56 protein-coding genes (1 of these 56 running past the window's edge) are annotated in these 57671 nt (G+C 34.3%); 31 read left to right on the top strand and 25 right to left on the bottom strand.

Annotated features, from left to right (window positions below; genetic code table 11):
* Positions 1-579, top strand: the final stretch of a protein-coding gene (hflX, locus tag K8B81_RS09965; protein WP_223681286.1) for a GTPase HflX. 651 nt of this gene lie to the left of the window's left edge; the window shows 579 of its 1230 coding nt (coding positions 652-1230); the start codon falls outside the window, past its left edge; the stop codon is at positions 577-579.
* A 64-nt stretch (positions 580-643) separates the two neighbouring features.
* Here hflX and K8B81_RS09960 read toward each other — a convergent pair whose 3' ends face one another.
* Genes K8B81_RS09960 through K8B81_RS09945 form a run of 4 tightly spaced genes read right to left on the bottom strand, consistent with a single transcriptional unit; the run spans position 644 to position 2636 of the window.
* Positions 644-1186: a hypothetical protein gene (locus K8B81_RS09960; protein WP_223681285.1), complete on the bottom strand. Its 543-nt coding sequence runs from the start codon at positions 1184-1186 to the stop codon at positions 644-646.
* A gap of 4 nt (positions 1187-1190) precedes the next feature.
* Positions 1191-1721 (bottom strand): hypothetical protein, encoded by a 531-nt coding sequence (locus tag K8B81_RS09955; RefSeq protein ID WP_223681284.1) that lies wholly within the window; start codon positions 1719-1721, stop codon positions 1191-1193.
* A complete protein-coding gene (locus K8B81_RS09950) occupies positions 1699-2166 on the bottom strand; it encodes a hypothetical protein (protein ID WP_223681283.1) in 468 nt (155 codons plus the stop codon). Before K8B81_RS09950 ends, K8B81_RS09955 begins: the two co-directional genes overlap by 23 nt.
* Positions 2167-2168: 2 nt before the next feature.
* Positions 2169-2636, bottom strand: a complete 468-nt coding sequence (locus K8B81_RS09945; protein WP_223681282.1) for a hypothetical protein — start codon at positions 2634-2636, stop codon at positions 2169-2171.
* 258 nt (positions 2637-2894) lie between these two features.
* On the opposite strand from K8B81_RS09945, the gene K8B81_RS09940 reads away from it, so the two are divergent.
* The 3 genes from K8B81_RS09940 (at position 2895) to K8B81_RS09930 (ending at position 6090) form a co-directional block, all read left to right on the top strand.
* Entirely contained in the window at positions 2895-4895 is a 2001-nt protein-coding gene (locus K8B81_RS09940; protein ID WP_223681281.1) for a histidine kinase, read from the top strand.
* Positions 4896-4899: 4 nt separating this feature from the next.
* Entirely contained in the window at positions 4900-5640 is a 741-nt protein-coding gene (locus K8B81_RS09935) for a LytR/AlgR family response regulator transcription factor (protein ID WP_223681280.1), read from the top strand.
* Between the two features lie 120 nt (positions 5641-5760).
* Positions 5761-6090: a DUF4870 domain-containing protein gene (locus K8B81_RS09930; protein ID WP_223681279.1), complete on the top strand. Its 330-nt coding sequence runs from the start codon at positions 5761-5763 to the stop codon at positions 6088-6090.
* Positions 6091-6354: 264 nt separating this feature from the next.
* On the opposite strand, the gene K8B81_RS09925 is transcribed toward K8B81_RS09930, so the two are convergent.
* From K8B81_RS09925 to K8B81_RS09895, 7 genes are all read right to left on the bottom strand, one after another.
* Positions 6355-7287 (bottom strand): DUF3078 domain-containing protein, encoded by a 933-nt coding sequence (locus tag K8B81_RS09925; protein ID WP_223681278.1) that lies wholly within the window; start codon positions 7285-7287, stop codon positions 6355-6357.
* A 79-nt stretch (positions 7288-7366) separates the two neighbouring features.
* Entirely contained in the window at positions 7367-7876 is a 510-nt protein-coding gene (locus K8B81_RS09920) for a DUF2480 family protein (RefSeq protein ID WP_223681277.1), read from the bottom strand.
* A gap of 112 nt (positions 7877-7988) precedes the next feature.
* A complete protein-coding gene (locus tag K8B81_RS09915; protein ID WP_110307707.1) occupies positions 7989-8312 on the bottom strand; it encodes an SUF system Fe-S cluster assembly protein in 324 nt (107 codons plus the stop codon).
* A 142-nt stretch (positions 8313-8454) separates the two neighbouring features.
* On the bottom strand, positions 8455-8865 hold the full coding sequence (locus K8B81_RS09910) for a GxxExxY protein (RefSeq protein WP_223681276.1): 411 nt from the start codon (positions 8863-8865) through the stop codon (positions 8455-8457).
* A 173-nt stretch (positions 8866-9038) separates the two neighbouring features.
* Positions 9039-9464, bottom strand: coding sequence for a SufE family protein (locus tag K8B81_RS09905; protein ID WP_223681275.1), 426 nt, complete (start codon positions 9462-9464; stop codon positions 9039-9041).
* A gap of 2 nt (positions 9465-9466) precedes the next feature.
* Complete coding sequence (locus tag K8B81_RS09900) at positions 9467-9892, bottom strand: putative periplasmic lipoprotein (RefSeq protein ID WP_223681274.1); 426 nt, start codon at positions 9890-9892, stop codon at positions 9467-9469.
* 7 nt (positions 9893-9899) lie between these two features.
* Complete coding sequence (locus tag K8B81_RS09895) at positions 9900-11114, bottom strand: aminotransferase class V-fold PLP-dependent enzyme (RefSeq protein ID WP_223681273.1); 1215 nt, start codon at positions 11112-11114, stop codon at positions 9900-9902.
* Positions 11115-11679: 565 nt separating this feature from the next.
* Here K8B81_RS09895 and K8B81_RS09890 point away from each other — a divergent pair.
* The 3 genes from K8B81_RS09890 to K8B81_RS09880 all read left to right on the top strand — a co-directional run bounded on the left by K8B81_RS09890 (position 11680) and on the right by K8B81_RS09880 (position 14810).
* Positions 11680-13026 (top strand): serine hydrolase domain-containing protein, encoded by a 1347-nt coding sequence (locus K8B81_RS09890; protein WP_223681272.1) that lies wholly within the window; start codon positions 11680-11682, stop codon positions 13024-13026.
* Positions 13027-13152: 126 nt separating this feature from the next.
* Positions 13153-13941: a HipA family kinase gene (locus tag K8B81_RS09885; RefSeq protein WP_223681271.1), complete on the top strand. Its 789-nt coding sequence runs from the start codon at positions 13153-13155 to the stop codon at positions 13939-13941.
* A complete protein-coding gene (locus K8B81_RS09880) occupies positions 13938-14810 on the top strand; it encodes a DUF3037 domain-containing protein (RefSeq protein ID WP_223681270.1) in 873 nt (290 codons plus the stop codon). The genes K8B81_RS09885 and K8B81_RS09880 overlap by 4 nt, the downstream gene beginning before the upstream one ends.
* A 138-nt stretch (positions 14811-14948) precedes the next feature.
* On the opposite strand, the gene K8B81_RS09875 is transcribed toward K8B81_RS09880, so the two are convergent.
* A complete protein-coding gene (locus K8B81_RS09875; protein WP_223681269.1) occupies positions 14949-15488 on the bottom strand; it encodes a 3-hydroxyanthranilate 3,4-dioxygenase in 540 nt (179 codons plus the stop codon).
* Between the two features lie 83 nt (positions 15489-15571).
* Entirely contained in the window at positions 15572-16666 is a 1095-nt protein-coding gene (locus tag K8B81_RS09870) for an endonuclease/exonuclease/phosphatase family protein (protein WP_223681268.1), read from the bottom strand.
* Between the two features lie 226 nt (positions 16667-16892).
* Here K8B81_RS09870 and K8B81_RS09865 point away from each other — a divergent pair, with 226 nt between their 5' ends.
* The 3 genes from K8B81_RS09865 to K8B81_RS09855 all read left to right on the top strand — a co-directional run bounded on the left by K8B81_RS09865 (position 16893) and on the right by K8B81_RS09855 (position 19052).
* Positions 16893-17786, top strand: coding sequence for a S66 peptidase family protein (locus K8B81_RS09865; RefSeq protein ID WP_223681267.1), 894 nt, complete (start codon positions 16893-16895; stop codon positions 17784-17786).
* Between the two features lie 120 nt (positions 17787-17906).
* A complete protein-coding gene (locus K8B81_RS09860) occupies positions 17907-18278 on the top strand; it encodes a YraN family protein (protein ID WP_223681266.1) in 372 nt (123 codons plus the stop codon).
* A 117-nt stretch (positions 18279-18395) separates the two neighbouring features.
* Positions 18396-19052: an aspartate kinase gene (locus tag K8B81_RS09855; protein WP_025570960.1), complete on the top strand. Its 657-nt coding sequence runs from the start codon at positions 18396-18398 to the stop codon at positions 19050-19052.
* Positions 19053-19133: 81 nt separating this feature from the next.
* Here the strand turns inward: K8B81_RS09855 and K8B81_RS09850 are convergent, their stop codons facing one another.
* The 8 genes from K8B81_RS09850 to K8B81_RS09815 all read right to left on the bottom strand — a co-directional run bounded on the left by K8B81_RS09850 (position 19134) and on the right by K8B81_RS09815 (position 27966).
* A complete protein-coding gene (locus K8B81_RS09850) occupies positions 19134-19604 on the bottom strand; it encodes an OsmC family protein (protein ID WP_223681265.1) in 471 nt (156 codons plus the stop codon).
* A 69-nt stretch (positions 19605-19673) separates the two neighbouring features.
* Positions 19674-20141 carry a hypothetical protein gene (locus K8B81_RS09845; RefSeq protein WP_223681264.1) on the bottom strand — a complete coding sequence of 156 codons (468 nt, stop codon included), beginning with the start codon at positions 20139-20141 and terminating at the stop codon, positions 19674-19676.
* Between the two features lie 138 nt (positions 20142-20279).
* Positions 20280-20783, bottom strand: a complete 504-nt coding sequence (locus K8B81_RS09840) for a hypothetical protein (RefSeq protein WP_223681263.1) — start codon at positions 20781-20783, stop codon at positions 20280-20282.
* Positions 20784-20957: 174 nt separating this feature from the next.
* Positions 20958-22139: an aldose epimerase family protein gene (locus K8B81_RS09835; RefSeq protein WP_223681262.1), complete on the bottom strand. Its 1182-nt coding sequence runs from the start codon at positions 22137-22139 to the stop codon at positions 20958-20960.
* 110 nt (positions 22140-22249) lie between these two features.
* The gene (gene araA / locus K8B81_RS09830) at positions 22250-23758 is read right to left on the bottom strand and encodes an L-arabinose isomerase (RefSeq protein ID WP_223681261.1); all 1509 of its coding nucleotides are present in this window, start codon (positions 23756-23758) and stop codon (positions 22250-22252) included.
* Between the two features lie 163 nt (positions 23759-23921).
* The gene (locus K8B81_RS09825) at positions 23922-24623 is read right to left on the bottom strand and encodes an L-ribulose-5-phosphate 4-epimerase (RefSeq protein WP_025570946.1); all 702 of its coding nucleotides are present in this window, start codon (positions 24621-24623) and stop codon (positions 23922-23924) included.
* The gene (locus K8B81_RS09820; protein ID WP_223681260.1) at positions 24607-26298 is read right to left on the bottom strand and encodes a ribulokinase; all 1692 of its coding nucleotides are present in this window, start codon (positions 26296-26298) and stop codon (positions 24607-24609) included. Before K8B81_RS09820 ends, K8B81_RS09825 begins: the two co-directional genes overlap by 17 nt.
* A 123-nt stretch (positions 26299-26421) precedes the next feature.
* Complete coding sequence (locus tag K8B81_RS09815) at positions 26422-27966, bottom strand: alpha-N-arabinofuranosidase (RefSeq protein WP_223681259.1); 1545 nt, start codon at positions 27964-27966, stop codon at positions 26422-26424.
* 549 nt (positions 27967-28515) lie between these two features.
* Between K8B81_RS09815 and K8B81_RS09810 the strand changes: the two genes are divergently transcribed.
* Positions 28516-29205 carry an NUDIX hydrolase gene (locus K8B81_RS09810; RefSeq protein WP_025570941.1) on the top strand — a complete coding sequence of 230 codons (690 nt, stop codon included), beginning with the start codon at positions 28516-28518 and terminating at the stop codon, positions 29203-29205.
* A 131-nt stretch (positions 29206-29336) separates the two neighbouring features.
* Here K8B81_RS09810 and K8B81_RS09805 read toward each other — a convergent pair whose 3' ends face one another.
* On the bottom strand, positions 29337-30479 hold the full coding sequence (locus K8B81_RS09805) for a geranylgeranyl reductase family protein (RefSeq protein WP_223681258.1): 1143 nt from the start codon (positions 30477-30479) through the stop codon (positions 29337-29339).
* Positions 30480-30718: 239 nt separating this feature from the next.
* A complete protein-coding gene (locus tag K8B81_RS09800; protein ID WP_223681257.1) occupies positions 30719-31717 on the bottom strand; it encodes a GntR family transcriptional regulator in 999 nt (332 codons plus the stop codon).
* Positions 31718-31819: 102 nt separating this feature from the next.
* Between K8B81_RS09800 and K8B81_RS09795 the strand changes: the two genes are divergently transcribed.
* The 16 genes from K8B81_RS09795 to K8B81_RS09720 all read left to right on the top strand — a co-directional run bounded on the left by K8B81_RS09795 (position 31820) and on the right by K8B81_RS09720 (position 47980).
* Complete coding sequence (locus K8B81_RS09795) at positions 31820-32866, top strand: aldose epimerase family protein (RefSeq protein WP_223681256.1); 1047 nt, start codon at positions 31820-31822, stop codon at positions 32864-32866.
* A 33-nt stretch (positions 32867-32899) separates the two neighbouring features.
* Complete coding sequence (gene galK, locus K8B81_RS09790) at positions 32900-34066, top strand: galactokinase (RefSeq protein ID WP_223681255.1); 1167 nt, start codon at positions 32900-32902, stop codon at positions 34064-34066.
* Positions 34067-34068: 2 nt separating this feature from the next.
* The gene (locus tag K8B81_RS09785; protein ID WP_025571983.1) at positions 34069-35118 is read left to right on the top strand and encodes a UDP-glucose--hexose-1-phosphate uridylyltransferase; all 1050 of its coding nucleotides are present in this window, start codon (positions 34069-34071) and stop codon (positions 35116-35118) included.
* A 1-nt stretch (position 35119) separates the two neighbouring features.
* On the top strand, positions 35120-36136 hold the full coding sequence (gene galE / locus K8B81_RS09780; protein ID WP_025571982.1) for a UDP-glucose 4-epimerase GalE: 1017 nt from the start codon (positions 35120-35122) through the stop codon (positions 36134-36136).
* 259 nt (positions 36137-36395) lie between these two features.
* On the top strand, positions 36396-38081 hold the full coding sequence (locus tag K8B81_RS09775; RefSeq protein ID WP_223681254.1) for a sodium/sugar symporter: 1686 nt from the start codon (positions 36396-36398) through the stop codon (positions 38079-38081).
* A 118-nt stretch (positions 38082-38199) separates the two neighbouring features.
* Positions 38200-39366, top strand: coding sequence for a peptidoglycan-binding protein LysM (locus K8B81_RS09770; RefSeq protein WP_223681253.1), 1167 nt, complete (start codon positions 38200-38202; stop codon positions 39364-39366).
* A gap of 12 nt (positions 39367-39378) precedes the next feature.
* Entirely contained in the window at positions 39379-39876 is a 498-nt protein-coding gene (locus K8B81_RS09765) for a DUF4280 domain-containing protein (RefSeq protein WP_223681252.1), read from the top strand.
* A 22-nt stretch (positions 39877-39898) separates the two neighbouring features.
* Positions 39899-42631 carry an OmpA family protein gene (locus K8B81_RS09760; protein WP_223681251.1) on the top strand — a complete coding sequence of 911 codons (2733 nt, stop codon included), beginning with the start codon at positions 39899-39901 and terminating at the stop codon, positions 42629-42631.
* A gap of 10 nt (positions 42632-42641) precedes the next feature.
* Complete coding sequence (locus K8B81_RS09755) at positions 42642-43727, top strand: hypothetical protein (RefSeq protein WP_223681250.1); 1086 nt, start codon at positions 42642-42644, stop codon at positions 43725-43727.
* 83 nt (positions 43728-43810) lie between these two features.
* Positions 43811-44632, top strand: a complete 822-nt coding sequence (locus K8B81_RS09750) for a hypothetical protein (protein WP_223681249.1) — start codon at positions 43811-43813, stop codon at positions 44630-44632.
* 10 nt (positions 44633-44642) lie between these two features.
* Entirely contained in the window at positions 44643-45347 is a 705-nt protein-coding gene (locus tag K8B81_RS09745; RefSeq protein ID WP_223681248.1) for a hypothetical protein, read from the top strand.
* 80 nt (positions 45348-45427) lie between these two features.
* Complete coding sequence (locus tag K8B81_RS09740; protein ID WP_223681247.1) at positions 45428-45919, top strand: hypothetical protein; 492 nt, start codon at positions 45428-45430, stop codon at positions 45917-45919.
* 44 nt (positions 45920-45963) lie between these two features.
* The gene (locus tag K8B81_RS09735; protein ID WP_223681246.1) at positions 45964-46140 is read left to right on the top strand and encodes a hypothetical protein; all 177 of its coding nucleotides are present in this window, start codon (positions 45964-45966) and stop codon (positions 46138-46140) included.
* Between the two features lie 23 nt (positions 46141-46163).
* On the top strand, positions 46164-46451 hold the full coding sequence (locus K8B81_RS09730; protein ID WP_223681245.1) for a hypothetical protein: 288 nt from the start codon (positions 46164-46166) through the stop codon (positions 46449-46451).
* Positions 46452-46480: 29 nt separating this feature from the next.
* Positions 46481-46660, top strand: a complete 180-nt coding sequence (locus K8B81_RS09725; RefSeq protein WP_223681244.1) for a hypothetical protein — start codon at positions 46481-46483, stop codon at positions 46658-46660.
* A gap of 150 nt (positions 46661-46810) precedes the next feature.
* A complete protein-coding gene (locus tag K8B81_RS09720) occupies positions 46811-47980 on the top strand; it encodes a hypothetical protein (RefSeq protein WP_223681243.1) in 1170 nt (389 codons plus the stop codon).
* 73 nt (positions 47981-48053) lie between these two features.
* On the opposite strand, the gene K8B81_RS09715 is transcribed toward K8B81_RS09720, so the two are convergent.
* Both K8B81_RS09715 and K8B81_RS09710 read right to left on the bottom strand, forming a co-directional pair.
* Positions 48054-48383, bottom strand: coding sequence for a hypothetical protein (locus K8B81_RS09715; protein WP_223681242.1), 330 nt, complete (start codon positions 48381-48383; stop codon positions 48054-48056).
* A gap of 130 nt (positions 48384-48513) precedes the next feature.
* Entirely contained in the window at positions 48514-48750 is a 237-nt protein-coding gene (locus K8B81_RS09710; RefSeq protein WP_025572974.1) for a hypothetical protein, read from the bottom strand.
* A 153-nt stretch (positions 48751-48903) separates the two neighbouring features.
* Between K8B81_RS09710 and K8B81_RS09705 the strand changes: the two genes are divergently transcribed.
* The 4 genes from K8B81_RS09705 (at position 48904) to K8B81_RS09690 (ending at position 57279) form a co-directional block, all read left to right on the top strand.
* A complete protein-coding gene (locus K8B81_RS09705; protein ID WP_223681241.1) occupies positions 48904-49278 on the top strand; it encodes a hypothetical protein in 375 nt (124 codons plus the stop codon).
* 358 nt (positions 49279-49636) lie between these two features.
* Positions 49637-50089, top strand: coding sequence for a T9SS type A sorting domain-containing protein (locus tag K8B81_RS09700; protein ID WP_223681240.1), 453 nt, complete (start codon positions 49637-49639; stop codon positions 50087-50089).
* Between the two features lie 8 nt (positions 50090-50097).
* The gene (locus tag K8B81_RS09695) at positions 50098-56718 is read left to right on the top strand and encodes an RHS repeat-associated core domain-containing protein (RefSeq protein WP_223681239.1); all 6621 of its coding nucleotides are present in this window, start codon (positions 50098-50100) and stop codon (positions 56716-56718) included.
* A 6-nt stretch (positions 56719-56724) separates the two neighbouring features.
* Positions 56725-57279, top strand: coding sequence for a hypothetical protein (locus K8B81_RS09690; protein ID WP_223681238.1), 555 nt, complete (start codon positions 56725-56727; stop codon positions 57277-57279).
* Positions 57280-57671 lie beyond the last annotated feature (392 nt).

Genomic DNA, 57671 nt, shown 5'->3' with positions numbered 1-57671 from the left:
GCGATTGGAAAAAGTGATGTTTTTGTCGAAAATAAACTATTTGCAACTCTAGACACTACAGTCCGAAAAGTGGTGATTAAAAATCTGCCTTTTTTGCTTTCAGACACTGTAGGTTTTATTCGAAAACTGCCAACTCAATTGGTAGATTCTTTTAAAAGTACACTTGATGAAGTTCGTGAAGCCGATTTATTATTACATGTCGTAGATATTTCGCACCCGGATTTTGAAGATCATATTGAATCTGTAAACCAGACTTTACTGGAAATCAAAAGCAATGACAAACCAACTATTATGGTTTTTAATAAAATTGATGCCTACAAACATCTAACCATTGACGATGATGATTTGATTACCGAAAAAACCAGAAAACATTACACTCTTGAGGAGTGGAAACAAACCTGGATGAGTAATGTTGGCCAGAATAAAGCGTTGTTTATTTCGGCTACACAAAAAGAAAATTTTGAGGAGTTTAGAGAAATCGTATACGAAGCGGTTCGCCAGATTCACATTACGAGATTTCCTTATAATAAATTTCTGTATCCGGATTATAAGGATGCCGTTGAGAAGGAAGAGGAATAAATCTCTGAAAAAATTAAAAACAAAAAATCCCTTTTGAAAAATCAAAAGGGATTTTTTGTTAATACTAAAATGTCTTATATTCAACGCCATTTTTATCAGCATAAGGCAATAACAATTTCATGACGCTTTCATATTTTTTATCCAGCAATATGCCTTTGGTATCGTCTAGTTTTCTGCTGGCATTATTGATTTCTTCCTCCGTTTTACCTTCATCAATCATTTTAGCGATTATTACAAAATCTGTTTTTTGTATTTCATCGGCATATTCAAACAAATCTAAAGCGGCTTTGACAATCGGTTTGGCTTCTTCCTCAACCTTTAATTTTTTTATTTTTTTGATGTCCTCCTTGAACGTATTTCCATACCAATAGTTTATAGACTCTACACACGTGCCAGGACGCATCGATTTATTATCCGTTGTCGGCACTTGTAAACTGCCATTTATTTTTTGTTGATAAAACTCTTTAAATAAGCGTTCAAAACTTTTAGGAATTTTATTTGCATTAAGACCAATGACCTCAAAAACCTGATTCGGACTATCATTTAGCAGGTTACAAGAAGAAACAATAGCCGACAAAAAAAGGATAAAAATAATTTTAAATTTCATCTTATTACTGGTTTTGGGTTTCCGCCTTTTTTATAACTGAAGACTGCAATTTTTCAATTTTCATTAAAACAAAATTTTCATACGCATGCTGTTTTGTTTCGCTTTTTTTACCTGAACTAAAGCTTTCGCTTATGATATAACTTTTTATAAACTGACTTTTATGGGCACCTAATGCATAATACCAGCTTCCCATTTCTGAGTGCACAAAAATTACGATCTCTTCCAGTTTCATGATTTTTCTTTTAGCTCTTAACGGACTGCTTTTGTAAACTGTATTTTCTTTTGCATCAAAAGTATAACGTATTTTACTTCCTATTTGTATATCATATAAACTATGCAATACAAAATAACCCATCAAGATATAAATTGCCCATCGCATTGCTTCATCAAGCCGATGATCAAAAAACGATAAAATCAAAATACCGGCAATAATACCCGCTAAAAACCACCATGACATAACAAGTGATGGCTTTTTGGGGCACAAAGAAAACGTATTGAGTGTTTCTTCGATATTATATTTTTCCTGAATGTTCATCTGTATTTATAATTTCCTGAATTTCGTTAAGTAAATTTTGCATAGATCTGGCTGTAAACCCCTGTGCGATACCGCTGCATTGTTCTTTGCCATTTTTCATATAATACAGATTCAAAGAAACATTTATGGTGAAGAAATACTGAGTGGTTCGTACGACTTCAAAATTAACAAAATCACTGAGCGGAATCCGAACCGGCGGAATAATCAGGGCATTTTTGATGAGGATTTCTTTTTGGTCCATATCGATCACAACGTGATTTATAAAAATGGAAATCAGACATAAAACAGTCAAAATTCCAAAAATCCAGATCATCGCTGTGTTACTTATCAATACGCCTGCAAAAGAGAATGCTGCCATTCCGAAAACTACAATGAGTCCAAAACCGTATTGTCTTTTCATGACATACTGGTTTCCGTTTTTTGTGAATTTTTGTAATGCTTCCATAGTTATTCAACTTTTACACCATCAATAATCAGTGTAGCAGCTACTATTGACATATACGAGCTGGTATAATCCGCGGTCAATTGATCGCTTAAAGAATCTATGTTTGCTTTTGTAAATTCTAATTTCCTGGAAGGCATTTTACCGTAAGAATCCACCATTGTGATGTATCCGTCTAGCCCGTTTTTATTAGTCATAAAAGCTTTTAATAACGCCACATTCTGCCTCTCGAAATCTATAGAAAAATAATAATTCTTTGTCTGCTCTTTTTTTTCAGTACCATCAGTCGTGGTAACATTATTTGTTGAAGTCGTAAAAGAAAATGTCGCAGAACGAACCGGTGCTACAATAGTTTTATTTCCGTCTTTTACCGTGATTTCTATTTTAACACGTTTGTCTTCCTGTTGTCCATAACTCAGTGTGGTCAAAAAACAAAAGGCTATTAGTATTAATGTAAACTTTTTCTTATTCATAATTTAGATTTGTTTTAAAAAAATATTTATAGCAAGATTACTATTTAGTAAACCTCAGAACAATTCGGAATTGGTATATGGCAGGATTAGATTTTTATTTGGTCAGAGTTGAGGTTTATCAGTAAAAACAAACTTTATGGCTAATTTAGAACCCTCTTTACAAATTGATTTTTCAGCCTGAAAATGTTTGGCCGGTAATCAGACAATTTGTACTTTTCCTCAGTAATATCGATATCTATGCACTTCAAACCAATATTTTTGCCCTTAAAAAACGCCCATTTAAAATACATTTCTTTCCTGTTGTTATTTGTTTTTTTTGGGATTTCAGTCCATGCGCAAAAAGCTTCTGCTACAGAAAATTTGGCCGCTTATGGATATTCTAAACGTTTCTCGGATACAGCTTCCTGCAAAAAAATGCTGCAGCTGGCATTAAATCAGGCAAAAAAGAAAAACAGTATAGAGGACAAAATTATTTGCTATTCGTATTTAGCATTAACCCAAAGACGGTTACTGCACTTAAAACAATTTTCACACTATGCCGACAGTGCTTATTATTTATCAGGCAAAACCAATAAAATAAGGCCGAAAGCGTATGCATTCCTCGCTATGGGATCGTTGAAATCATATATCGATGAAAAACCTCAGGCGTTAAAATATCTTCTGTCTTCCTATAAACTTTTTGCAAAAGCGCAAGCTTCTGATCAGTGTTCTAAAATTGCTGCCGATATATCGTATCTTTTTTATCCGGCGTCACCAGCTAAAGTCGAAAAATATGCACGGGAAGCTTTATATCATGCTGCTAAAGCCGGTGATGCTGAAAGTATGCTGCACGCACGCCTTGCTTTTGGAAGCTACTTAACTGATAATCTTGAAACTTCAGACAGTGCCGAATGGCAGAAAGCAATAACTTTTTTTAACAAAACGGTTGATTTTGCTGAAAAACATGCCAGCTCAATAGTAAGTAAAAGCAATATCGGAATTGCGTATATCAATCTGGCCGACCTTTATTCGAAAGGGCCAAAACCTATTGATGAAAAAGCATTTTTGAAAAACCTGGAAAAAGCAACCGCTATTGCGAAACAATACAATATCAGAATCATTTACCGAAGTGCCATAGGGCTTAAGGGATTTTATTTTACAGAAAAAGGGGATTATACCAAAGCTGAATTATTATTTATTGAAGGAATAAAATACCAAAAAAGCCTTCCTTATACAGATAATTACCTTTTAGCTGCTTTTTACAATTCCCTCAAAGATGTTGCAGCGAAACGAAAAGATTTTGAGGCTTACTACAATTATGATGCAGAATATGTTAAATACAATGAGTTAAAATATGATGAATCTGCTCAAAAAGTATTGCAAAATGCTGATGTACGTTATGAATCTTCAAAAAAAATAGAGCGCATCAAACAACTGGAACTCGAAAACCAGTTGGTACAAAAAAACAAATTATTGGGTTACGGAATTGCCGGTGTTTTACTGATTGGATTAGTGTTTATGTTTCGTTCCTATTATTATCGTCAGCGTTATTACCAGAAGCGTGAAGATTTCCTGAAACAGGAACAGGCCAATACCGAACTTAAAGTACAGTTGATGGAAAAAGAAACAATAGAAAATCTCTCTGCACGTCTTGCTATGGAAAGAAGATTGCTGCGTTCTCAAATGGACCCGCATTTTATTTTTAATGCTTTGGGAAATATCCAGAGCATGATTCTGCAAAAAGATACGCTTCCAGCCGTTTCTTATCTGAATAAATTTGCGAAACTCACCAGACAAGTTTTGGAGCAATCCCGTAAAGAAACCATTTCGCTTGACGAAGAAATAAACACTTTAAAAAATTATATCGAACTCCAGCAATTGCGCCTTAATAACGGTTTCGAATATGTAATTGAATGCGATGAAACTGTTGAAACCGATGTTCTTATACCACCATTATTGATCCAGCCTTTTATAGAAAACGCCGTTGAACATGGACTGAAACCTCAGGTAAAAGAAATTAATGGGCTCATTACTATTCATTTTACACAACACACAGATGAAAAAAACCTGATCTGTACCATTAAAGATAACGGAATCGGTTTAGCGGCTTCCCGAAAACTGAAACTAAAAGACAATCACGAATCATTGTCTACCAAAATTACAGACGAAAGGTTAAGCAAAATGCAGAAAGAAAATCCGTATGCAGGATTTGAGGTTCGGGAACGCGATGCAGATGAAGGACCGGGCTGTATCGTAATTTTAAATATTCCAATACTATAATAAAATGTACAAAACTATTATTATTGAAGATGAACAGCGACTCAGGGAGGCTTTATCTATAATGCTCGAAATGACAGCCCCTGATGAAATTCAGGTTGTGGCTTACGCCGAAAGCGTTGAAGAAGCCGTAAAACTCATTGACCGTTTAAAACCGGATCTGGTTTTTATGGACATCATGCTGAAAAATGGAACCGGTTTTGATGTGCTGCAGCAAATTACTTTTAATTCCTTTCACCTGATTTTTACAACCGCATACGAACAGCATGCCATTAATGCTTTTAAATACAGTGCCATTGATTATCTTTTGAAACCCATAGATCCGGAAGAACTGAAAACCGCTATAGACCGTATTGCTCTTTTACAGGAAAGGGTTCTGGAAAAACAACAACTTACTGAATTACAAACCAATCTTTCAAAAACACCGGACCGGATTATCCTGCCAACGCAGGAAGCGATGTATGTAGTAAAGCTCGAGCAAATCATAAGATGTGAAACTTCTGGCTCTTACACGACTTTTTTGCTTACGGACGGCAGAAAAATTATGGTTTCCAAACCACTCAAAAATTATGAAGATCTGCTGGAACCACCTGAATTTTTCAGGATACATCAATCACATCTGATAAATGTGAATTGCATTGTAAGTTACTCCCGTGAAGGAATGGTCCAGATGAATGATAAATCTTTTGTGCCTATTTCAAGGGCAAAAAAAGAGCAGTTTTTTAAACTGATGAAAGATGAAATATAACCTTCAATACGTAATACCTGTTTAAAGAAACTAAATACCAACCGGAAGCTGCAGAAGACAAAGTCCGGGTTTTGACTTACAATAGTTACTACTATTTTTGATTCAGTAAATAACTATAACATGAACAATAAAACCCTGTCTATCTTAAGCTACATCACTATCATTGGCTGGATTGTAGCTTTTGTAAAAAGTAAAGATTTAAACCCAAAAAGCGATTTGGTAACCTACCATCTGAAACAAGGCTTTGGAATCTTTTTAGTTTCTTTCGCCGTAAACATTATTCTTTCTGTGGTTATTGCAACTGTGACTTCATTGTATTTCCTAAGCTACATTGGCTATGCCATTTTTATCTTATGGATTTTTGGCATCATCAACGCTGCCAACGAACAGAAAAAACCAATTCCGGTGATTGGAAAAATTTTTGAAGATAAATTTGGTTTTATAGACTAATATCAAATTATCTTTTTTAGCTGACGTTTTTATTTTTGGAAAAGTAGAAAATGATTCTCAACAATCTTGGTTTTCACACTAAGAGTGTTGGGAATCTTTCTTTTTATTGTAACAAAAATTAAAATTTGATAAAAAACCGATTGTTCTTAATTAGCCACGACAGCAGCGACATCCTTTGCTTGCCTTCTTTATGGCAAGCAAAGATATAGCGAATGGCGGGACATCATGCTATTGTAAAACCAATTGTGCTGCTCCGGACTTTGATTAAAATCCGAAATTAACTCCTAAACCAAAAACTTCCCTGGTCTGAAATCCTCTAAAGGCGTTATCATCATAGATAGCCTGAAATGAAAGGTTTGCAGAAAGGAATTTATTGACTTTCATGATAATATTCAAAGAGTAATTGATATCTACATTTTGCGGGTCTTCCAGATAATTAGAATATAAATTCAGCGAATTTTCTGCGGTTACGTTGGTCATAAGGGCAAGTTTGTAATACACCGCAGCATAAAAACCTAATTCGTATCGCATGCTTTTATTGGCATCTACACCAAAATACTCACCATTTACATAACCAGCTCCTGACGTATAGGCACTGTCCACAAAAGTGAATTTTGAAGTTAAAGGTGCAAAGTTTATTTTTAGATTTTCATCTTTTGACCAGTAAATACCGGGACCGGTTGTCAGATAACCCGGAGACATAAATTTGGTGTTTTCTGTTCTGATTTCTTTTCCGTTTACATCCTTATCGTAGATGTAGCCTGTTGTAAATTGAGTTCTAAAGTTTAAAAAATAAGAGTAATACCATTCTCCAAAAGCTCTTTTTCCAACAATCGAATTAAACTCTAAACGGTCATCTGTCTTTTTTCCGAAATCGGTGTTTTTAGTTTGTAAGATTCCGTATGAAGCTAAAATTTTGTTATCCCAGGTAAGATCATCCTTTTTGTAATTGAAATCGTAGTTGATTCCTAAAGTTCCTGAAAAACTGTCTTCACCTCCGGCAAGCCAGTTATTAAAACTGGACTGATTTAATAATAAAGAAAGATTTCCTTTTGTTTTCCAGCCTTCGCCTTCAATAGTATCATTTATCTTAGTTACCGCTTTTTCGGTATTCTGAATTAATTCATTTTCGGTATTTTGAGCCTGAACAAATGTAAAGTTCGCTAAAACGAATAGTAATAAAGCTATCTTTCTCATGGTTGTTTAGTTTAGTGTAGTAACAAATATAAGACTAAAAACGCTAAAGCCCGAGAGTTTATTGGGTTATAAAGGAAAGTTATTTCTTAGATTCTTTGTAAAGTGGTACAGCAGAACATGCCTCTCCATACATAATGCTTCTTGCAAAAGGCTGTAAATAGGTAGTTGCCAAAATATAAGCACGCATAGGAACAGGTTTTTTAGAACAGCCTTTTACGATTACCGGTTTACTTTGGTAAACGGAATAATCAATTTTACTTAAAATTTCTTCGTATAAACTGGCATCTAAATCTTCGATTGTCCCGTTTACTGTTTTTTTCGCATAAGGAGCCAAATGAACTGAAACCAATATCAATGCCCAGGCAGGAATAATAGCATCAGTACTGCAATGTACCGCCACATACTGATCCTGATATTGTGTCCAGTCGTGATTTTTAAGGTGTTCCCTAAAGTCTTTTTCTTTCAATAAAAAACCTTCCAAAAGCCATTGCGAAATGTCAATCTGAACACGCATTCCTTTTGGGTAATAATCCTCTAAATCAAAAACTTCTAAGGCACTATTGGCAACTTTATTGATAATTTCTTCCATGTGAAAAATAGTTTCAAGTTTTAGGTTTCAAGTTTGCTTCGCCTGTTCGAACAAAGTTCTCGAGTCAAGTTTGCGCAACCTGAAACTTGAAACTTTTAACCTGAAACAAATATTAAAGCATTCCTAATTCTAATTTAGCTTCTTCGCTCATTAAATCTTTACTCCAAGGCGGATCAAAAGTAATTTCAACATCTACATCTTTTACGTTTTCGATGGTTTTTACTTTTTCTTCTACTTCTCTTGGCAGACTTTCCGCAACCGGACAATTTGGAGATGTTAAGGTCATCAGGATTTTTACTTCGTAATCCGTATTTACCATTACGTCGTAAATTAATCCTAGCTCATAAATATCAACAGGAATCTCAGGATCGTAAATCGTTTTTAAAACCTTTACAATTGATTCTCCTAACTCGTTTGTGTCTATTTCTTGTTCCATTTTTTTGTGTTTTTTTTCCACCATATAAGTTATGTAAGTTCATTTAATTTTTGAAACCTATTTGTGTCGGATAATAAAAGAGCATTTAAGAAGCGAACTTAAATTTCCTTATATAACTTATATGGTTTAATTTTTATTTTTTTTAATCTTTGAGCCAGCGGTATAATTCGTTGACGTATGTTTTTTGGCCTTCGTGATAAATATTTGTGACATTAAAGTTTATCATTAGTCCTATTGGAGACTTTAAAAGTTTCATATAAGACATTAATTTGGCAATATGAACCGGAATAATTTTATCAACAGATTTTAATTCAAGAACTAAACAATTTTCTATAAATAAATCACATCTTAAATCTGATTCCAATACTAAACCCTTGTATTCAACCGGAATAATCAACTCAGACTGAAAATTAATTCCTCTTAAAGATAATTCTCTTATCAGACACTGATGATAAATGTTTTCTAAAAGTCCTGCACCAATATTTTTATGAACTTCAATCGCTGCTCCGTTTACCTGATAAATTAAATCAGTCAAATATTTCTTTGTTATCATGCATTTTTTTCACAATAATAAAAAAAAAGAAAGATAAAGCCTACTTTTTTTTCATCATATAAGTTCATTTAATTATGGAGTATTAAACTTTCTTTGCTTATATGATTTTTTCAGATAAGCGAGTAAACAAAGCTTATAATCTCTTATATGAGCTTATATGGTTCAAAAAACTTTTAATTTTTATTTTTCGAATCAAAAGCCAAAGCGTACATTTTGATGTTTTTTATCATTGAAACCAAACCGTTGGCACGGGTGGCTGATAAATGTTCTTTTAATCCAATTTCGTCTATAAATTCTGTATCCGCATTTATAATGTCAGATGCTTTTTGATTGGAGAAAGCACGAATCAGAATCGCGATAATTCCTTTGGTCAAAATCGCATCACTGTCTGCAGTGAACACAATTTTATCGTCTTTTTGTTCTCCCTGAAGCCATACTTTCGACTGACAGCCTTTGATTAAATTTTCGTCGGTTTTATATTCTTCTTCAATTAACGGAAGGCTTTTTCCTAATTCGATGATGTATTCGTAACGCTGCATCCAGTCATCAAACATCGAAAATTCATCTATTATTTCGTCTTGTATTTCTTTGATTGTCATAATTATTCTTTAGCAAAATCAGTCAGCAAATTGACCAGTTTTTCAATTTCCTTTGGAGGAAAACCATTGTCAAAACCCGGTGTTTCGTAAGTTTTCTGATTTTGGGTTATTTTTAGATTCCCAATCGCGGCACCATCATAAAAACGTTTTTCGGTGGGTGCTTTTAAAGTGGGAATACTTTCTACATTTATCTTTTCAAATTCGGCTAAGATTTTATCCCACTCTGCCTTATCGATTTTATTTTCTACAGGTTGTGCATCTCTTTTATTGGTCACTGAAACCGTTTGGTTTTGTACCACTATCTTTTTATAATAACCTCGCGACATAGCCGAATATTCAATCACTGTCGATGTCATATCTGTTTTTTTCTGGCTTGAACAGCCTGTCATCATAAAAATAGTCAGCAATAAAAAAGATACAGTTCTCATAATTTTTTTAGCTTAACATTGTTTTTGCTTTTTTAACAGCCTCTACCATTGCATCAATTTCTTCTTTCGTATTATAAAAAGAGAACGAAGCACGGATGGTTCCCGGAATACAGAAGAAATTCATAATAGGCTGCGCGCAGTGATGTCCAGTACGAACTGCAATTCCTAATTTATCAATTATCGAACCAATATCATACGGGTGAATCCCATCTATATTAAACGAAACTACCGAAGCTTTATTTTTTCCATTTCCGTAAATTCTTAATCCTTCAATTTCCAGCAGTCGCTTTGTAGCGTGTTCCAGTAATTTTTTTTCCTGTAGCTGGATGTTTCCAAAACCAACTTCATTCAGATAATCAACAGCAGTTCCTAAAACGATTCCGCCCGCGATATTTGGGGTTCCGGCTTCAAATTTATGAGGCAGGTCGGCATATGTTGTCTTTTCGAAAGTTACTTCTTTAATCATTTCGCCCCCGCCCTGATATGGAGGAAGTTTGTTTAGCCAGTCTTCTTTTCCGTACAAGATTCCCGTTCCGGTTGGTCCGCACATTTTATGACCAGAAAAAGCATAAAAATCACAATCCAGATCCTGAACATCCGGCTTTAAATGCGGAACGGCCTGCGCTCCGTCAATTAAAACGGCAGCCCCAACTGCATGAGCTTTGGCAATCATTTCCTTTACAGGATTGATTACGCCCAATGCATTCGAAATATGATTTACGGTAACTATTTTAGTTTTCTCAGATAATAAAGATTCGTATTCACTGATAATCAGTTCGCCTTCTTCGTTTATCGGAATGACTTTTAAGACAGCCCTTGTTTTTTCACACAGCATTTGCCACGGAACAATATTGCTATGGTGTTCCAAAGAAGAAACCAAAATTTCGTCACCCGGTTTTAAAATAGAAGCAAAACCATTGGCTACTAAATTGATTCCGTGTGTTGTTCCCGAAGTAAATAAAACCTCGTGAGAAAATTTGGCATTGATATGATGTTGCAATTTTACACGTGAAATCTCATAAGCATCAGTCGCTAACTGGCTTAATGTATGAACTCCACGGTGAATATTGGCGTTTATTTCCTGATAATATTTCGCTTCGGCATCAATTACAACCTGTGGTTTTTGCGAGGTTGCACCATTGTCGAAGTATATTAATGGTTTTCCGTTTACTTTTTCGGAAAGTATTGGAAAATCAGCTCTTATTTTTTGAATATCCAGCATAATTTATTTAGAAAAATTCTAAGTACAAAAGTACTAAAACTAAATTGTTTTATCCGCCAATTCTATAATTTCCTTTTATACCACTATACATTTACATTTAAAATATTGATTAACGATTACGCTTAATTATTTTAACACATAGAAACATAGATTTTGTAAATGCAAAAAAGGCGTTTCACTTATTACCAAAAAACATAGCTATGTGTTGAGAAATAAATTTCTCTTTTATAACCCGTTGGGTGAAATAGAATAAAATAGCTTCATTTAGGGATTAAATCTAATTTGATCTGCGAAAATCCTTTAAAATCTGAGTGAAATACTTTTGCTTATTAATTTTTCACGCAGATTACACAGATTAAAGCAGATTTAGACAGATTTATATCTAAGTTGATGCGACAGAATTGAAAAAAAATAAGTTTCACCCACCCAGTTCTTTTATATTCTTTTTTTACAAATAAAACTATGTTTTTCTATGTGTTTAATTAGAAATTTATGATTCAACCGTAACCACTAAAATCTTGACTTTAAATTATTTATCTTGCATAAAAAACAGCTGTATTTAAATATGAAAAAAATTCTCAAATTACTTAGCATTCTTCTTCTTTTGATAATTCTTTATTTTGGTTTTACCACTTACCCAAAACTGGATCTGATTTCAGGCTTTTCAGCCAAAAGTATCGCTTCTGGACATTTTCTGGATAACCGTTCGAAAGAATTAATCGAGAAAACCGACAATGATATCAATTTAATTAATCTGGCGACCAATACTATTGATGAGGCCGGAAAATTTGCCACCTCATCAGTGTACGGAATGAAAGAACGTAAAGCCATTTACCGTGAAGGTCTGGGAGCGACCTTAATCAATGATGATTTTGATGTTTCGAAACCTTATTTAGTTCCAAAACGAAACAAATTAGTGAATAATTTACCTTTTCCTTATGGAAATAATGAACCGAAAGACACCATTTTTTCCAACATTGATTATTCCAAATTAAACAAAGCAATTGACAATGCTTTTGACAAATCGGGTGGAAAACTAAAAAGAACACGTGCCGTAGTAGTTTTATACAAAAACAAACTGATTGCCGAAAAATACGATACCGGTTTTACAAAAGACAGCCGCATTTTAGGCTGGTCAATGACCAAAAGCATAACCAGTTCGGCTTTTGGAGTTTTGGCCAAACAAGGAAAAATAGATATTTACAAACCGGCTCCCGTTGTGGAATGGCAGAATGACGAGCGTAAAAATATTACCATAAACGATTTACTCCATATGAATTCAGGTTTAGAATGGGAAGAGAATTACAATACGATTTGCGATGCTACGAAAATGCTTTTTCAGGCCGAAGATATGGGCAAAATACAACTGGACAAACCGGCTCAGTTTAAGCCCAACACACATTGGAATTACTCTTCGGGAACGACCAATTTATTGTCGCTCATTTTAAAAAGACAATTTAAAACCCAACAGGAATATCTTGATTTTTGGTACAATGCGGTTATTGACAAAATAGGGATGAGTTCGATGATTGTCGAGCAGGACATGAGCGGAACTTTTGTAGGTTCCTCATACGCATGGGCGACAGCACGCGACTGGTCAAAATTTGGATTATTGTACCTAAATAAAGGCAATTGGAACAGAGAACAAATTCTGGATGAAAGCTGGGTAAAATATACCGCAACCCCAACCAATACTTCTGAAGGGAAATACGGTGCACAGTTCTGGCTGAACGCCGGAGGAAAATTTCGGGATGCACCTCGCGACATGTTTTACTGCAACGGGTATCAGGGACAAATGGTGGCTATTATTCCGTCAAAAGATATGGTGATTGTAAGGATGGGACTTAAGGAAGATCCTGCTTTTGATTTTAACGGGTTTTTGAAAGGGATTATTGGGAGTGTGAAAAAGTAAATTGAAATTTGATGCTTTTCCTAATTTAATTAGATATCATAATAATTTATATATTAGCCGTTTAAAAATTATTTATTTAATACTTCTGATTAAAAATATATGTCATAAATTCTGAAAAACAAATTGATGCAGGAGTTAAAAATTATAAGTATTGATGGATTTCTTCAAGGAGGAAGTTCAAAACCATTGTTAATAACAGCTATTAATAAAGATAGAGTGGTAAATCAATATGTAATGAAAGTTTTTAAAAAAGATCACATTGAGCAAAATTACTCAGTTGCAAAAGAAATTTTCATTAGTGAACTTTGTAAAGAGTTTAATTTAGATTCTCCAGAATATGCTTTGATTAAAATTGACCACTCATTATTATCAGACATATATGATAAGGATTTTTTAGATAAAATTGATGAAGGTTATAAATTTTGCAGTCAATATCATGGCCAATATGTGATTTTTAATCCTTTAGTCTCTTTGTCGTTCATAAAAGACTATGATATTGAAAATTTATTTGCTTTTGATAACATCATTATAAATACTGATAGAGGTGGGTATAGAGATAAACCTAATTTACTGATTAATGATTCTAATATTTTACTTATTGATCACGAATTAACAATTCCTTTCATTAACAATTCAAGTGAAGATCCAAATTTTTTTAATTATTTAAGAAACTACTCTTATCAAAAGCATATTTTAGCAAGACATTTAAAAGAACTCAAATTTAAAAATAATTTGTTTGCAGAATTTTTTGAATTGTTAAAAACTATGAATATTAATAGATTTAATATTATTTTTGACGAGTTAGATTCTTTTGGTGTAAAATATGGTGATAGAGATAAAATATTTGCTTATCTTAATTGGATAAAAAATAATCGTACATTCATTAGCAACCATTTAATTGGAATAATAAAATGAAAGATAATTTCTATAAATATTGCATTTTAAAATATAAGCATAATGCCTTTCTTGAAGAAAGTATAAATATAGGTGTGCTTATATATTTTAGTAATATTTCAAAATTTTCATTTACTTACTCTAAAAATTTAAGTCGGATAAAATACATATATGACAATGTTCCTGAAAAAACAATAAAAGAGTATTTAAAACAGATTGAATTCCGAATTAAAAAATTTTCTCATATCGACAACGATATTTTTCATTCTTTAGAAGTAAACGATTTGACAAATTTTATTTCAAAGAATTTATTACCAATTGATTCTAGTTCGCTTCAATTTTCAGACTGCAAATACAATTTACAATATGATTTTCATAATGAATTTATAGAGGAAATTATTGTAAAGAAATTTTTAATAGACGATATTAAACATTTTAGTAATCAACCCAAAGAACCTAAATTATTACAAAAATATTTTTCTAATTTAAAAGGATTAGATTTCGAAAAAATCAATAAAAATGAAAAAAAATTCTTTATTGATTATCAATTAAAGAATGAAACAGGAAATGTTTTTACCTTTGATTATGCTTGGCAGAATGGAAGTTTAAATCTTGTAAAACCAATAAGTTTTGATTTAAAAGAAGCCAAAAGCATTGCTGATAAAGCATATAAAAATCTTGGACAATTTATCGATTTAGAAGAAAATGCGAAAAGTAAAAATTTGAGATTCGATCTTATATTAGGTAAACCAAGTTCAAAAGAATTATTTAAAGAATATGATCATGCTGTTAAATTATTGGAAAAAATAAAGTTTTCAAAATTAATTGAAGAAGATAAAATTTTAGAATATGCTAAGAAAACCTCTTTAGAAATCACAAAAAACTTATAGCCTCGATAGCAGTGAAAATACTTTTTTGAGATTCTTTATCGAAAAAAAGATTGCAACGGATAGCGGGAAAAAGCTCCTAAAAAAAACCGATACACTTAAAAAGTCTATCGGTTTTTGTATTTATAAATTTATCTAAAATTATTTCTTAGCCACAAACCTCGGATCAGATTCCATAACGGTTCCGCAATTATCGCAGGTTCTTAATTCTTCTGAATTATAGAAATGTTCAAAATGGGGCAGGAAATCCTTTTCGATATTGTGTAGTTCGAAAAACACTTCATATAATTTGTGGTTGCAGTTGTCGCAATGCCACAGCAATCCGTCTGTGTAGCCTAATCCGACACGTTTTCGCTCAATTACCAAACCAATAGAACCTTCGGAACGAACCGGAGAATGCGGTACTTTAGCAGGATTTAAATACATATCGCCGGCATTCAGAACCATTTCTTTACGCTCTCCATCTTCCTGAATGACCACTTTTATATTGCCTTCCAGCTGATAGAAAAGCTCTTCTGTTTCATTATAATGGTAATCTTTTCGGGCATTTGGACCCGCTACAATCATCACAATATAATCACCGGATTCTACGTATAAATTTTTATTTCCAACTGGCGGTTTTAGTAAATGACGATTTTCGTCTATCCATTTAGTCAGGTTGAAAGGTTTTGCTATAGCCATTTTTTAAAGGTTCTGAGTTGCTAAGTTTCCGAGATGCTAAGGTAACGAAAATTTGTTGAGACGCACTGCAATGTGTTTATGATCTACATTTCTTTTATGAGATAAATATAAACCGGAAAATGATCGCTAAAACCCACTTCATTTGTGCTGTGCCGCAACGGATAACCTTTGTATTTTCCCGAAGTTTGTATAAGATAGGGCTTGTTGAAAATTCCCGCTTTCCAGAATTTGAAGGATGAGAAATCAGGTTTTATGAGCGTTTCTGTTATGATAATCTGATCAAAAATATCCCAGGAATCCCGAAAAGCTGTGGTTCCCATCCCGCGTTTTGCCATTTCTTCAAATGGGTTGTAGGTACCAAATTCCGGAACTTCTGCTTTTTTGGATTTTGCCCCCAAAGCTACTTTTATACTTTTATTATAAGGACCGTCGTTTAAATCGCCCATCGTAATTACTTTTGCATTTGGATTAATTTGCTGCAGCGAATCGATTATTCTTCGGTTTAATTTTCCGGCTGCTTCGCGATATTCGCTTGTCGCTTTTTCGCCACCGGAACGCGAAGGCCAGTGATTGACGATAATACTGATTTCTTCTCCTTCCAGAAAACCGGTTATCAAAAGCTGGTCACGCGTAAAAACACGATTGCTTTCCTTTTTTATTGTTGTTTCTTCATCCGGTGATGCTTCATTTTTTTCCTCTTCCTCTACATTTTTATTTTTCAATATATATAAAGGTATATTTGAAAAAGTCACAGGTTTAAAATATTTCTTCTGATACAATAATGCCACATCTATTCCGCGTTTGTCCGGCGAATCAAAATGGATGATTCCGTAATCAAAAGGTAATAATGCGAGCCGTTTGACTAAATCTTCCAGAACGCCTCTGTTTTCAATTTCTGAAGCTCCAACAAAAACAGGCGCATTTGGATTTTCAGGTTTACCAATTTCTGATATGACTTTAGAAAGGTTCTGCAGTTTCTGATGGTATTTTTCTGTTGTCCAGTTTTGCGTTCCGTTTGGTGTCCATTCATTATCATTGGTGTAAATATCATCAATGGTGTCAAAAAGGTTTTCGAAATTATAAAAAGCAACTGTGTGAATGCTATATTTTTTAGCCTGACCAAAAGCTGTAATCGAAAAAAAGAAAATCAAAAAAATTCTAAGTTTAATTATCTGCATAAAAATTGATTTATTAAATCGCCGAAAATAATGAAATTTTATATTTGTAAGAAATTTCAAATGATTTTATTTTTTTAAATCTTTATCTTTGTTATAATAAATTTCAAAAGCCAAAAAGAAAATGAATACAAGCACATTCCTTCCTATAAACAGCCCTTTTCCTTTTTGCAGATTCGTATTCCTTATTTTTGCTTTACAATCCCTTACCTGTCAATCTCAACAAAATATGATAACACCACCTTATTTACAAAAAGGAGATACTGTCGCTCTTTTAGCAACAGCCCGAAAAAACATTGACGACAATTTGAAACCTACCATAGATTTACTCAAAAGCTGGGGTTTAGAAGCCGTAATCGGAAGTTCAATTGGTCTGGATTACCATCAATTGGCCGGAACAGACGAACAACGCGCTGCCGATTTTCAAAAGCAAATGGATAATCCCAATATAAAAGCGATATGGTGCGTACGAGGCGGTTACGGAACTGTTAGAATGCTGGATTTACTAGATTTTACCAAATTTAAACAGCATCCAAAATGGGTGGTTGGTTTTAGCGATGTGACCGTTTTGCACAATCATTTAAATACAATGGGTTACAAATCGATTCATGGCGTGATGCCGGTTACGATTCCGCGTGCGACTCCGGCTGCTATTAGTTCGATGAAATCGGCTTTGTTTGGCGAACCTTTGTCTTATTCTGTTGCGCCCCATGCTATGAACCGTTATGGCAAAGGAACAGGCGAATTGGTGGGCGGAAATCTTTCTATCTTATACAGTCTGTTAGGGTCGCCATCTGCAATTGACTGTAAGGATAAGATTTTATTTATTGAAGATTTAGACGAATACCTCTATCATATTGATCGCATGATGATGAATCTGAGACGTAACGGCTGTATCGAAAATCTAAAAGGAATCATTATTGGCGGTATGACCAAAATGAAAGACAATGAAATTCCTTGGGGAAAAAATGCCCTTGAAATTATTGATGACGTAACTAAAAAATACAATATTCCGGTAATCTTTAATTTTCCGGCAGGCCATATTCAGGACAATCGTGCGCTTGTTATGGGAAGTACGATTTCTATTGAAGTGAATGCTTCTGGAAGTACGGTTATTTTTTAAGTAAAAAGTTAAATGTTATTGGTTAAGAGTTATACGCTTTGTTGAAATAACTTTTTCCATAGTATTTATCACAAACATATACAACATTTAACTTTTAACATTTAACCTCTAAATTTACTGATGGCAGAACATAACGAACTCGGAAAAAAAGGAGAAGATCTTGCCGTAGAATTTCTACTTCAAAACGAATATACAATTTTAGAAAGAAACTGGACTTTTCAAAAAGCCGAGATTGATATTATTGCCAAAAAAGAAAATATTGTAACTGTTATTGAAGTTAAAACAAGATCGAGTTTAGATTTCGGTTTGCCGCAGGATTTTGTGAAACCAAAAAAGATTCAACTGCTCATAAAAGCAGTAAATGCCTACATAAACGATAGGGAAAAGGATTTTGACGATGATTTAGAAATCCGTTTTGATATAATTGCCATCCATAAAACACAGGAAACATTTGCTGTTGAGCATCTTACTGACGCTTTTTATCATTTTTAACATAATTTTTTATTGTTATATTTGTAACAAATTGTTTTTTAATTTATATTTGCAGAGATTTATAACATCGCAAACAAACCAAACTAACACAATTACGTTCAAAAACAATTAAAGATTATGAAAACCGTTTCTTCTATTGTAGAAAATTACATCAAGACCAAGCCATTTTTACTCAATGCACTTTCTCTTGGAATTATTAACCTGACTTCCCTGTCGCGCAATATCATGACCGAACTCGAAAGTGAATTCGGTAAAGAAGTGAAACAAGGTGCTGTGGTAATGTCCCTAAAAAGACTGACAGAAGAGTTAGACTTTAAACTGAACCACAAAATCAACAAAGTCATTAAAAACATTGGTGAAATCACGGTTCGTTCTGAATTGACAGATTACACTTTTGCAGCTTCTGACACTGTTTTAAACAAGCAGGCTGATTTGATTTCGGATATTAATGTACTGTCTGATATTTTTTATACCTCATCAAGAGGCGTAAATGAAACTAATATCGTAGTAAGCAGCAGTATCAACCATTTAGTGGAGAAACATTTTATCCGCGAAAAACTGATTCAGAAATTGGATAATCTTGCCTCTATTACTGTAAAATTACCAAAAGAAAACATTGTAGTTCCCGGAATTTATTATTTCATTTTTCAGCGTCTAGCCTGGGAAGGAATTATTATCAATGAGGTAATTTCGACTTCAAACGAATTTACGATTCTGGTAGGAGAAGAGCAGGTTGATGTTGCTTTTAAAGTAATCAAAGATTTGAAAAATTAATTCTCTTCTGAGAAACCCAATCCAAAAAAAGAAAAAACACACAATATACGAAGGGGCTGTTCATCAAAACAGTCTCTTTTTTTATGCCGTTTCGCAAGTGGCATTATGCAAAACAGGAAAATTGCAGGAATTTGCGATAAAGCACAATTGATTGGCTTTTATATGCAAATCTAAAGCTTCCTGAATTTTATCGGGATTTGCAATTTTCACTTTTGGGTACAGACGAACTTCTGTAAAACGGCCGCTTCCATCAGCAGCAACTTCAAGGACTGCTTTGGCATTATCAGTATATTCTAAAACTTCAATTCCGTTTTGGGAACATACATATAAATACGACATCATGTGGCAGGAGACCAGGCTGCTTAAAAGCAAATCTTCGGGATTGTATAATTCGGGATCGCCTTTGAATGCTTTTGCTGCGGAAACATCTAAAATTGATTTTCCTTCTATTGAAATTTTATGGCTTTTGCTGTAAAATTTTGAAATTGGTTCCGGTTCAACTTTCTTTGATTTCCAGTTTATTGCTGCTTTAAAAAGATGCTTAAATGTCATAAATTAATTGATATTATCTATTAATAAGGAACTAATGGGAGTAATTAATAACTAATTTTTATTAAATCCTTATTTATTTATTTTTACCTGATTAGTTTCATTTTTTATAGAATCATGCTGCTTTTCGCCATTTTCTACATTATGATTAATCTCACTTTCATTTATTGTATCGTTGCTTATTACCGCCGGTTCGCCATATACAGCTGCTTTGCCCATACAGCTAGTTAAAGTAAAAGCTAAGCCCAATGAAAATAGTGCGATTTTTTGAATTGGCTTTATTCTAATTCGGCTAAATCTGCTTCTTAATTTTTCATATTTAATACTTTCTTCGCTTTCAATCTGATTCATTTTAAAATGCCCGCAAATACTTTCCTTGCCTGAATTTTCAGTGAAGTATTTCTGAATTTCAGGGTTCTCCATTTTTGAAAAATCAATTACTGTCTTATTACAGGAACTACAAAATCTGCCGTTTTTATCTGGCGACATTGAATTCCAATTTTCATTACAAGGTTTTGGTATAGTGATTTTATTTTCCATATTACTTTAAAAGACGGTTCAGTTTCATTTGGCAAAAACTATTCTAGTACTAGATTTTCGAGATGGATTAAAATCCGTATAATGTGCAAACTTTGATAAATCTAAATCGACAATTCTGAATCTGTTGTCGGAAGCAAGTTATAAATAATTCTTTACCAATTCTCCAGTATATAATTTCCCATATTCTGAAAACAATCCTCCTTCCAATAGCAATCTCTTATCTGTAACTTGATCCTCCTTAGCCGCTTTTTTACTTATCGCAATATCATAATCTTCTACATGGATGTGACCAATTGTTTCAACTTCATAATTCTTACCTATGTATATAATGATAAGTTCTTGCCAAGGCTGCTTAAGTTTTGTACTTCTTCCTGTTTTACTTTCCGCTGTAATTGTTTTTACTGAAATTTGTCTGCCGTTAGAACACACGATATCAAAACCTTTGTTAGTAGCACTTTTACATTTCTGTACTCTCCGATTGCTGTTTTCTAAAAATTGCAACGCAACAAATTCTCCAATACGACCAACAATATTATCATTTCCTCCTAACTCAGGATGATCTTCCCGGATAGCAGAAAGAAATTCACGTCGAGCAGACAAGTATTTTTTTGCTAATAATTTTAATTCGCTTCTATTATTCATAACGATTAGATTTAACTTAATTTTCAAATAGTCTATAAATTAAATAAACTTTGCTAAAGTCTATATGTTCTCAAATATAAAAAAGAATCACAAAATTAACTGCCCATCTTTCAAAACAAAAAAACCTCGAAATCACAACTTTCGAGGTTTTTGAACTAACAAAACTGATTAAACTTATTTTTTAACTGAAAACTTAAAGGTTGTTTTCGTTTTATAATTTTCGCCCGGATTTAAAACTGTCGTTGGGAAGTTTTTCTGGTTTGGAGAATCGGGATAATGTTGTGTTTCTAAACAGAAACCTGTTCTGTGCGCATAAGTTCCGCCGTTGCGCATTGGCAAAGTTCCATCAAGGAAATTTCCGGAGTAGAACTGAATTCCAGGTTCGTCTGTGGTAACTTCCAAAACTCTTCCGCTCGCAGCATGGTAAGCTTTAGCGATAACGGTTTTGCCTTTTTCAGGATTGTTGAGTACCCAGCAATGGTCGTACCCTTTTCCTCTTATTAATTGTTCGTCTTTAGCATCGATATCTTTTCCAATTAATTTTGGCTTTCTGAAATCAAATGGTGTATTAGTAACATCCTGTAATTCACCAGTCGGAATTAAAGTAGCATCTACAGGAACAATTTTATCCGCATTCAACGTAAGTTCATGATCTAAAATTGTTTTAGAGAAATCACCTGATAAGTTAAAATACGTGTGCTGCGTTAAGTTTACAACAGTCTTTTTATCTGTAGTTGCTTCGTAAAGTACCTCTAGTTCGTTGTTTTTCGTTAACGTATAGGTTACAATAACTTTTAAGTTTCCAGGGTAACCTTCTTCCATATCTTTGCTTAAATAAGATAATTTCAAAACAGCTGACTCTCCTGATTTAGCTTCTTCTGCTTTCCATACAGCCCTGAAAAAACCTTCCGGTCCTCCGTGCAGTGCATTTGGAGCATTGTTGATGGCTAATGTATATTCTTTACCATCTAATGTAAATTTACCTTTTGCAATTCGGTTTCCGAAACGTCCAATCAAAGCCCCAAAGAAAGGGTTTGGTTTCATGTATTGTTCAAGGGAATTGAATCCCGTAACCACATTTTCAGAAACACCGTCTTTGTTTGGCACTTTTAAGTCTGTAATAATACCACCAAAAGTGATGATATCTACTTCCATTCCGTTTTGGTTTTTCAGCTTGTAGCTTTCAATTTTTTCTCCTTTTGGAGTTGTACCGTAATCTGATTTTACAATTGTTACAGAATCTTTTGCGTTTTGAGTGGTGTTCGACTCCATTTTTTTATCGCTTTTACATTGAACAGAAAGTGCTGTCAAACCGATTATCGTAATTCCGAAAGCACAACGTTTTAATACATTCATAAATACTGGTTTTTTAAGTTAGTAAAGTCTTAAAGCCGAAAGTCTTAAAGCCAATTGATTCAAAGTTAACCAATCTTTATGACTTTATGACCTTCGAACTTTGGACCAGATTATAATCCGTGCTGAAACGTATGGTAGTACGCTTCATTAGCATTAATTTTATCTTTGAAATCCCTGATAGTTGTTTTTTCATCAATCACCAATAATTCAATTCCGGCGATATCTGCAAAATCCTCCATAAATTCAGTTGTAACTGCCTGACTGTACACCGTATGGTGTGCTCCACCTGCCAAAATCCATGCTGTAGCAGCAATATCAAGGTTTGGTTTACAATCCCATAAGACTCTTGCAACCGGTAATTTTGGTAATTCAGCCATTGGTTTAACCGCAATCACTTCGTTTACAATTAAACGGAAACGGTTCCCCATATCCACTAATGAAACGTTGATTGCTTCTCCTGCAGGTGAGTTGAATACTAAACGAGCCGGATCTTCTTTTCCGCCAATTCCTAAAGGATGCACTTCGCAGGAAGCTTTTCCGTCAGCAATAGATGGACAGATTTCCAACATATGCGATCCTAAAACGTATGATTTTTGAGGTGTGAAATGATACGTGTAATCTTCCATGAAAGAAGTTCCGCCTTCAAGACCAATGTTCATTACTTTTAATGCTCTTACCATTGCCGCTGTTTTCCAGTCTCCTTCACCACCAAAACCATAACCATCGGCCATTAATCTTTGTGTTGCGATTCCCGGTAATTGTTTCCATGCACCAAGGTTTTCGAATGTATCTGTAAAAGCTCCAAAACCGCCTTCTTCAAGGAAAGCTCTTAATCCTAATTCTATTTTTGCTGCTTCTACTAATGAACTTCTTTGCGCTCCGCCTTCTTTTAAAGAATCCGTCAAGTTATAAGACGCTTCGTAAACTGCCAGTAAATCATTTAATTGGGCATCAGTAACTTTCTCAATATGCTTGGTAACATCAGAAGAATCATATCCGTTAACTGACATTCCGAAACGGATTTGAGCCTCTACTTTATCACCTTCCGTAACGGCAACTTCACGCATATTGTCTCCAATACGGGCTACTTTCAGGTTTTGAAGTTCATCCCATCCTAAAGCTACTCTTGTCCAGATTCCTAATTTTTTCTGAACTCTTTCGTCTTCCCAGTGACCTACAACCACTTTACGTTTTTTACGCATTCTGGACATTAGAAAACCAAATTCACGATCTCCGTGAGCTGATTGGTTCAGGTTCATGAAATCCATATCGATAGATCCCCATGGAATTTCAGCGTTGTATTGTGTATGTAAGTGGCATAATGGTTTTTTAAGGATACTTAATCCGCCAATCCACATTTTTGCAGGTGAAAATGTATGCATCCAGGTAATCAGTCCGATACAGTTTTTAGTCGTGTTTGCCGCCAGACAAACATCTAAAATCTGAGCAGGTGATTTTACTACATCTTTATAAACTACTTTTACAGGAATTTGAGACGATTCCCCTAATCCTTTTGCTATTATCTGAGAATGTTCTGCTACTTTTCTTAGTGTTTCTTCACCGTATAATTCCTGGCTTCCTACTACAAACCATACTTCCTTTTGAGAGATATCTATCATTTTTTACTTTTTGTTTATTTTGTTTCAGGTTTTCATTGTTTCAAGTTTCAAGTTGTGAAATCGTGGAAAACCTTTGTTATTTATGTTTTGTTATTTTGTTCCAAGTTTCAGGTTTCAATTTACGTCCCAACAACTTGAAACATGAAACCTGAAACTAAATTTTTTACTGTCCGTAATACGAATCTTTTCCGTGTTTGCGGTTGTAATGTTTCTTTATTAATGAATCTTTTAGTCTTGGTGCATTTGGATTTATTTGTAAAGTCAGGTACGCCATTTCGGCTACAACTTCCAAAACCTTACTGTTGTAAACTGCTTTTGCTGCATTTTTTCCCCAGGCAAACGGACCGTGGTTTCCAATTAAAACCATTTCAACTTCTTCGTAGGAAAGATTTTTTTCTTTAAAGCAATCCAAAATCTGAATTCCGGTATTGTGTTCGTAGTTTCCTTCGATAAGCGAATCTGCCATTGGCGGAGCACAAGGAATATCAGCAGTTAAGTGATCTGCATGTGTTGTCCCAAAGATTGGAATATCTCGCTGAGATTGCGCCCAGGCTACTGAATACGTTGCGTGTGTATGGGCAACTCCCCCAATATTAGGCCAGTTTTTATACAAATAAGCATGCGTTTTAGTGTCGGATGACGGACGCATAGTTCCTTCGATGATGTTATTATCAAAATCAACAATCACAATATCTTCAGGCTTTAAATCTTCGTAAGGAACACCGCTTGGCTTAATGGCAAAAACACCATTTTTTCTGTCCACTGCACTTACATTTCCAAAAGTATAAACCACCAGATTCAACGCATTTAACTGCATGTTGGCTTCGTAGCATTCTTGTTTTAAATCTTTATAAAGAGAACTCATTTTCTGTAATTTTAATAGATGGATCGGCGTAACTGCTTAATTGATCGTATGCCAAAAGTAATTTGTTGTAAGCAGCCACTTTGTCAAGTTCCGGGGTGTATTCACTTTCAAAAGGGCTTCCCATTTTTTGACTGGCTTCAATTACATTTGGATAAATTCCGGAAGCAACAGCAGCATAAATGGCAGCTCCCAAAGCCGGAGCCTGATCTGACAGAGCTACTTTAATTGGTTTGTTTAAAACGTTTGCCAAAGTCTGCATGATGAAAGGAGATTTACGGGCAACACCACCGATACCGATAACGCTGTCAATTTTTACCCCTTCTTCTTCAAAACGATCCACGATTTTTTTAGATCCAAAACAGATGGCATTCACTAAAGCTTTAAAAATATGAGGTGCTTTTGTTCCTAAAGATAAGTTTGAAATGGCGCTTTTTACTTCCTGATTGGCATCCGGAGTTCTGCGTCCGTTGATCCAGTCTAAAGCGGTTGGCACACTTTCAGACAATGGAATCTTTTCAGCTTCTTTCGTTAATTCTACAATTAATTTATCACTGAATTCTTCTCTTAATTGTTCTTTTTGAGTTTCATCTAAAATTGATGAAGAACTTAATAATTGTTCTGTTGGCCACATTAGCAATTCTTTGTACCATGCCAGTAAATCGCCAAAAGCAGACTGACCTGCTTCAAGACCGATATAACCCGGAATCACAGATCCGTCAACCTGACCACAGATACCGCGAACGGTTTTTGTACCTACTTCTTCATAAGAACCAACCAGAATATCACAGGTTGAAGTCCCCATAACGCGAACCAAAGTATTTTCGCCGATTTTAGCTCCTACAGCTCCTGAATGTGCGTCGAAAGTCCCAACAGCTACAACTGTATCTGTTGTAAGTCCTAAACGGTCTGCCCATTCTTTGCTCAATTTTCCGGCAACTAAATCGGAAGTATAGGTTTCATCGTATAAATTGCCACGAAGCGTTGCCAGATAAGGGTGTAATTTTTCTAAGAATTCAACCGGCGGAAGTCCGTTCCAGTCTTCGTGCCACATGGCTTTATGTCCTGCTGCACAACGGCTTCTTTTGAATGTTTTTAAATCTTTATCTTCAATTAACAAATAAGTCATTAAATCGCAGTGCTCCAACCAGGTGTGTGCTGCATTTCGAACTGCTTCATCTTCTCTGGCAATGTGCAGGATTTTTGCCCAAAACCATTCTGATGAATAGATTCCGCCCACATATTTTGTTACATTTTCTCCGCCCCAGCTTACTGCCAGTTCATTGATTTCGTTCGCTTCATTTATGGCAGTATGATCTTTCCACAACACCATCATTGCATTTGGATTTTCTTCAAAACCTTTTGTCAAAGCCAATGGAGTCCCATCTTTTGTAACCGGAACCGGAGAAGACCCTGTGGTATCAATACAGATACCTTTTATAGCAGCAGGATCAACTTTGCTTTCCTTAACAACATTTTGAATGGTAATTTCCAGTCCTTCAATATGATCCAGAGGATGCTGACGAAACTGATTTATAGAAGCGTCACAATATTGTTTGTTTTTCCATCTTTTATAATGAGAAACATTTGATGCCAGTTCCTGTCCATTTTCAGTGTCTATAAGCACTGCACGAACAGAATCTGTTCCGTAATCTAATCCTATAACATAGTTTTTCATTTCAAATTCATTTAATGACGACAAATATAATATAATTACCCTATAAGTGTACAAAAAACACTTAATAAAATTAGCTTACTATTTTTTATAATAATTTTATCAATTACATCATATTATATTGAGCTATTTTCCTTCTAAAACAACCACTGAGAAAGGCGGAATGGTAATCTCCAGTTTCCCTTTTTTATTTTCGAAAGCTTTAAAAACGGTTGGTATAATTTTATTTGGTGTATCGAAAGAATTGTAATCCTGCAGCTTTGAAGATGTAATTACAGACCCTGTGAAATTTTTAACCCCCAGATCTTTTATATCTATTTCAATTTTGTTTTTATTTTTTGAATCAACATTTACCAGAGAAATATGAACTGCTCCATTTTTATCTTTTGAAGCGGAAGCCGATACTGCCGGAAGGGTTTCTCCATTAACTGTATATAAAGGCGATTGAAAGCTTACAGGTAATAATTTTGCATCCTGGTGAACCGCATATAATTTCATGACATGATACGTTGGTGTTGTAATCATTTTGGCTTTATCAGTCAGAATTACCGCCTGAAGCACATTCACACACTGTGCTAAATTTGCCATACGAACCCTGTCTGCATGATTATTGAAAATATTAAGCGTTGCTCCGGCCAAAACCGCATCTCTCATCGTATTTTGCTGATATAGAAATCCCGGATTTGTTCCTTTTTCTACTTCATACCATCCGCCCCATTCGTCCACCAGCATGGCTACTTTTTTCTCAGGATCATATTTATCCATTATAGCGGCATGTTTGGTAACTAGCTCTTCCATTTTCAAAGCAGACTTCATGGTTTGAAAATATTGTAGTTCTGTAAAATCTACACCGTCTCCTTTTTTGTTCCAGTCGATTACAGCATAGTGGTGTACACCAAGACCGCCCAGCATATTAAGAGGAATGTTTTTCATCATCACTTCAGTCCAGTTGTAATCTGAACCATTTGAACCTGACGCAATACGTGTGATGCCTCCTGTATTTTCCCAATCTGACATGAAAGTGGCGAATTTTCTATATTCTCCTGCATAATATTCCGCAGTCATATTTCCACCACAGCCCCATGCTTCATTTCCGATTCCCCAGAATTTAACTTTCCATGGCTCTGTTCTTCCATTTTTTCTGCGTAAGTCACTCATCGGACTTTTACCGCTAAAATTGGTGTACTGAACCCAGTCAGCTAATTCCTGAACCGTTCCGCTTCCTACATTTCCTGACAAGTATGGCTCAGCTCCAAGAACTTCACACATATTCAAAAAATCATGAGTCCCAAAACTATTATCTTCAGTCACACCTCCCCACCATTTATTTACAATTGTTGGTCTTTGTTCCTGAGGACCAATTCCGTCTTTCCAGTGATAGGTATCAGCAAAACAACCTCCAGGCCATCTTAGATTTGGAATTTTTAAATCTTTTAAAGCCGCGATGATATCATTTCGAACTCCTTTTGTATTCGGTATTTTAGAAGTATCTCCCACAAAAAATCCTCCATAAATGCAGCGTCCTAAATGTTCAGCAAAATGCCCATAAATATTTTTGTTGATAGTTGGAGCAGCCGCATCATTTTTTATAGCAATTATTGTCGTTTGGTTCTGTGCAGAAATTGTTTGTAAAGAAAGTGCAACAAGTAAAAATAGAAGGTTTTTTTTCATGGTTTTCTTGGTTTTTTAGTTTTCAGAAGAATGGTTCTTAACCCATTTTTTCTAACTTTTGAGTAGTAATTTAATCAATATACTCATTAAGTGTCTTTTTAACATTTGTAAATTTAAATAAAAAAAAAGCTTAAAAACAAATTGATATGATAAAATAACTGTATAATTAGAGCATATTTCACAATTTAACTTCAAATCAAACCTTCAAATTTTATTTTTTATTCTAAAAACGCAACCGGTAGCATAAATTTTTTATGAATAAAGATAATTTTCGAGAAAAATGTGAATTATTACATAAAAATTTGGTTTTAATAATTTTATGCTTTTTGTAAGAAATTAAAAAGATGTATTTTATAAATTTTGATCAAAGAGGCTTTATTAACAATGATTATCCCAAACATCTACTAAATAATTATCGATCTAAATATTACAAGCAACTATAATAATTACTACTTTTAATCCGACCATAATTAATTAAGTGTTCCATATACATTAATAAATTATGAAACCTATTAGGAAGTTTATATATTTACTCCCAAATTACAGTATATGTTAAATAGTTATAGTTCTGCGGATAAGGTTTTATTAGCAGTCGATTGTATCATTTTTGGTTTCGATCATCAGGGATTAAAAATACTTTTAATTAAAAGAGATTTTGAACCTGAAAGAGGAAAATGGTCTTTAATTGGCGGATTCTTAAAACGTGATGAAATATTAGACAATGCCGCCATTCGTATTTTGAGTACCTATACCGGACTGCAGGATATCTATATGGAACAGCTGCACGCCTATAGCGAAATAGATCGTGACCCAGTCGACAGGACTATATCTGTATCTTATTATGCACTCATTAATATTGAAAACCATAATACAGAACTCATTAAAAACTATCATGCAGAATGGTTTAGCGTTGTGGATGCCCCGAACCTTATTTTTGACCACAACGAAATGGTCAAACATGCCATTAAAAGGTTACGTTACAGAACTTCGATAAAACCAATTGGATTCGAATTACTGCCGGAAAAATTCACCATGCGACAATTGCTTGAATTATATGAAGCCATTTTAAGCAAAGAATTAGACAAACGTAATTTTATAAGTAAAATCAATTCTTTGGAAATTTTAAATAAACTCGACGAAAAAGACATGCAGTCTTCCAGAAAAGGTTCCTATTTATATACGTTCAATAAAGAAAAATATGAAGAAAAATTACTTAATGATTTTGTCTTAAATTTATAAAAATAAACCGCAGACCTAGACTTTTTAGTCTGTGAATACTTTAAAAACGAAACCCTGAAAGTTAGATCTTCAGGGTTTTTTGTTTGATTCAGAAATGAATTCTGAACTTATAGAATTGGAGGCTTTTTAAATCAAAAAATAGCACCTTTAATCTTTTCCCGTATCGTCTTTTTATAATCTTTAGGATACGTTCTGGTTCCCATAAAAATATCTGTCATCGCATTGGATAAAACAGTACCGTAGTTTTTGGCAACGAAATTGCGCAAGACCCTTTTGCTGTAGAAAATTTTGGCTAATGTGACTCCCGCTTTTACTTCTGGTAAAATGCTGTTTTCTAATTTTTCATGGTACAATTCTGAAGACCTAACAGGGTCAAGTTTCCCTTCTATAATAGATTGTGCTGCTAAAATTCCGCTTAATATGGCGTTTGAAATACCTTCAGCCAAAACAGGGTCTGCAAATCCTGCTGAGTCGCCAATTAAAAAAACATTATTTCGAACGAAAGTATCGGTTCTTGGAGAAACCGGAATGACAAATCCGTGGGCATCCTCTTTTACAATTTTTGTAATTCCCAACGTTTTTAAATAAGCTGCATAATACTTTTTCAGATCAATCTTCCGGTTCGCTTTTGTTAAAATGCAAACCCCTACAGATAAGTGATTTTTTTTAGGAAAACACCAGCCGTACCCAGAAGGGATAGCATCGACATCAAAACGGACGTTTTTTGATAATCTTTCAAAATCAGCCTGAGGAACTTCTATCTCGTATTCTAAAGCCGGGATAAGAGTCCGGGTTTCTTCCCAACCTGCCATTTTAGCTATCGGACTTAAGGCACCATCACCGGCAATAATAAATTTTGCCTGTACATCGCCTTCAGAAGTATGAATCGTTTGAATTTCTCCGAAAGTGATATTCGTAACTTTATGATTTTGTAAAAGAGTAACACCATTTTCTTTTGCCTTTTCTACAATCAGATTATCAAAAGCATCACGCATAATCATACTAATGATAGGCTTGTCTCTTTTTGTCGTGAGTTTGATATTTGTGTTTGAAAAATAAGTATCGACTTCGTAGAATTCCTTTTCAACGACTGATGAAACATCAAAAGGAATATTAATCCTTCCTCTGTGCACCAGACCACCACCACAGGTTTTATATCTTGGCAGCATTTCTTTCTCAATTATGACAGTGGAAATTCCGCTTTTCGATAATTCAAAAGCTGCAGAAGCTCCGGCGGGACCGCTTCCAATGATGGCTACATCAAATACTTTCATTGTTTTTTTTCCAAAACTAAGGGAATAGTAGTAATAAACAAAATTTTGACCCATTGAGTGCAATTATTAAAAACGTCAGTTCGAGTGTTTTTTGTGCAGAGAAACGGAACAAAAAATATATCGAGAACCGTTTTTAATTATAACTTTTCTGTTCTCGATACAATCCCGATGAAAAATCGGGATCACTCGAACTGACGAAAAATTATCATCAAAAACTAATTACACCAAACGGATTTCATCTAAAGTGAATTTCGCATAATCAGCGACGATTTGTTCTCTATCTGTTCATTTTTCCCTTTGAGAACCATATCGGCCAGTATTTTTCCCATGCCTTCAAAGTGGGTCGAAATAGTAGTGATTCCTTGTGCCACAACTTTTTTAAGAGGAGTTTCATTGTACGAAATAATGCCAAAATCGGTTCCTAATTTAAGGTTTTGATTCCGGGCATTTTCGATTACTCCAACCAGATCACGATCGTTTGGAATCACATATAAATCTCCTATTGCGATTTCATGATCGGTGAACTGAGTGATGATTTCGTAGTCAAATTTATATTTTGCACAAAAATTTTCAAATCCCGCTTTCATTCCTAACGGCTCACGGAAACCCGGAAAAATTAAAATCAGCTTTTTGTATTTGTCAAATCTTGACTTTCCTTTTAAAAGACCCTCAAAAATATCTTTTTGGTGATTTTGGTAAATGGCAGGATACATTTTTAAGTCGGCATTGGTCTGGTCCAGGATAATCACTTCGTTTACTGGTAGGGTTTTTATGGTCTCAATTATACCTGTGAGGTTGGTTGGCATGATAATGTATTTGGTATAATTGCCATTGCTGTCATTTATTAGTTTTTTGAAGACCGGCACATTAAAATGATGGAAAAAAATATCAACCTGAACGTTGTTTCCAATATTTTTTAAAAACGAATTATAAATGTCTTCTTTAAAAATATTAAGTTCATCAAAAAGCAAAAAAATCTTCTGTTTGATACTGGTTTCAATACTTTTAACGTAATAACCTTTGCCGGGAATAGCATAAATTATTCCCCTTTTTTTAAGTTCATCGTAGGCTTGGAGAACCGTATCGCGAGATAAAGAAAATGCCAGGCAGACCTTGTTTACAGAAGGAAGCCTGTCCCCTTTTTTTAGCTTTTCTTCATCAATTGCTTTTTCAACTGAAAGAATTATCTGTTTATATTTTGGCAAACCCAGATTATTTTGAATCGAAATGATACTCATACAAAAAGATTTTTTTGGCAATATACAAAAAACTGGTAGGTACTGGTATACAAAAAACGAAAATATATATAATTTTGAATTTTCACTTTTGATAAAAATAACATGAATTTAAAGCATATATCGCATTTACAAGATTACTCTAATTGCAAATTGTTTGGTTTAGCCCCTGATAACGAAGAAATTTATTGCTTTGAACTGACCAATAAAAATGGAATGAGAGTACAGCTTACGAACTATGGTGCGACTCTAACTTCATTAAAAGTTCCGGCTATAGATGGAAAACTGACAGATGTAGTTTTGGGCTTTGACAATCCCGAAGACTATATTGCTTCCTATAGTTTACCTAGCGGACCTTATTTTGGCACAACTGTCGGTCGTTATGCAGGACGTATCAACAAAGGGAATTTTACTTTAAATGATACAACATTTCAACTGGCAGGAAACAATAACGGAAATGCTTTGCACGGAGGAAATACCGGTTTTGGTCAAAAAATATGGGATGTCACTGATTTAACAGACCAGTCGGTAACTTTTCATCTGATCAGTGAAAATTTAGAAGAAAATTATCCAGGTGAATTACAGGTTTTTTTAACCTATACCTTAAGGGAAGAAAACGAATTAAAACTCGAATATAAAGCAACGACTTCAGAAGATACCATTATAAATTTAACCCATCACAGTTATTTCAACCTTAATGGTCATGATTCAGATGTATTGGATCAGGAAATGTTTATTGACGCTGATACCATTCTGGAAACCAATAATGAGAGTATTCCAACCGGAAAATTTACTGCTCTCGACGGTCATAATTTCGATTTCAGGAACAGAAAAAACTGCCCTGCTTCTATTGACAATTCGTTTGTTATCAATTCAAATGCAACAATCGCAGCACAGTTATTCAGTCCGAAAAACAATTTAAAGATGAGCGTTTACACGGATCAGCCAAGCGTTCACATTTATGTAGGCGGAAATTGTTTTGATATTTTGAAAGGAAAAGAAAATGCAAATTATACTCCCGTAAGCGGAATATGTTTTGAAACCCAAAATTTCCCTGATGCTCCAAATCACAGTCATTTTCCTAATGCTGTTTTAAAAAAGGGAGACGAATACCAGCAGACTACTATTTATAGATTTGAAAATATAAATTAAAATTATACTAAACAATTCAGAAAATTAAAAATAATGAACGAGATTTTAATACAGAATACCACTGCTTTTTTTGAGAAATCTTTCGGGACAGCTCCTCAAAAAATCGTACTTTCTCCGGGAAGAATCAATATCATCGGCGAACATGTCGATTACAATGACGGTTATGTTTTACCTGCTGCAATTGATAAGATTATTTGTTTTGCCTTTGAAAAAAGCAATTCGAAAACATCAAAAATTATCGCCATCGATTTAAATGAAGAATTTGAAGTTGACCTGACTCAAAAAATTGAATTAAGCGATGTAGTCTGGACAAATTACATCCTTGGCGTTATCAAACAATTGCAGGACAATGGTTTTTCTTTCGAAGGTTTCAACTGTGTTTTCAGCAGTAATATTCCGGTTGGTTCAGGATTATCATCATCGGCAGCTTTAGAATGCGGAATGATTTTCGGAATCAAAGAATTATTCGGTTTGAAAATTGAAAAAGTTGATGTTGCTCTTATGGGGCAAAAAGCAGAACACTGGGTAGGTATCAATTGTGGTATTATGGACCAGTTTTCAAGCGTTCACGGACTTGAAAACAAAGTAATAAAATTAGACTGTAACACTTTGGAATTTGAATATCACAATGCTGATTTCAAAGATTATTCGCTGGTTTTATTTGATAGTAATGTAAAACACTCCCTTTTTACATCAGAGTACAACAACAGAAGACTAGAATGTGAAGAAGGACTTTCGATCATCAAAAATCATTTTCCGGAAATCAAAACGTTCAGGGACTGTACTGAAGAACAGGTTTTAAGCCTTAAGGATAAAATGTCTGAAGTGGTTTTTAAAAGAGTTCATTTTGTCGTAAAAGAAATTTTGCGTGTTACTCAGGCTTGTGAGGCTTTAGACAATGGAAATATTGAACTTTTAGGCCAATTGCTTTTTGATACCCATGACGGATTATCAAAAGATTATGAAGTGAGTTGTCCTGAATTGGATTTCATTGTTGAACAGGCTAAAAAAGAAGAAAGTGTAATCGGATCCCGATTAATGGGCGGCGGTTTTGGAGGCTGTGCAATTACTTTAATCAAAAAAGGAAACGAAAACAGAGTCAAAGAAGCATTTACCAGCCTTTATTTTGATACATTTGGAATTGATTTAAAAATTTATGATGTGAAAGTCTCAAACGGAACATCACTTTATACAAATTAAGAATGAGAAATTTTGATATTAACGAAGATCCGCACAGACGTTACAATCCATTACTAAATGAATGGGTTTTGGTTTCACCTCATCGTGCAAAAAGACCCTGGCAGGGTCAGAATGAAGCCATTTCAACAGAAAAATTACCTGAGTACGACCCGACTTGTTATTTATGTCCGGGAAATGTTCGTGCTAATGGTGTAAATAACCCGAATTACGAAAGTTCATTTGTTTTTGAAAATGATTTTGCAGCCATGAAGCAGGATGAAATCATGTACGAAGACGACATTAAACAAACTTTTTTTAAGGCCCAGCCGGAAAGAGGGATTTCAAGAGTGGTTTGTTTTTCACCAAGACACGATCTTACTTTACCTGAAATGGAAGTTGAAGGCATTGAAAATATCATTCGTACCTGGCAAAAAGAATATACCGATTTAGGCAATATCGATTATATCAACCACGTTCAGATTTTTGAAAACAAAGGAAGTGTTATGGGCTGCAGCAACCCGCATCCGCACGGTCAAATCTGGGCTCAGTCCTCCTTGCCGACACAGGTTGAAAAAACACAACGAAACCTAAAAGATTATTTTATTAAAAACAACCGCAATCTTTTACAGGACTATCTTAAGGCTGAATTAATTAAAGAAGAACGCATTGTAATCGAAAATGATCATTTTGCAGCATTAGTTCCGTTTTGGGCAATCTGGCCATACGAAACGATGATTATCAGCAAAAGACATATTACCAAAATTACTGATTTTACAGCAGAAGAAGTAACCGCTTACGCCACTATCCTGAAACAGCTGACTACGAAATACGACAATCTTTTCAACACTTCATTCCCATACTCTTCAGGAATTCACCAGGCACCTACAGATGGAGGAGCGCACGAAGAATGGCAATTTCACATGCATTTTTATCCGCCGTTGTTGCGTTCTGCTACCGTAAAAAAATTCATGGTTGGCTATGAAATGTTAGGCGAATCCCAACGTGATATTACACCTGAAAAAAGTGCTGCCGTTTTAAGAGAACTATCCGATATACATTATAAAAATAAATAAAATGAAAATAGTCGTTACAGGTGGTTTGGGTTTTATTGGATCACACACCGTTGTTGAATTACAAAACGAAAATTTCGAAGTAATCGTAATTGATAATCTTTCTAACTCTTCAATTGAAGTTTTAGATGGTATCGAAAAAATTACAGGTAAAAAACCACTTTTTGAACAAATTGATCTACGGGATAAGACTGCTGTTCAGGATTTCTTCAAAAAATATTCTGATGTTTCAGGCGTTATTCATTTTGCCGCTTCAAAAGCTGTTGGAGAAAGTGTTCAGAATCCTTTATTATATTATGAAAACAATATAAACTCGTTGGTTTACATTTTGCAGGAATTAAACAAAAAACCTGAGGCAAACTTTATTTTCAGTTCATCCTGTACGGTTTACGGTCAGGCCGAAAAGATGCCAATTGCAGAATCAACACCTATCCAGCCAGCAATGTCACCTTACGGAAATACCAAACAAATTGGAGAGGAAATTATTACTGATGTGACTAAAGTAAGTAACCTGAATGCTATTTTATTACGCTACTTTAACCCGATTGGCGCACACCCGTCAAACGAAATTGGCGAATTACCGCTTGGGGTTCCGCAAAACTTAGTACCCTTTATCACTCAAACAGGTGTTGGATTACGCAAAGAATTAGCAGTTTATGGAAACGACTACCCTACTCCTGACGGAACCTGTGTTCGTGATTATATTCATGTCGTAGATCTGGCAAAAGCACATGTTATTGCCATGCAAAGACTGGTAAACAAAACCAATACAGAAAAACTGGAGGTTTTCAATTTAGGAACCGGAAAAGGAAGTTCTGTTTTAGAAGTAATTAAGGCATTCGAAAAAGCAAGCGGACAAAAATTACCTTATAAAATTGTAGCCCGAAGAGAAGGTGATGTAACAGAAGCCTATGCGAATACAGACAAAGCTAATAATGTTCTGGGCTGGAAAACGCAATTAGGCCTTGATGAAGCGATTGCAAGTGCCTGGAAATGGGAACAAAAAATCAGAAAACAATAACTCTGAATAAAATATACAAATTGTATCTTTTTGTTACAAATGTAAAAAATACATTTATTTATGTTGTCCGTAACTATTTTTACTTTATTTTTGATTTTCGATTTGCTAAAAAAATGGCAGAATTAAAATACATATCGTATTTTTTTCGAATTAAAAGAATAAATTACTTAGTTTCGCAACCACTATAAACTATTTTTGACATTCATAAAATTTAAAACTTCAAAAATCACTTAATATTAATTTAAAATATTACTAACAAATGAGCCAGAACCTTGCTTTTGCAGATTATGCAGTATTTATTATCTATTTCCTCGTTGTGTCCATTTATGGATACATCATCTATCGCAAGCGCGAAAAAAACGAACACGATGCCAAGGCTTATTTCCTTGCAGAAGGAACCCTTACATGGTGGGCAATTGGAGCTTCATTGATTGCTTCAAACATTTCAGCAGAACAATTTATCGGAATGAGCGGTGAGGGCTTTTTCTTAGGAATTGCAGTTGCTGCTTACGAGTGGATTGCCGCTATTGCTCTTATTATCGTTGCCGTTTGGTTTATCCCGGTATACTTAAAAAATAAGATCTATACGATGCCACAATTCTTAAAAACACGTTACAACGAATCTACGGCCTTAATTATGGCAGTTTTTTGGTTGTTTTTATACGTTTTTGTAAACCTTACTTCTATCTTATATTTAGGAGCGGTTGCCATTAACGGTTTGGCAGGTGGTGAGTATCTGCATGTCATTATGGTTGGTCTGGCTGTTTTTGCATTAATTATCTCTTTAGGAGGTATGAAAGTGGTTGCTTATACAGACGTTATTCAGGTAGCAGTTTTAATCATTGGAGGTTTGGTTACTTCTTACATTGCTTTGACTGTAGTAGCAGACAGTTTTGGTTTCGGAAAAGACGCTCTTGCAGGTTTCAACCTTTTGATGGAAAAAGCTCCGGAGCATTTCAAAATGATCATTCCTGAGCCAACGGCAACTTCTACGCAAAATGAAATTGACAAATACCTTACTTTCCCAGGAATGATGTCTTACCTTGCAGGTATCTGGATTATCAACCTTAACTATTGGGGATGTAACCAGTATATCACGCAAAGAGCTTTGGGTGCTGATTTGCAAACTGCCCGTACAGGTATTTTGTTCGCAGGTTTCTTAAAATTATTAATGCCTGTTATCGTAATGTTGCCTGGTATTGCAGCTTATGTTTTATACCAAAATGGTGATCTGCCACAATTAGTTGGAGGAAAAGACGGAGCGTACTCAGCTATGTTAACTTTCCTTCCTACAGGTCTTAAAGGATTATCTGTTGCAGCCTTAACAGCAGCTATCGTAGCTTCATTAGCGGGTAAAGTAAACAGTATTTCTACTATTTATACCTTAGACGTTCACAAAAAATACATTCAGAAAAACGCCAGCGACAGACATCAGGTAAACATTGGCCGTTATGCTGTTTTCGCAGCGATGCTTTTAGCTGTTTTATTTACATGGAATGATGTTCTAGGAATTGGCGGTGTTGGTGGATTCACATACATCCAAAAATATACAGGATTCATTAGCCCTGGAGTATTTGCTATGTTCGTTTTAGGTATGTTCTGGAAAAGAACTACCGGAGCTGCAGCTATTGTGGGTGTAATTTTAGGATTTGTGTTATCTGTTTTATTTAATGAATATGCTCCTGCCTTGTTCGGAAACGAGACTTTATTATACACAGCTTATAAAAATGCTAAGGGTATCTACGAAATTCCATTCCACATCTGTATGGGATTATCATTCTTCTTTACAACACTTGTAATGGTAGCAATGAGTTTTGCAGGACCAAAAGTGAACCCTAAAGCTTTCGAAACTGAGCCAGGAATGTTCTCTGTAAAACCACAGACAACTGTTTTAATTGTAATCACTTTATTAGTTATTGTAGCGTTATACGTTAAGTTCTGGTAAAAAAAACATATTATGCATAAAATAGAAAGACTGCTTTAAAAGGCAGTCTTTTTTTTACATCATTTTAAAAAATTGAAAGAAAAAACATATATTTGAACACCCCAAATGTCAAACCTATATGTCTTACATTCCAGAGCCTTCTTACACGGATTATTTAACTTATTCGATTAAAAAAGGCGATACACTTACGAGTGTCGCTAAAAATTTAGGCATTGATAGCTATATACTTAGGGCTTATCACAATAAATTTTGTCCTTTACAGGATTTAATTGAAGCTGATTTTCCATCGTGGCTTGAATACCTTATTTTGCCACCTCCCGAAATAGAACTTTCTGATGAGGAAAAAGAAAAAAACCGTAAAAAAATAGTTTTTCATGAAGCTTCTTTCAAAATGTCTTTGAATAATGCAAAAGTCAGCAACTCATATGGCGTACTCTATACCATAGAAAACGGATCGGAAACGCATACCATAAAACAGGAGATGAGTGTTGAATGGAAAGCAAAAAACGAAAACGGTTATTATTTTTTTGAAGTGACCCGTATCGGAAAAGTTTATATTAATGATACCGCCGCCAGCACTATGGCCGAAGAAATTGCCGAAAAAGCTTCTGCTGCCCTATATCCTTTGTTAGTTGTTGTGGACCAAAACGGAAAATGGGTTTACATTAACAACTTTAGCCAGATTGAAGAACGCTGGAACGAAGCCAAAAAGCAAATCCTGAAATATTATAAAGGAGATTATGTCGAAAAATACCTGTCTCTTTACGACAGAAATTTAGAAGATAGTGATTCCTTATATATTTCCCTTTCAAAAGACTGGTTTTTAAATGCCTTTTTTAATGGAATCCATACGCAATATCCTCCTTCATTATCAATTCAGAAAGAAATTGATTTCCCTCTTATTGCCAAAACTGAAAATATAAAATATCTAGTCGATCAAAAAGTAGAGGATCGTCTGGATGTCGATAATTTTTTAGTGATGGACATTAACGGGAAACTCTGTGATGACAGCGCCAAAACCGACTTTGAAAACGAGCTGCAAATACCCGTAAAAGAGTATTCAGAGCAACAAGCTCTTGGCAGCTACAGGGCAAAATATTTTTTAAACCCTGAGGATTATATTCCCGAGAGCATTTTTATATCCTGCAATTTAGAACTCGATGTCCCGCAGAAATACTCGGTTTCCATTTCTAACTTAAACGATCGCAAAGAAATCAGCGCAACGCCGAAACAGGAATTATTTATCGAAGAAACCCAGCCTCAAAAAAAGTGGTGGCAATTTTAAACAACCTAAATTATGAGCGAAAAACATTTTGTAGTCCAGGGGGCTACCTGCAAATGCAAGTTTAGCGAAGACCCATCTAAAACGGATAAAATTAAGGTCAAATCACACAAAAAACATTTTGGAAATGATAAGGAAGAATCAGAAAAACTAATTGCTACTACTAAAGAAATTGGGCAGACTTTAGAAAAAAACACTTTTGGAAAATGCAAAAAACAACCTGCGGGTAATAGCTTTTTGCCTTGTCAGGCACAAATAACAAAATGGAGCGGTTTTTATGAAAAAGTAACCCTTAGCAATCAGGGCAAAATACTTCTCGAAAACAGTAAAGCAACCTGCCCTATGGGTGCTCCGGATTGTATCGAAATTACAGACCACGGACAAACAGCAGAACCTGGCGAACAAAATTTTAAAAACGCAGAGCCTATGGTACATAATCTGGTAAACCCAATGGTAGATGTTAGGGAAATGTACACAAAGGAAGCGAAGCATGAGGGAATAAGCGATGCATAATTGATTAAAAAATATTTTTATAATGGCAAAAGGTGTTAAAAAAATAAAATGGACGGGTGAAGGAAAGGTAAGCAGTAACTTATCTATTCCTAATAAAAAGGCGGCTATTAGTCCAAATGAGTATGTATTTTTTGAAGTAGATCAATGGTACGATGGAACCCCTGAAACAGATAAAAAGAAGAATATAACTTGGATTTTTCAAGACTTTAAGGCTAAAACCATCATTTTGCAAAAGACATTATCTTTCAACAGAGCATACGGTATAAAGCTTCCTAAGAATTTATGTGGACAGTATGAATATTATCTTGAAGCTAGTCTTTCTGGAAAACGCGACTTGATAAACCAGACTGGGTTGAAAATAAGTGGTTATTGCCCGGCAAAAATAGTAAGCAGTAAATGGTGTACAACAAACGACGGAAAAGATGTTAGAAAAAGTCATTTATTTAACTGTGGAGAAACTGTCTATCTAAATTTGGTAACCGAAGGGTTAAATGGGAATTTAAATTTAAGTGTTGATGTTTTTAGAAAGTCAGATGATGGCAAGACTCCTGTATTCAGATATACAAGTGTTGATGTAATTGATGGAGAAATAAATCTTGAAATCAAAAACACCTATTCTTGGTATGCTAAACTGAAAGGTGTAAAAGAAACCGAAGAGTTTTATGTAAAAGTTTTTGATCCGGCTCATAAACTATATATTCTCAATGATAAAAATGAAACGATACATGCCCGCTTCTTAAAAATCAATAAAAAAGTTGTTTCGAAAGAGGTAAAACCTCCAACAAATATGTCTCCACTAAAAACAGGAGAACCGGACAAAAATGCAGCAAGATTTGAGCCTTGCAAATTCGAAACAATTACTATTATTGAAGACAAAAAAGAAGATGGAAAAATATCAAAAATTAAAACCATAATTTTTGACAATGGAAAAAAATTAGCAGATCAGGTTCTTACAAAAGAACCAATAAGAAAGGCAATTCTCTTTGAATTTGACAAGTACGTTATAACACCAGAAGGAAAAACATTACTTAACAATACTTTACAGTTCTTACTGGAACATCAATTTTCAACGGTTAAAATTGACGGTCATGCCTGTGTAATAGGAAAAGAAAATTACAACCAAAAATTATCACAGCAACGAAGTGATGCTGTAAAAAAAGTTTTTGTTGATGGTGGTCTTGATAGCAGGCTAATAACTTCTGTTGGGCATGGAGAAGTAAACCCCACAGATGACAAACAAGCGCGGGACAATCTAAAATACAGAGATGAAAAAGAATATAAACGGAATCGTTGCGTAGATATTTCTTTTAATTATTACGCACATGATGCACAAACAATAGTACACGAAACGATTGCACCAAGCCTTGATAAGAATATTACGATTGACATTACAGAATATCAAAACAAGGCATGTTTTAGGGAAAAAGGAAAACATAAAAAAAACATTAAAATTACTTCGCCAGAATATACAAAATCTATAGATACCGTTACAAATAAGTTAGATTTTCCAATAAAGTCTAACTTAGCATGGTGGAATATTTCTCCCTTAAAATACATCTGGCCAAAAGTTTTTCCAAATAATTATAATATTCACGTGCATTCCTGTCGTTACTTTTCTAATGATGAAAATTCAACTGTTAGTCTAATAGTATACCCTGACATTAAATGGACATTGGAGTTTTCTTTTAACTTCAGTAATTCTGCGGCTTATACCCATGGAAATTTACCAGAGTATAGCCGAAAAATATCTCCTCAAGAATTAAAGTATCAAAAATCATTAAACGAAAAGGAACTAGCCCAAAGGCTAGGAGATTTACAAAGAGTAAAAGAACTTACTCGCAATATGAGAGAGGCACAATCTAAGGCTGTATCTGTTGGTAAAGAAAATGCCAGATTAGAAAAAAACAGCCCTGAAATGCTTTCTAAATTTGAGCTAAAATTAATTGCTGAATGGGACGACAAAAGAGAAAAAAGAGAACTTGGATTTGAGTTTGCAGAAAAGCTGCGAAAAGTTCTTAATATCTTTTTAAAGTATAAAAAAATGGCAGATAAAGTACAAGATACTTTAGGTGGATTCCCTAAAGGAGCTGCTTTATCAAAAACACCTTTCATATTCGAAATACAATCTCCCTCCTTAAATGCAAGTATAAGCTGGTATCTTGAAAAAGGCCAAGATAATCTTGCTTCTCAAATTGCCACAGTGGGCACCTTAAATTTTAAGGCTGATCCTTTAATGGGAGCTAATTTTATTATAGACTTATTAGCTTTAGGAAGCCGCATGCATCCAGCTGTAGCTGCTATGGTTACAGGAGCACAGGTTGCATTAAGTGCTTTACACGGAGGAATAACTTTTGAAGCTAAATTTTATGGCTCAATTAGCTTTGACTTCAAAGCTGTAGAAATTAATAGTCTTACCGGTATAAAAGGAGGAAATCTTGATTTAGGTGCCAAAGTAGGAATACAAGTTACATTAGACATCCAATTTGAAGTTAAATCTAAAGTATGGAGCGCAGACGTTATAGTTAAATTAAGAGCTAATGTTAAAGCTGACGCTCATTTTGCAGCAAAAATACTATTTGACTCAGATAAAAAAGGTATATATGCAAAACCTGAAATTGGCTTTTCGGGATTAATAATTACACTAAAAGCAGAATTAGTCATAAACGGCTTTAAAAAAACACTGCAGATAAGTAATGAAGGCGAACCTTTTTTAAAATCCGATATTGCAAAATTTGATCCTATATATATATTCTAATTATTAAAAAATGAAGCTATCAATAATGACATTTTTTTTGTGTATTCTATTCTCTTGTCAATCAAACTTATCACAAGAAATAAAAGAAAAAATAAATAAAAAAGAACCTTTTTGGAAAGTAAGAAATCAAACAATCAATAAGAACAAAAACACAATGGAATATCCCCTAAAAAAAGACACAACAATTACAGAACAAAGAACAAACAGAATTTATTTAAGAAGCAATAACTGCCAGTTTGAAGCTTTTATAGATGATGTCTTATTTTATAAAGAAATGGGAGAATCTACAAAAAACGGCGCAGGAGTTAGCACTAACTTCGATATTAATCAATTGCTACTTGCGAGTGGTACTCATGAAATAAAAATTCGCATGTATCCTAAATATAATGAGCCTGTTTTTGATGAAGGAGGTTATGTAGGATTAACTTTCTCTTACTTTAAAAATAGAGATTTAAGGACCAAAGAATATAATTTAAATATGAATGGAGAACATGGAATAGATCTAGATCAAACTACCGAACAATGGGTTGATAATAAAGGAGAATTAGGTAATCCAGATTATGTTGAAGCTCATTATGAACAAAAGAAACCTCTTCCGCTAAAAGGTTTACCAATATATGAATGGCGAAGTACTTTTGATGCTCAGGTAGATTTTGATAAAATTGGATGGAGAAACTCTATTAATTTAAAAAAAGAACAAGATGATGAAAAAAAAGACATTAGGACTGAACTGCTAAAAGAATATCAAAAAATTCATGATATAATAGCAAAAAAAGATGTTGCAGCATATCTATCTTTAGTAAAAGAGAGAGAAGAACTTGTTACGGCAACACTCCACTATAGAGAAAACGAAAAAGAGTTAAGAAGTAACGAATTTGTAAAAATAATAAAGGATAATGATTATGAATTAGAACCTTTGTTTGAAGAAACATTTCAATTAGAATATCAAGCATATGGCAAACTGGTTATGTTTTTGCATAAAGCAGACGGAGAAGGAATTATAAAATTGAAAAACAAAAAGAATCCTGCCGAGGTTATACATTTAGATTTTAGATTTCAACGAAAAGAAAAAGGAGGAAAATTAACTGTAATATAATTATACGTTTGGTTTGTCCTTATTTTTTATAAAAAATGAATTTATCAAATGTTAAAAAGTAGATATCTTTCCAAAATAGCTCCATGAATAAATTACTAAACCCCTTGTACACAATAGACCCACATATCTATTGTTCTGGAACAATATTGGTAAATGATGTTCCAGTTGTTGAATGGTATGGAGAAGAAACCAAAAGTGGTGGATATGCAGGAGGAACTGACATAAACAATGTTTTGTTACAAAGTGGAAAACATAAGATTGTGGGGAAAATGTTTCCTAGAAAAGGACAAAAAACTTTGACAGAAGAAGAAGTACTATTTATAGATTTTTATTGCGCAGAAGCAGATCCAGATAAATGGAAAGCCTCAATGTATAAATTTCATCCTAAAATTGAATCTCCATGGGGTGGATTAAGTGAAAATATCAATTATCCATATTTTGAAATTTCTACCGAAATTGAAGTCGAATTACCTTTCGTTTTAGATGGCTGGCAAAACTCTGTCGATTTATCTAAATTAGACAAAAATGTTTTAAAAGAAAAAGTTCTGGAATACTACAGACAAATTCATGCTATACTAAAAGAACATAATGCAGGTAGATTTTTAGAGCTTTCAAAAGAAAAGCAAATATTACAAGAGCAGGCATTTTATTTTACAGCAGAAAGAAAACAAAGTTTTCAGAAAAGTCTAATTGCGTTATTTAATCAAAATCTTGATTTAGAACCCTTGAATGAAAACGAATTAAAATTAGAGTTTTTAGGATATGGAAAATTGGTGCGATTAATGAAAATAGATGGTTCACAACCATTACAGTTTAAAAGTCCAAATCCAAAAGAACAAAGTAATATCGAGTTAGAAATTAAACTTCACGTTCGTACACCAGAAAAAGGATTTAGTATTATTTAAAAAAAACATTATGAGAAAAATAATTGTCTTTCTTTCCCTTGTTTTATTATGTAGTTGTAGCAAACCTTTAGATTTAGCAACATTAGAATCAGGGAGTGATGCAAAACAATATAATTTAGAAAACAATCAATACTTAGAGACAAATTCACTAAAAGGTCATTATGAATGGAAAGATATTCATGGCAAAAAAACCCTTATAACAGTGAACAATGGAGAAATAGTGACCAACTATCACGAAATTAATAAAATAAAAAATCAATTTCATTATCGGGGAGTGCCAACAGATTCAACCTGGGATGTAAAAATCGTAATTTATAAAAATAAAATTGCCGAAGTGAACGCTACATTTTCAAATGAGAATAGCTTTAAATTAATCGAAAATTTATTAAAAACCTTAGGAGAACCTACAAAGATTAACAATGACAAGACAGATTTTGGGAATCATAGAAATAAAAATATTTACTCCAATTTTAAAAAATATTTTCCAAAAAACACAAATTTAGAAAAAGATTCTATCAATGTTGATAAGCAGTTAACACACCCGAGAGAAGTCTTGTGGGATAAAAAAAACAGCATAACTACTATAGGGATTTATCTAGGTAATGATGATAAAATAAGACTTGTTTTCGCAAATATGTCAAAAAAAGCATATTTTGATAGAGTTCTTTATCCTGCACCTACAGAAAACAGTCCATTTTATGACTATTTAAAATAATGAAACCTTATAAAAGAGCTGACTTGAAATAAACATCATGACAGAACTTTAGAAAAGGATTAAAGCATCATAGATTACTTATGAATAGAAGAAAATTTATAGTAAATACAGGTTTAGGGGCATTAAGTTTATATCTTGCCCCCACTCTTATAAGTTGTTCAAATAAAAAAACAGTAAATCTAAGCGCCACATTAGGTCAATCTCCTACTCTGCTATCGTCAGCAAATTATTTAAGCAAAGAAGGAAATAACGATTTTGGTTATTATCAATTTGATGAAGATAATTTCACAATAGAAAAACACAAAGGAAAGCAAGCGTTTATATTTTATAAAAATTCAAAAATAATTGGGTTCACCTTACAAATAGAAGGAAAAGATTCTTTTTTACAAAACATAAAGCTTCTTTCTAAATCAATGGGAAAGTATAAAACTATTTTTAAAAATGATTTTGGAGAAGAATTACAGTGGAATAATTCTGGAAAAGTGATTAAACTGTCGGTCAATACTTTGAAAGATCTTCCTCAATTGACTTTTTACAGTGAATTTTTAAAAGACTATAATTTAATCCTTTAGTCGGTTAATATTATTTAAAAGTCATAAGAAATTAGCTTAAAATCATGAAAGAAATAATTTTATTAACATTCGTTTGTATTGTAATGCAAAGCTGTAATTCACAAACTACGAAAAAAGAAGAAGAGAAAAAACCATTGATATCGAAACCACCAATGGAAATAAAAAAAAATAATTCTAGGGAAATCCTTAATTTCACAGATTTAAATTTAAGACCAGTATAGACGAAATGCTAGGCAAAATTGGATTGACATTAAACGATAATGCTTTAAATGAATATAATATTTCAGGAGATTATGAAGAATTTAAATTTACTCCTCGTCAAATAAATTTATTTGGAAATAATATTGATTTTGAAAAAAACGAAACTTCCTTCTTTTATAACAAAAAAGATAAGCTTGTTTGGTGTTATGAAATAAATATTTTAGATAATGATGATGCGCTCAAAATAATTAAAAGTTTTGAAACAAATACGGTGCAAAACCTGCATTTTCAAAAATTTCTTTGTCCACAAAAGAGCATCCTCTTTTTTTAGATGAAAATGGAGAATTCAAAAAAGATAAAATGGAACAACGCATTTTAGTCTGGGAAGACTTAAAAGAAAAGGCTACTTTTTTCCTCATTTATAAGGTTAATTATGACACAAAACCTGTGGAAGGTAGTTTACAAATAATCGCAATAGACAAAGACAACAAAAAATATAAAGATTGGGTTTCATACCGTTCTTTGGGATATGTATTATAAAAATTAGATTTTAAAATTTCTAAAGAGAAAAATTAAATGCTCATGAGGAATCAAAGTACAGAATCAGCTAGAGTAATCGCATCGAAACCATTTCAAAATGAGTTAAATAAAATCATGACTTTAATAAAACCTGAATTGAAATTATTAACAATGAAATCACACCTAATTATTACATCAGCTATTATTTTACTGAACACTTTAATTGCTTGCCAAAAACAAGAAAAAGTTGAAACAGTAGATTTGATGAAACTGAAATTAAATGAAAAAATAGAAAACATAATTGATTGTAATGACTCGATTTTTATTGGAGTTGAAACTGTTGAATATCCGTTTTGCTTATTGGCAGAAATTGATAATTCAACCAAATATACTTTTGATGGTATTGATTTAAAAAAGCAAAAAGTATATTTTCAAATCAACTCAGAATTATTAAAAACAGACAGTATTACAAAATCTGGCGGAGGTCATATTGATTTATTACCCCTTAAAAATAAGGAAGACTTAGCTCCTCTTTTAAAAAAATATAAAGCTGATGATTATTTGTATGGGTTTAGGATAGAAATGAAAACTTCAGAATTTAAAAATGAAATTCTCAGGAAGCTTGAAAACAAATATGGAAAAGGAACAAAAAATCCCAACACAGATAACGGTTTATACTGGAATTTAAAAAATCAGGGGAAATATATTTTTTATGCACCCGATTATGACAGGTTAACAATCTTAAATAATGCAAAATTATCTAAAACCTGCTATTGGGACACTTTTAATGGTTTGATCGATTTTGGCGGATGTAATAACGAAAATTACTTTAAGGAGTTACTCATTAACACCACAAAACCGGAAAATATGAAAAACAAACCTGTTCTTACTATTCATAACGACTGGAGTGTAAATGATATCACAATTGGAAAATCAAGTGAAAATGATTTTACAAATTCAAAAACAAGTAAAAATTTTGAGCGAAATATTGTCATACAAGGAAATACGGGTGATATTAATGAACTTACTTACGATAATGATTACAACAACTTTTATTTCTTTTTTGATGTTAGTAAAAAAGCAAGCGAAAATCCAAAATACAATATCATAAAAGCATATTCTATAACAGATTTTAAACGTGTAGAAATTTCATTTGAAAATGGATTACACCCCTTTTCTTCAAAAGAGGAAATAGCTAAGAAAATAAGTGCAGACCAAATTGAGAATTATGACGATTTAAAATTTTCAAATTACATCGAAATTAAGAATGCTTCGCTTAAAATAAAACTGATGTTTGATGATAAAAACGAGTTTTCAAGTATGTATGTTGTAAAAAAGTAACGACCACAAAATGGATTAATCCAATTTTTTTACATTCCAAGGTAAACGGAATTTTGAATCCGGATATCTTTTTTTATGCAGATTTTACTAATCTGCTTTTATACAAATCAAATTCATAACTAAAAATATCCAGTACAAGTTCATGGGTCAAATCCGGATGGCAGAAATAGGAACCCTCTTCTAATACCCGGTCCGGAAAACAATCAGAAAACTTACCACAAATGCTGAGATTTTCAATAACCACAAATCCTGAATTATCGTTTGTCATCTTTATTTTAAAATAGCCGTACAGATTATCCCTGTATTCAACAGATAAAATTTCAAAAATAAAATTCGTTAATGCACCATGTTTATCTGAGAAGTAACCCATGTTTTCTAAACTTTCATTTTTTATTATTGCCATAATTACTCGATTTATTTGATTTGTAACTTTGATAATTAATCCTGATTAGACTGTACTTACTTTTAAAATCCATTGCAGATTTTAAGCTGATGTGTTTCTTTTCTGCATCATTTTATATTTACACCTGCAGCTATATTTTTTTGCCGAAAATTTCTTTTCTGCGTAATGTAATCTTAGTTTCTTCGTATAATCTTTTTTGATACAATTCAATTATCGTTTCCTCAATATCGTTATTGGTATTTCTGCCATTAAAAACATGAGTAATATAAGAATTGCTAAACGGAAGTCCTTTTTTGTTCCAGATCTCCTTCTCTTCTAAAAGCTTTTTAACCTCTTTTGAGTAGCCTGTTTTAAAGACTTTCTTCATTTTATTCCTTTGTTTGGCTGTAATCATAGATAAGTATTATTAGAATCATATAATTATTGTATTTTTACTACGATTTTACTACGAAGTAACTACTTCAAATATATATCATTTATTAATATATTGTATCATTTTTAATACAAAAATTTAAAAAAAATGCAAACAGAAGGCGAGAGATTACGCTACTACATTGAAAGCAAGGAAGTTAACCTTAGGCAGTTCTGTATAGAAAATGATATATTATACACCTCTTTGCATCCAATTTTAACAAATTCTAGGTCACTGGGAATGAATATTTTGAAAAAAATTATGCAGGTTTATCCTAATTTAAACATAAATTGGGTTTTAACCGGGGTAGGAGATATAGAAATTGAACAAGATCAAAATAATATTTTACGTGACCCGAATTCAGTGTACCAAAATTCAGATCCCGGATACGAAGCTTTCTTAAAGTATTTTGACAAAGAAGCTACTACAGATAAAATTGTTGCTATTATCGAAAAGAAATTAGAGGATAAGAAAAGGAAATAATACCTCTAAATCGTATTTTTCTTATCCAGATTAATTATAAAAACTTACACTCATGTTCTGCAAAGTTTACTCTGACTTTATACTTTTTTTAGTTTCTTAGAAATTGTAACCCTCCTAAAATCTCAGGGACTTTATACATTATAATATATTCGAAATCTATTTTTTAGTCATCGGATCTCTTTTATCATTCAAAGTCACTTTTTAGCTTTTTGCTAATTTACTTTCATTCGTTTTATCATGGTTCTTGTGATAAAACAGGGTATACTTTTTTTATAAAATCACTAAATATGGGTATTGTTTTGTAAGTAATTTTTGCTTCGTTTTGCACCAAATTATACTTTATAAAACGCCCATAACTATGATAAAAAAACTACTATTTCTATTCCTTCTATTCTCACTTTCTGTGAAATCCCAAAACCAAACGAAGATTAAGTTTAGTTATGACACTGCCGGGAATCAGACCAGCAGGATATTGTGTGTCAACTGCCCGCCGGAAACAGGCAAACAAGTCAAGGAAATAGAAGCCATTGTGGAAGAAGACCTTGAAAAAATCGAAGGAGAGGACATGATTTCCTACTATCCGAATCCGGTAAAAGAAGAACTGTATTTAAAATGGGAGTTAACAGATGACAATTATGTCACTTCAATTCAGCTTTTCTCACTTACAGGACAGGTTTTAAAAACGTTTCAGGAAACTAAAAATACAAATACCCAAAATATTTTGTTTCAGTCATACCCATCAGGGGTGTATGTTGTTTTAGTTAACTACAAATCAGGTACCCCAAAATCATTTAAAATTATCAAGCAATAAATTGTGATATGAAACACTTTTACTTTTTCATTTTTATTTTAGCTACACATTTTTCGTTTTCTCAAAATTTCACAGACACTAAAGGCGAATTACAAATAGCCGCATCAGGTACGGCAACCTATACCTTACCCATAGCCATGCCGCCCAGCATAAAAAATGTGGCACCCATAATCAATCTTACATACAGCAGCGGGGTTAAAGGAGGAATTGCCGGACAAGGCTGGAGCATCAATAGCATTTCGGCAATCAGCCGTATAGCCACACGCCGGGATATAGACGGTTTTGTAGATGGCGTTGATTTTGACGACAACGATAAACTGGCTTTAGATGGCCAGCGTTTATTAATAAAAACAGGTACCTATTGGGCAAACGGTTCGACCTACGAAACTGAATATAAAAGCAATACCAAAATTGAATTAAAAATTGAAGGTACTGTAACCTACTTTATTGTAACAGCACCAGACGGTTCAAGAAGCTGGTACGGCTCAAAAGGAGCAGGAAGCCTGCAGAATTCGGTTTCTGTTAACTCCTGGTACATTGTGCGTTTTGAAGACACATATGGTAATTTTATTGACTATACCTATAAAAAAGTTATCTATAACAGTACAAACCAGTTGTATATCGATTCCATTATTTTTAGCGGAAACACTGCAGCAGGAATAGCAGCCCAGGATAAAATTACTTTTAAGTATGATAATGCCAAACGTGTAGAAAGGGACTATGTGAAAGGAACGGCACTTTATGCAACACAAATTTTAAAATCGATAGAGGTATACGCTAATAATTCTGTTTTCAGGACTTACAAATTAACGCATGCGACTGATGATTCGGGATATGAGAGAGTTACAAGTATAAAGGAAATCAATGCCCAAAGTGAAGAATCAAATCCAATAACTTTTGACTACTATACCACACCAGTTACAACTATAAGGAAAGAAAAAGAATATACTAATAATCTAAGTTTTAGTGAGGCTGATGTAGCTGGGGATTTTGATGGCGATGGCAGATTGGATTTTGTTGCGGGAAATAAAATATTCACAAATTTATTTCTAAATGATACTGGAAATGCAGGGATTGCAATGCCCTCCGGATGGAGTGGAGAAAAAACATTTGCAGCCACTACCTTAGCTAATAATAAGTTAAATCAATTTCAGTCACTTGTAAAACCTTTAGTTCCTGCACAAACTAATTATATAAAATTTGACATTTATAATATAGCAGCAAACAGCGTCAATCTGGAATATTCCAAGCTCTTAAATACCCAGCAGGAAACACTTGTTTTAGAATCAGAGCAAGATGTATTTGAATATGTTGATCAATATATGGGCGAATATGTTGATAGCGGCACAATAACAGATCCCTCTTATAGTAGAAGATATTACGAAGGAGATTTTAACGGTGATGGAATAAGTGAAGTTTTGGTTGTAAATCCTATATTGAGATATCATATGCAAAACACAATTTATTTTTATAATAATCCTGGCGCACATGGCGGAGAAGCTAATGCTGGATATAGAAGAGAATATGTGAGAAATTATTATGATGAATTATATATTGTTGATTTAAATTCTGCTGCTTCAGCTAATTTAGGAAATCCTGGTTTTTTGAAATTACCAGCGTCAGTATTAGATAATTGGTGGTATACTTCAAAAATTTTGACTACAGATTTTAATGGTGATGGTAAAACTGACCTTGTTGAGATTAAAGATGATAAAACTTATAAGATATGGAGTTTTAAACAATTAACCGTAAGTCCGTGGATAGAACTAGAAATAATTGGGCAAGGGACACTAGATAAATATTCAAAAACCAAGCAGTTGCTTCTTGGCGACTATAATGGTGATGGTAAAACCGATATTATGTTACCCGATACTGAAGGAGGGGAAGGATCTACCCACTCAATATGGCATATTTATTATAGCAACCCTAAACCAGCGGGAGGAGAATTTTTTGTAAAAGAATCACACAATATTGTAGAGTATTGGCCTAATACAGGTACTCATTTCGATTCGCAGACTCATTTCAGTAATTATTACGCTATTGATATCAACAAAGATGGAAAGTCAGACATAGTAAGGGTGTGGAGAAGATATTACAAGCCAAAATGGACGATTAATGACCATAATACTGAATGGTGGGTAAAGGGGTACACCAACAACATAGGCAATACTGCCAGTGCAACGACCTTTCCTATGACCTATGATTCTAAAAATGATAATCTTTCGCCTATTACGGGACAGCCATCAGGCTATTTTTCCGGTTCACCTGATATCCCGATTCCTTTAGTATCAAATTACAGGTACAACGGAGCCAATACAGATCTGGTAATTGTTCGGGGGCATTATAATAAAATCGAATATTACCAGTTCAATAAAGATTTTGATTCTGACAATCGTTTAAAGACCGTAACAGAAGCCAATGGCAAGATTGTCCAGACTATTGAATATAAGCCGATGATGGCACCTGAGGGAGGCAATATATTAGGCAATGGCAGCACCGATTTTTATTCTTCTGCTAATGCAGTAAGCTATCCCAATATTGAGATTATCAGAAATCCGGGAAGTTATTTGGTTTCTAAGCTTACGGCTACTATCAACGGAGTTTCCAAATACCAGGATTTCAGGTACCGAGGTTATGTATCCAATTTCAATTATGGGACAGTCGGCTTCACCAGGACTACAAGAAGCAGTTGGTATTTATCTCCGTCTGATACCAAAATATGGACAACACAGCACAATGATGTGAATCTTAGAGGAGCCAATACCATAACCTGGTCAAGCACCAACGGGGCTACGGTTTTTGATGCAGTACCTTCTAATTTGTTAAGCACTAAAACGAATGTCTTTTCAACTTACACCAATCCAGCATCAAAAGTATATAATGTTTTGCTGGATTCACAAACGACTCTTGATGCATTGTCGGGCATAAAATCAGAGACTGCTTTTACCTATGATGGCACCGTGACCTCTGTAGATTATTATGGTTTGGAAACCAGATCAGTTACCAAAAAATACAGCGGTTCAACAGAGCAAGGAAGTACAACAGTGAATACTGAATATGATAATAACCCATCAGGAACAGGCAGCGCCTATTATATCGGAAGGCCTAAAAAAGTAAATACCTCAACCCATAATGTTGCTTCCGGCGATACCCGAACCTCTGAAGAGATTTATACCTACACAGGAACCAACCTGACCCGTACAGAGAAAAAAGGGAATAATACCTATGCTATTGTCGAGGACATGACCTATGATGCAGTCGGGAACCTGCTGACCAAAACAGTTTCTGCGCCCAATGCATTACCGACGCCTCCGGTAGCCAGAACGATTAAAGACGAGTACGATACTACCAAGCGTTTTGTGGTCAAAAAAACAGATCATCAAAACTTTGTAACCAGTTTTGTTTACAACAGAATGGGGCAGGTAACACAATCAACGAGTCCTTTGGGAGTAGTAAGCGATTATACCTTTGACAATTGGGGAAAACTGATCAAAACCAAAACCACAGGCGTATCTGCCGTGCCATTGGAAACCACCATTACATACGCTAAATTAGCAGATGGAGGCTACACCACTACAAGCCAGAATACGGTAGGTGACAATGCTAAAAGCATCACGCAATACGATGTGTTGGGAAGAGCAGTCATCACAACAACAAAAGGTTTGGCAGTCAATTCAACGATTTCAAAGCAGGTGGTTTATGACGGCCTGGGCAGAAAGACAAAAGAAAGCGAGCCTTATTTTTCATCTCCAACACGCTGGGTAGAATATGAATACGATTACCTGATGCGTCCGACCAAAATAACACAGCCAACAGGAAGGATTCAGACCTTGTCGTATTCAGGCTTGACTACAACCAGCGTTGATGATGGAAAAACCACAACGGCAACCGTGGATGCCCTGGGCAACAAAACACAGACCACAGACCCTGGAGGCACCATCACTTTTACATATTATGCCAATGGCCAGCTCAAAGAATCAAATTATGGCGGGCATAAGGTAAATATCAGCCTCGATGGTTGGGGAAACAAAACAGCGATGACCGATCCTAATGCGGGTACCTACACCTACAGCTACGATGCCTTTGGACAGCTGATTACAGAAACCACCCCAAAAGGAAACACTACTACAACCTACGATGATTTTGGAAAAGTGACCAAAAGAAAAGTGTCAGGAGACGGAGCCGATATTGAGACAGAGTATGCCTATAACTCTTTTGCCCAGCTGACAGGTGAGGTCAGCAAAAATAGTCTGGGTGGAAACATAGACAGTTTCGCATATACCTATGATGCTTTGCACAGGCCTGAAACCACTACTGAAAGCAATGCCGCTTTTACACAGACAAAAACCATAACGTATGATAATTATGGGAGACCTGCTACAGCAACCAATGCTACGCAGGAACTTACATCAGGGCTTAGCGAGTCTGTTACGACAAAAAATGTGTACAATACCTACAATGGCATCATGGACAAACTCACCGATGCCAATGATGCGGTTTTATGGCAGCTCAATACAGCCAACGAGAAAATGCAGCCGCTGACCCAGACACTGGGCAACGGGGTAGCCATCACGAATGCGTATGATGTCCATGGGTATTATACCTCTCAGACGCATACCAAAAACAGCATTAATATTGTAAACAATACCTATAGCTTCAATGCGATAAAAGGAACCCTGAACAACCGACAGAATGTGGCATTGGGAACCAATGAAACTTTTACGTATGATGCTTTAGACCGATTGACACACTGGACAAGCCCGTTGACAGGTACTGTCGATACTAATACGTATGACGACAGGGGAAGGATCACCAACAACAACAAACTGGGTACAGTAACCTACAATGGCAATTTCAATACCGGGATTTACCAGAAGAAGGAAATAGAGCTGACAACAGAAGGAGCTGCCTATTACAATGAGCTGCCGAAACAACTGGTAACTTATAACATGTTCAAAAGCCCGATTTCGATCAACGAAAGCGATAAGGGCAGCACAGCCTTTACCTACAATTCGCATCTGTCAAGACAGGCGATGAAATTTGGCTACCAGATCCCGACACCGGGAGCAGTTGGTGTATATACCAAAACCAAGAATTATACAGACGACGGCACGGTAGAGATCATCAAAACCCCGACAGAAATTACCATACGAACTTATGTAGGAGGTGATGCGTACGGAGCGCCTTTATATACAGAAAAGACAAAAACGGTCGCGACAGGCGCCATTACAGACAAAAAGTATTATCTTCACAGGGATTATCTGGGAAGCATTATAGCCATTTCAGACAACACAGGTGCAGCAGTCGAGAGACGCCAGTTTGATGCCTGGGGGAATCTGGCCAAATTGCAGAAAAATGGCGTTGCCATCACCCTGCCAACAAACGGTACAGGGGCAGCGCTGATGATGCTCGACCGTGGTTATACCAGCCACGAGCATCTGGCAGAGGTTGGACTGATCCACATGAACGGCCGTTTGTACGATCCTGTTTTACGTTCTTTTTTAATGCCGGACAATTTTATACAACAGCCGGAGAATACCCAGAATTACAACAGGTATGCCTATGTGCTGAATAACCCGTTGATGTATACCGACCCAAGTGGGGAAGTAATTATTGGTTTTGCTGGGGCTGTATTAATTGGCGCAACAATGGCTGCATTGACTTACACAGTAACGGCCTTGCTGGCCGATGTTCCATTTAGCGTGGGAGGTTTGGCAAAAGCTACATTTATTGGTGCGGCAAGTGCTGCGGTAACATACGGTATTGGTAGTGCGGCCAGTACGATTACGAATTTTTATGTCAGGGCTGCAGTAAGTGCTGTGGCACATGGAACTTTTCAGGGTGGTATGTCAGCGATGCAAGGAGGAAAATTCTGGAGTGGTTTTGCTTCTGGTGCTTTGAGTAGTATTGCAGCTAGTGCTTGGAGTGGAGGAAGTACAACTGAAACAAATTTTGAAACAAATAGCAGTTTAACCGAAGGACATTTTGTAACAACTACTTATGCGCATCAGGGAATAAGTGGCGCTATAGGTGCAAATAATGTTGCAGGTATGATTGCTTTTGGTACTGTTTCGGGTGGTGCGGGAGCAGCTCTTACAGGTGGTAATTTTTGGCAGGGAGCTGTTACGGGGCTTGTGGTTAGTGGGCTGAATCACGCACTACATCAAATTGATCCGCCTGGACAAGAAAAGCCATCTCCTTTAATGAAAAGTTATTTAGATAGCTGGGTTAATAAAAATCAATATTTTGGTGGAGAAGTCGGCGCTAGATTTGGAACATATGTAGATTTTACTCCAATTAAAAAAGTTTTTGGACTAAAAATCGGTGAATATAGAGAGTTCAGTCGTAAAATAGAATATGATATATATAATAGAACTACTACAAGTTATAATAAAAATCATTATTTTGAAATTGCTGCTAGTTATGGTGTTGGAGCGGCTTTTAAATACAATATTGGTGAGAGTAGATTTGAATCAGTTTCCGTTAGTTATTTTGGGGTTTCTGTTGAATTGTCACTTCAATCCAATAATCAATATCAAATTTATTTAGGTGTTGATACCGGAATCAGTATGGGACTTGGTATGGGAGGATTTACAAACATAAAAGGTGGCTGGAAATTTAATTTTTAATATGATATGAGAACAAATTATTTTTTAAAACAGAGTGCAAAAAAAGTTATTTTTTTGATAATAATAATACCCATTTTAATTCAACTTATTCTAATAAATTTAGCTCAAGTGATTTTCGATAAAATGTTATTATATTACATAATATTTGTATTTTTTTGGATGTTATATTTGCCTTATTTTTATTGGCTAAATATTTCTGTAACATTTTTGTACAATCACTCAAATGAGCATTTTAATTTAAAATTAACAAATTTTAAAATTAGTTTGTTAGTAAATGTTATTACAATCTTGAATTTTGTATTTTTTGTAGCTTATATATTTAGTTTTTTAAATGGTGGTAGACCTAATATTGATTTTGTCAGTTTTATGATTCTAATACAGTTTGTTGCAATTGTATCTTTTATTTATAATAGTTATTTTATTTGTAAACTTATTTCTACTATTGAATTAAACAGAAAAGTCAGTTTTAGGGATTTTAATAGTAATTTTGTTGCTTTTTCATTTCCCCCTCTTGCAATAAGTATTATTCAAAACAAAATTAAAAAAATGCAAATTAAATAAACCCGATCGCGCAGATGTGTAGACAACAATAGCGCGGAAATTCTTTCCGTGCCCACAAAGAGAATCGGCAAAGAATAGAAATGCAAAACGTAGCGTTTTCAACTCGGTTAAAACAAATAAAACCACTTCATTACGGAGTGGTTTTTGGTTTTAATGGAATATCTTGAATTTCTCCAACTTCAGCGGCTGGGTCTTATTTTCACACCTTCTTAATCACATAAGTAACCATCCCCCCTGCTCCCCGAAGTCTTCAACTGAAAAGCTGCGCATTCTATGATAAAAAACAATTAAAAAGTGTTAAAATTTAAGATGCAAATTTATAGGTGTTTATGTATTCTGTTTCTCGATTAATAACTGCGAATATCCTGCTTATAAGTTTGCATCTAATATTG

It is taken from the genome of Flavobacterium hibisci, from assembly GCF_020026925.1.
Classification (GTDB): Bacteria; Bacteroidota; Bacteroidia; order Flavobacteriales; family Flavobacteriaceae; genus Flavobacterium; species Flavobacterium hibisci.
The sequence above is the reverse complement of the archived record's forward strand: the minus strand, read 5'-3'. Positions and strand labels throughout refer to the sequence as shown.

What these genes read in the sequence shown, in the direction of transcription:
- K8B81_RS09955 (WP_223681284.1), bottom strand. Translation starts at nt 1,721, where the DNA reads ATGAACATTCAGGAAAAATATAATATCGAAGAAACACTCAATACGTTT.
- K8B81_RS09945 (WP_223681282.1), bottom strand. Translation starts at nt 2,636, where the DNA reads ATGAATAAGAAAAAGTTTACATTAATACTAATAGCCTTTTGTTTTTTG.
- K8B81_RS09775 (WP_223681254.1), top strand. Translation starts at nt 36,396, where the DNA reads ATGAGCCAGAACCTTGCTTTTGCAGATTATGCAGTATTTATTATCTAT.
- K8B81_RS09760 (WP_223681251.1), top strand. Translation starts at nt 39,899, where the DNA reads ATGGCAAAAGGTGTTAAAAAAATAAAATGGACGGGTGAAGGAAAGGTA.
- araA (WP_223681261.1), bottom strand. Translation starts at nt 23,758, where the DNA reads ATGATAGATATCTCTCAAAAGGAAGTATGGTTTGTAGTAGGAAGCCAG.
- K8B81_RS09700 (WP_223681240.1), top strand. Translation starts at nt 49,637, where the DNA reads ATGATAAAAAAACTACTATTTCTATTCCTTCTATTCTCACTTTCTGTG.
- K8B81_RS09740 (WP_223681247.1), top strand. Translation starts at nt 45,428, where the DNA reads ATGAATAGAAGAAAATTTATAGTAAATACAGGTTTAGGGGCATTAAGT.
- K8B81_RS09895 (WP_223681273.1), bottom strand. Translation starts at nt 11,114, where the DNA reads ATGCTGGATATTCAAAAAATAAGAGCTGATTTTCCAATACTTTCCGAA.
- K8B81_RS09745 (WP_223681248.1), top strand. Translation starts at nt 44,643, where the DNA reads ATGAGAAAAATAATTGTCTTTCTTTCCCTTGTTTTATTATGTAGTTGT.
- K8B81_RS09835 (WP_223681262.1), bottom strand. Translation starts at nt 22,139, where the DNA reads ATGAATGTATTAAAACGTTGTGCTTTCGGAATTACGATAATCGGTTTG.
- K8B81_RS09770 (WP_223681253.1), top strand. Translation starts at nt 38,200, where the DNA reads ATGTCTTACATTCCAGAGCCTTCTTACACGGATTATTTAACTTATTCG.
- K8B81_RS09765 (WP_223681252.1), top strand. Translation starts at nt 39,379, where the DNA reads ATGAGCGAAAAACATTTTGTAGTCCAGGGGGCTACCTGCAAATGCAAG.
- K8B81_RS09850 (WP_223681265.1), bottom strand. Translation starts at nt 19,604, where the DNA reads ATGACATTTAAGCATCTTTTTAAAGCAGCAATAAACTGGAAATCAAAG.
- K8B81_RS09875 (WP_223681269.1), bottom strand. Translation starts at nt 15,488, where the DNA reads ATGGCTATAGCAAAACCTTTCAACCTGACTAAATGGATAGACGAAAAT.
- galE (WP_025571982.1), top strand. Translation starts at nt 35,120, where the DNA reads ATGAAAATAGTCGTTACAGGTGGTTTGGGTTTTATTGGATCACACACC.
- K8B81_RS09920 (WP_223681277.1), bottom strand. Translation starts at nt 7,876, where the DNA reads ATGGAAGAAATTATCAATAAAGTTGCCAATAGTGCCTTAGAAGTTTTT.
- K8B81_RS09715 (WP_223681242.1), bottom strand. Translation starts at nt 48,383, where the DNA reads ATGGCAATAATAAAAAATGAAAGTTTAGAAAACATGGGTTACTTCTCA.
- K8B81_RS09905 (WP_223681275.1), bottom strand. Translation starts at nt 9,464, where the DNA reads ATGACAATCAAAGAAATACAAGACGAAATAATAGATGAATTTTCGATG.
- K8B81_RS09800 (WP_223681257.1), bottom strand. Translation starts at nt 31,717, where the DNA reads ATGAGTATCATTTCGATTCAAAATAATCTGGGTTTGCCAAAATATAAA.
- K8B81_RS09960 (WP_223681285.1), bottom strand. Translation starts at nt 1,186, where the DNA reads ATGAAATTTAAAATTATTTTTATCCTTTTTTTGTCGGCTATTGTTTCT.
- galK (WP_223681255.1), top strand. Translation starts at nt 32,900, where the DNA reads ATGAACGAGATTTTAATACAGAATACCACTGCTTTTTTTGAGAAATCT.
- K8B81_RS09820 (WP_223681260.1), bottom strand. Translation starts at nt 26,298, where the DNA reads ATGAAAAACTATGTTATAGGATTAGATTACGGAACAGATTCTGTTCGT.
- K8B81_RS09690 (WP_223681238.1), top strand. Translation starts at nt 56,725, where the DNA reads ATGAGAACAAATTATTTTTTAAAACAGAGTGCAAAAAAAGTTATTTTT.
- K8B81_RS09735 (WP_223681246.1), top strand. Translation starts at nt 45,964, where the DNA reads ATGAAAGAAATAATTTTATTAACATTCGTTTGTATTGTAATGCAAAGC.
- K8B81_RS09860 (WP_223681266.1), top strand. Translation starts at nt 17,907, where the DNA reads ATGGCAGAACATAACGAACTCGGAAAAAAAGGAGAAGATCTTGCCGTA.
- K8B81_RS09900 (WP_223681274.1), bottom strand. Translation starts at nt 9,892, where the DNA reads ATGAGAACTGTATCTTTTTTATTGCTGACTATTTTTATGATGACAGGC.
- K8B81_RS09725 (WP_223681244.1), top strand. Translation starts at nt 46,481, where the DNA reads ATGGAACAACGCATTTTAGTCTGGGAAGACTTAAAAGAAAAGGCTACT.
- K8B81_RS09865 (WP_223681267.1), top strand. Translation starts at nt 16,893, where the DNA reads ATGATAACACCACCTTATTTACAAAAAGGAGATACTGTCGCTCTTTTA.
- K8B81_RS09845 (WP_223681264.1), bottom strand. Translation starts at nt 20,141, where the DNA reads ATGGAAAATAAAATCACTATACCAAAACCTTGTAATGAAAATTGGAAT.
- K8B81_RS09755 (WP_223681250.1), top strand. Translation starts at nt 42,642, where the DNA reads ATGAAGCTATCAATAATGACATTTTTTTTGTGTATTCTATTCTCTTGT.
- K8B81_RS09880 (WP_223681270.1), top strand. Translation starts at nt 13,938, where the DNA reads ATGAAAGATAATTTCTATAAATATTGCATTTTAAAATATAAGCATAAT.
- K8B81_RS09705 (WP_223681241.1), top strand. Translation starts at nt 48,904, where the DNA reads ATGCAAACAGAAGGCGAGAGATTACGCTACTACATTGAAAGCAAGGAA.
- K8B81_RS09750 (WP_223681249.1), top strand. Translation starts at nt 43,811, where the DNA reads ATGAATAAATTACTAAACCCCTTGTACACAATAGACCCACATATCTAT.
- K8B81_RS09805 (WP_223681258.1), bottom strand. Translation starts at nt 30,479, where the DNA reads ATGAAAGTATTTGATGTAGCCATCATTGGAAGCGGTCCCGCCGGAGCT.
- K8B81_RS09930 (WP_223681279.1), top strand. Translation starts at nt 5,761, where the DNA reads ATGAACAATAAAACCCTGTCTATCTTAAGCTACATCACTATCATTGGC.
- K8B81_RS09825 (WP_025570946.1), bottom strand. Translation starts at nt 24,623, where the DNA reads ATGAGTTCTCTTTATAAAGATTTAAAACAAGAATGCTACGAAGCCAAC.
- K8B81_RS09710 (WP_025572974.1), bottom strand. Translation starts at nt 48,750, where the DNA reads ATGAAGAAAGTCTTTAAAACAGGCTACTCAAAAGAGGTTAAAAAGCTT.
- K8B81_RS09915 (WP_110307707.1), bottom strand. Translation starts at nt 8,312, where the DNA reads ATGGAACAAGAAATAGACACAAACGAGTTAGGAGAATCAATTGTAAAG.
- K8B81_RS09890 (WP_223681272.1), top strand. Translation starts at nt 11,680, where the DNA reads ATGAAAAAAATTCTCAAATTACTTAGCATTCTTCTTCTTTTGATAATT.
- K8B81_RS09815 (WP_223681259.1), bottom strand. Translation starts at nt 27,966, where the DNA reads ATGAAAAAAAACCTTCTATTTTTACTTGTTGCACTTTCTTTACAAACA.
- K8B81_RS09695 (WP_223681239.1), top strand. Translation starts at nt 50,098, where the DNA reads ATGAAACACTTTTACTTTTTCATTTTTATTTTAGCTACACATTTTTCG.
- K8B81_RS09870 (WP_223681268.1), bottom strand. Translation starts at nt 16,666, where the DNA reads ATGCAGATAATTAAACTTAGAATTTTTTTGATTTTCTTTTTTTCGATT.
- K8B81_RS09885 (WP_223681271.1), top strand. Translation starts at nt 13,153, where the DNA reads ATGCAGGAGTTAAAAATTATAAGTATTGATGGATTTCTTCAAGGAGGA.
- K8B81_RS09925 (WP_223681278.1), bottom strand. Translation starts at nt 7,287, where the DNA reads ATGAGAAAGATAGCTTTATTACTATTCGTTTTAGCGAACTTTACATTT.
- K8B81_RS09855 (WP_025570960.1), top strand. Translation starts at nt 18,396, where the DNA reads ATGAAAACCGTTTCTTCTATTGTAGAAAATTACATCAAGACCAAGCCA.
- K8B81_RS09950 (WP_223681283.1), bottom strand. Translation starts at nt 2,166, where the DNA reads ATGGAAGCATTACAAAAATTCACAAAAAACGGAAACCAGTATGTCATG.
- K8B81_RS09810 (WP_025570941.1), top strand. Translation starts at nt 28,516, where the DNA reads ATGTTAAATAGTTATAGTTCTGCGGATAAGGTTTTATTAGCAGTCGAT.
- K8B81_RS09840 (WP_223681263.1), bottom strand. Translation starts at nt 20,783, where the DNA reads ATGAATAATAGAAGCGAATTAAAATTATTAGCAAAAAAATACTTGTCT.
- K8B81_RS09910 (WP_223681276.1), bottom strand. Translation starts at nt 8,865, where the DNA reads ATGATAACAAAGAAATATTTGACTGATTTAATTTATCAGGTAAACGGA.
- K8B81_RS09785 (WP_025571983.1), top strand. Translation starts at nt 34,069, where the DNA reads ATGAGAAATTTTGATATTAACGAAGATCCGCACAGACGTTACAATCCA.
- K8B81_RS09720 (WP_223681243.1), top strand. Translation starts at nt 46,811, where the DNA reads ATGAAATCACACCTAATTATTACATCAGCTATTATTTTACTGAACACT.
- K8B81_RS09795 (WP_223681256.1), top strand. Translation starts at nt 31,820, where the DNA reads ATGAATTTAAAGCATATATCGCATTTACAAGATTACTCTAATTGCAAA.
- K8B81_RS09935 (WP_223681280.1), top strand. Translation starts at nt 4,900, where the DNA reads ATGTACAAAACTATTATTATTGAAGATGAACAGCGACTCAGGGAGGCT.